The following is a 53723-nucleotide window of genomic DNA, read 5'->3' on the forward strand; positions in this document are numbered from 1 at the left end:
CAGGGTATAGGCGATGTCCGCACCCTTGGGCGGTGGCGGGGGGCGCCTGCCGCCGAAGGGATCGCCGCCCGGCCGCGCCCCACCGCGCGAGCGTCCGCCGCCGAACAAGCCCTCGAAGATATCGCCAAGGTCGACGCCTTCATTGCCGAAGCCCTGGAAATCCTCGGCGCGAAAGCCCTGCTGGCCTCCGCCGCCGCCACGGAATCCCCCGCCGAACCCGCCTCCACCCATTCCGGCGAAGGGATTGGTTGGGTTTCCTTCCATATCGATTTCGCCGCGGTCGAATTGCGCGCGCTTGTCCTTATCGGACAGCAGGTCATAGGCCTTGGTGACGTCGGAGAACTTCTCCGCGGCCTTGGGATTGTCCTTGTTGCGATCCGGGTGCAGCTCCTTCGCGAGCTTGCGATAGGCGCTCTTGATGTCCTTTTCGGATGCGCTGCGCGTCACGCCAAGGGTGGAATAGGGGTCGGCCATAGCGTGTTAGCTAGGTGTAACACTGCGGGCATGCAAGATTGCTCTTCCGCACACAGGCTTTCCTACATTCGCGCGTATCGTTAGGGGACGGGTCATGTGCTGGCTCAATCCCTCGAAACCCGCCAAGGTTCCGGCGTTTGGGGCCGCTCAGGACGGGGCGGAGCTTTTCCCGCTGGACCGTGTTCCATCCGTTCCAAGCTGTAGGAGTGCCTTGTGACCGACACCCGGAACGAAGCAGATAGCGCTATCCCCGTCACCGACCCATTCACCCTGTTCGAAACCTGGTTCGCCGAAGCACGCGAAACCGAGCCGAACGATCCCAACGCCATGGCGCTTGCGACAGCGACCCCGGAAGGCCGCCCTTCGGTGCGCATGGTTCTGCTCAAGGGCCACGGCTCGCAATGGGGTGAGGGAGGCGGCTTCGTCTTCTACACCAATGCCGAAAGCCGAAAGGGCGAGGAAATCCGCGCTAACATGCAGGCCTCGCTGCTGTTCCACTGGAAGAGCCAGCGCCGCCAGATCCGGATCGAAGGCCCGCTCACGGAGGTAAGCGCGGAGCAGGCCGATGCCTATTTCCACTCGCGCCCGCGCGCATCGCAGATCGGCTCGGCCGCCAGCGACCAGTCACGCCCGCTGCCCGAACGGCAGGTCTATCTCGACCGCGTGGCAGCGCTCGAGGAGCGTTTTCCGGAAGGCGATATTCCGCGCCCGCCGCACTGGACCGGCTTCCTTCTGACCCCGCTCGCGATCGAATTCTGGCACGACCGCAAATACCGTCTCCATGATCGCCGCCGCTTCACGCGGAGCGGGCCGGGCGAGGCGTGGTCGAACACGTTGCTCTATCCATGACTGACAATCGCGCCGTTCTCGCCCGTTCGGCGGCCATGGCTTCGATCACGGTCGCGGTCATCCTGGTTGCGCTGAAGGCTTGGGCGAGCTGGAAGACCGGCTCGACCGCCATGCTCGGCAGCCTCGCCGATTCTGCGCTCGACCTGATCGCCAGCATTGCCACGCTGACCGGCGTGTGGATCGCTTCGATGCCTGCGGACGAAGACCACCGTTTCGGCCACGGCAAGGCGGAGGCACTGGCGGCGATCTTCCAGGTCATGCTGATCGCACTGTCGGCTTTTGGCATCGCAGTCCGCGCCATCACCCAGCTGGTGGAGGGGAGCCAGACCTCTGCGGCAGAGGAGGGGATCGCGGTTTCGCTGATCGCCATCGCGCTGACCTTCGCCTTGCTCGGCTGGCAACGCTACGTGATGAACCGGACGCGCAGCCTCGCTATCCAGACCGATCATCTCCACTACAAGTCCGATCTCTTCCTCAATCTTGCAGTGATTGCCGCGCTGGTGCTCGATCAGTACCTTGGCTTCGGCAAGGCCGACCCGCTTTTCGGTCTCGCCATCGCGGCATGGCTGGGCTGGGGCGCATTCAGCGCGGCGCGCGATGCGGTGGACGATTTGATGGACCGCGAATGGCCGGAAGAGAAGCGGCTCGCCTTCGTCGAGGCGGCGGCGCGCCATCCGGAGCTTTCGAACCTCCACGACCTGCGCACCCGCACCAGCGGCAATCGCGACTTCGTGCAGTTCCATGTCGACCTGCCCGGCGAGATGACCGTCGAGGAGGCGCACGACATAATCGAGCGGGTAGAAGAAGACCTTCGTGGCCGCTTCCCCGGAATGGAGCTACTCATCCATATCGACCCCGAAGGCCATGTGGACGAACCCAACAACCCGCTGGTCGAGGAGGACGAGTTCTCCAAGCTGGATACGGACAAGTGATGAAGCTGCCCTATACCCATGTCGATGCCTTTGCCTCGCGCCCCTTCGAGGGGAACCAGGCGGCGGTGATGCCGCTCGATGACTGGCTCGACGATGACACGCAGCTCGCGATCGCCGAGGAGAACAACTTCGCGGAGACCGCCTTTCTGGTGAAGGATGCGACCGGCGAAGCTGATTGGGAATTACGCTGGTTCACGCCGACCGAGGAAGTGCGCCTGTGCGGCCATGCGACGCTGGCGAGCGGACACGTGCTGCTGCAGCGCGATGGCGGCGATTGGGTGAGGTTCCGGACACGGCAGGCAGGCGTGCTCGAGGTCCGGCGTAGCAGGGCTGGATATGAGCTCGCTCTTCCCGCCATTCCGACTTCGCGCGGTGAATGGGCTGAAGCTGTTGGCCTGCTCGGCGCGGAACCTAAGGAAGTCTGGCTCAATCCCGATGGCTACGGCATCTACCTGTTCGACAGCGAGCAGGCGGTGCGCGACCTCGACCCCGATTTGCGTGGCCTCAAGGCGCTGGGGAACGACCAGTTTATCTGTACCGCGCCCGGCACCGAAACCGATGTCGTCAGCCGTGTCTTCGTGCCCGGGGGCGGGGTCGACGAGGACAGCTTCACCGGATCGGCGCATGCCTGCCTCACCCATTTTTGGGCGAACCGGCTGGGGCGCGATAGCTTCAGCGCCTTCCAGGCCTCGCAGCGCGGCGGTCATGCGCAGTGCAAGCTGGAAGGCGAGCGCGCCTGGATTGGCGGCCAATGCGTGACCGTGGTGGAGGGAAGCTTCTACCTGCCCTCGGAAGGGTAAAGCTCGACGATATCGGCCAGCTGCTGGAGCATGGCGACCCGCTCTTCGCGGTTCGAATGGCCGAGGCGGACGATGGTCAGGCCCTGCTCGGGCGAGACGAAGACATACTGCCCCATGTGCCCGATCATCGAGAAGGCCGAGTGCGGGGCGCGGTCTGGAAACAGCGGATGTTCGGGCGCGCCATTGGGGCGGTTAAGCCAGGTCTGCAGGCCATAATGCGGGCTGGCCGGGCTGGGCTTCACCATTTGGGCAACCCAGCTGCGCGGAATCAATTGCTCGCCCTCGTGCGAGCCCTTGCGGCGTAGAAGTTCGCCAAGCTTGGCCCAGTCGCGCGCATTGGCATGCATCAGGCTCCCGCCGATCAGCGTTCCGGCGCGATCGAATTCGGGTACCATCGAGGTAGCGCCCAAGGGCTCGAACAGGCGGGCCTGGAGATAGTCGCTCACCGCCCTGCGCCGGGCCTCGGGCTGGTCGCTGCCGGACAGGACGCGCGCCGCGATATCGGCGAGGATAACGGTGGTGTTGGAGGAATATTCGAAGCGCTCGCCCGGTTCCGCCTCGGGCGGCTGGGCGGTGGCATAATCCGCCATGTCGTCGCGCCCGTCGAGGAAGAGCATGCGCACGAGATCGGTATCGTATAGCGGCCCCTCCATTTCGGTATGCTCGAGACCGCTGCGCATCTGCAGCAGGTGCCGCAGCGTGATGTCCGCACGCGGATCACCGCTCCTTTGCCAGCGCGGCACCGGGGCGGGCTCGTCGAGGCGCAACAGGCCGTCGCCGACCAATTGGCCGATCATGATCGCAGTCACCGTCTTGGCCACCGACCAGCTGACGAAGCGGGTCTCCTGGTCGTAACCCTCGGCATAACGTTCGGCAGCGACCTTGCCGTCGTGCATCACAATCAGCGCGCGCGTTTCGCCGAGGCCTTCCATGGCGAAAAGGTCGTCCACTTCGCGCGCCAGCGCCTTGGTCGGCGCGCCCGGGTCCTCGCCCACGGCGGCGATCGCCTGCTCGCTCAGGGGCGGCGCTTCGGCAGGGCCGGGGGAGCCGCAAGAGACAAGGCTTGTGGCGGCAAGGGCAAGGGCGATATGGGAGCGGACCCGCGAGATCATGCTCGCGTCACTCGCATGAGGTAACGGCCCGCGCAATGGCGAAAAAACGTTCTCTTCTGTCCCGCTGGTGGGTCTGGCTGCTTGTCCTACTCGTGGCAGCAATCGGCATCTTCTGGACCGTCAGGGGCGAAGAATTCACCCGCACCGGCGAGGCAGGCACAGCCTATGCCGCGCGCGTCGCCTGCTCGTGCCGATATGTTGCAGGGCGAAGCATGGAAGACTGCGGCAAGGACAAACTTGCGGGGATGGAGCTGGTGTCGCTCAGCGCCAATGAGGATACGAAGAGTGTCACCGCCTCGATCCCCTTCGTCGCTTCCGACACGGCCAGCTTCCGCGAGGGATACGGCTGCGTTCTCAAGCAGTGGGAAGACGACTAGGCCACTTCGCGCAGGAAGGCGGCATAGGCGTCGCGCAACCCGTCTTCGAGTCCGATCGACGGCGACCAGCCAAGGGCCGTGAGCCTCGAGCAATCGAGCAATTTCCGCGGTGTCCCGTCGGGCTTGGACCCGTCGCAGTCGATGTCGCCCTCGAAGCCCACCACCCGTGCGATCAGCGTGGCCAGTTCGAGGATCGCAATGTCTTTCCCGAAGCCGACATTGATATGCCCGTGATCGGAATAGCGTTCGAGCAGGAAGACACAGGCATCGGCGAGATCGTCGACATGCAGGAATTCGCGCTGCGGCGTGCCGCTGCCCCAGATCGCCACGCGGTCCGCACCTGCCAGCTTCGCCTCGTGGAAGCGCCGGATCAGGCCGGGGATGACATGGCTTCCGTCGGGATCGTAATTGTCGCCGGGGCCATAGAGATTGGTTGGCATCGCCGAGACATAGTCGCAGCCATATTGCGCACGATAGGCGGCGGCGAGCTTGAGGCCGGCGATCTTGGCTATCGCATAGGCCTCATTCGTTGGCTCCAGCGCGCCTGTCAGCAGGGCGTCTTCTGATATCGGCTGGTCGGCGTGCTTGGGATAGATGCAGGAGGAGCCGAGGAAGAGCAGCTTCTCCACGCCCGCCTCGCGTGCGGCTTCGATCACCGTGGTTGCGATGGCGAGGTTGTCGTAGAGAAACTCCGCCGGGCGCTCCGCATTGGCCATGATCCCGCCCACCTTGGCTGCGGCGAGGACGACGGCATCGGGACTGTTTGCTGCAAACCATTGTCGCACCGCACCCTGTTCGCGCAAGTCGACCGAGCGGTCGGCGGTCAGAATCTCGCAGTCCTCGCGCGCGAGCCTACGCACCAGTGCCTTGCCGACCATGCCGCCATGTCCGGCGACATAGACGCGTTTGCCGGCAAGCGAAAAAGCCTTCACATCCTGCCTGCGCGCGCTTCGGCGAGATCCGCCTCATACATTTCGCGGGCGAGTTCCCGGACAGGTGTTTGCGCTTCCCAGCCAAACTTCGACTGCGCCTTGCTCGCATCGCCGAGAAGGAAGTCGACTTCGGTGGGGCGGAAGTAGCGCGGGTCGATCTCGACCAGGCAGCGCCCGGTTGCCTTGCAATAGCCCTTCTCGTCCTCGCCCTCACCGCGGAACTCGAGCTCGAAGCCGGCATCCTCGAACACCCAGCGGGTGAAATCGCGCACGCTGGTGGTCACTCCGGTAGCGAGCACGTAGTCGCCCGGCTCGTCCTGCTGCAGCATCATCCACATGCCCCGCGCATATTCCTTCGCATGGCCCCAGTCGCGCTTGGCATCGAGATTGCCGAGGTAGAGCCTGTCCTCGAGCCCGAGATGGATCGCCGCTGCTGCGCGTGTGATCTTGCGGGTAACGAAGGTCTCCCCGCGCACCGGGCTTTCATGGTTGAACATGATCCCGCAACTGGCGTGCATGTTGTAGGCTTCGCGGTAATTCACCGTGATCCAGTGCGCGTAGAGCTTGGCGACGGCATAGGGGCTGCGCGGATAGAAGGGTGTCGTTTCGGTCTGCGGAGTTTCGCGGACCATGCCGAACATCTCGCTTGTCGATGCCTGGAAGAAGCGCGTGTGCGTTTCCAGCTTCAGGATACGGATAGCCTCGAGCAGGCGAAGCGCGCCCAGCGCGTCGGAGTTCGCCGTATACTCGGGCGTCTCGAAACTGACCTGCACGTGGCTCTGCGCCGCAAGGTTGTAGATCTCGTGCGGCTGGACCTCCTGTACCACTCGGATCACATTGGTCGCATCCGTCACGTCGCCGAAGTGGAGGTGCATCTGCTGCGCCTCGACATGCGGATCCTCGTAGATATCTTCGATGCGGCCCGTGTTGAACGAGGAGGAGCGGCGCTTGAGGCCATGCACCTCGTAGCCCGTCTCCAGCAACAGGCGCGCAAGGTAGGAGCCGTCCTGCCCCGTCACCCCGGTGATCAAAGCTCGCCTGGCGCTCAACCCGTGCTCTCCCTTGTTTTGCCCGGTCCTAGGCAGCCGCGCAGCTTTCTTGCAAGGTCCAGTTAGTCGGTTGAGTCGATCCATCCCCCGCCGACTACCCTTTCGCCGGCATATATCACCGCCGCCTGTCCTGGAGCGACCCCGAATTCGGGCGTTGCGAAACGGATGGTGGTCGCCGCGTTGTCGCCCAAGGGGCCTTCGAGCGTGACCGGCACGGGCTTGGCAAGGCTACGGACCTTGGCCGTCAGCTGGACATCGGGCAGCGGCCCGATGCGGTTGGTCTCGACCAAATGCGCCTCGCTCACCGCGAGCATATGCTTCGGCCCTACCTTCACCTGCGCCTCTGCTGCGTCGATACCGACGACATAGAGCGGCTCGGGCTGCCCGCCGATCTCAAGGCCCCGACGCTGGCCAACCGTATAGTGGATCACGCCCTTGTGTTCGCCCAGCTGTTCGCCGGTTCCGGCATGGACGATCGCTCCGGGCCGCGCGCCTTCGGGACGCATCTTCTTGACGATCTTCGCATAGTCGCCATCGGGCACGAAGCAAATGTCCTGGCTGTCGGGCTTGGCGGCGTTGCGCAGGCCGGCGGCTTCGGCGAGCTCGCGCACTTCCGCCTTGGGCAGTCCGCCCAGGGGAAAGCGCAAATAGTCGAGCTGCGCTTCGGTCGTTGCATAGAGGAAGTAGGACTGATCGCGCGCGGGATCGGTGGCGCGGTGCAGTTCGGGGCCCGCCGGCCCCATGATGCGCTGGACATAGTGGCCCGTGGCGAGGCAGTCGGCACCCAGCTCGCGCGCCATGGCGAAGAGGTCGGTGAACTTGGGCCCCATGTTGCAGCGGATGCAGGGCACGGGCGTGCGGCCGGCGAGATATTCGTCGGCGAAGGTTTCGACCACATCTTCGCGGAAGGCGCTTTCATGGTCGGAGACGTAATGCGCAATGCCGAGCCGGTCGGCGACTGCGCGCGCATCGGCGATGTCGTCTCCGGCACAGCAGGCACCCTTGCGCCCCGTTGCCGCGCCATAGTCATAAAGCTGGAGGGTTATGCCGATGACTTCCGCGCCGCTCTTTGCGGCGAGCGCTGCGACCACCGAGGAATCCACGCCGCCCGACATCGCGACCACGATCCGGCTTTCGGACGCAGGCTTCGACAGGTCGAACAGCCCGGCGGCACTGGCCGGGTCGAGGAGACGTGTTTCGGGCATGCGCGGCCCTTACACAAAGAGTTTGCCCGCTTCCAGCATTTACCGAAATCCGCCGGAAAACATGTTTCACACACTCTTTACCATGTGCGGTTATCAACAGGGCCATGTTCGAGGGGCAATTCAATCGGAAGAACGAGGCGAACGCTCGCGAAAGCGAGGTTTTGCACCAGTTTCGCTGGACCGAACTGGTCGCGAAGCTCTCCGCGACTCGCGAGCTGCGCGAGGAGCTCGCCAAGTGCGAGCACGGCGGGTTCGAGGCTTTCGGAGAAGTGCGCCGCGAAAATGGCGAAGAAAGTAAACGGACTGTTAACCATAACGGTTTAACGCATGGCAAAATCAAGCCGTTAGGTCGTGATCGAGCCGCAGATGGTGCGGTGCAGGACGACCGAGAGAAGTAGATGATCGAAAACCAGGACATCCGCCCTGCACAGGTAATCGGCCCGCTTGGCGAGCCGCTGACCCTTGCCGACTTGCCGTCCCCCTCGACGAAACGTTGGGTGGTGCGCCGCAAGGCCGAAGTGGTGGCTGCTGTAAATGGCGGACTGCTGACGATCGACGAAGTTCTCGAACGCTATGGCCTGACGCTGGAAGAGTTCGCTTCCTGGCAGCGTGCCGTCGACCGGTCGGGCATGCAGGGCCTGCGCGTGACGCGCATCCAGCACTATCGCGACCTCTACGAGCGCCAGTTCAAATACTGATCCGGCAGCTCGCCGCGCAGGGGTGCGCGGGAACCAATCGCAATTCCATCCGCTCCTATTCCTGTCCCCAGGCAATCAAGGGGACCGGCATCCTGCACTCCGAATTCCTCGGGGCAAGCTTGATGTCGGGCTAAAACAGGAGGAATTGCAATGGGTTGGATTATCGCTCTTATCGTAGGTGGTGTCGCTGGATGGCTGGCCAGCTTGGTCATGAATCGCGATGCCTCGATGGGCATATTCTGGAATATTGTGGTTGGTTGTATCGGCTCGGTAGTCGGCAATCTGATTGCCGGACCGCTGCTCGGTATTACAGGTAGCGTGCAGGAATTCTCGATCACCGGGCTGCTGGTTGCAGTCGTCGGCGCGATCGTGCTGCTCGGCATCGCCAACCTCGTGCAGCGTGGCCGCGTGCGGTAAGCCTGCGAAACAAATAATCACTTCGATAGGGGCGGCGCAGCATTGCTTGCGCCGCCCCTATTCGTTGGTCTGGCGCTGTAGAAAGACCTGAAAGCCCTTCGTCCGCCTGCCTCATGCCCCTGTCGAGTCTGACATTGCCCTCCTCGAAGTGCAGTTCTACGAGGAATACCGCAGGCTTGCGCTTTGTGATTTAGGTGCGTAATACACCTTGCCACAGCAAGTCGTTGCCAAATGGGGCGAGCACAATGACGTATGAATCGGAAATCAAGGCCAGCGAGGACGAGTCCCGGGCGATCCATCTGGATTACGATCCGCCTGCGCGCGAGTCTGCCTTGAGCCGACACCCGCGCATCTTCATTGGCGCGGCCATAGTGATTCTCGCCGCCATCGTGGCGGCATACCTGCTGCTGACAATGGGGGCTGATGAAGAGGTTGCGGATACCGCTTCGCAGGCTCCGAATATCACCGTGGTTTCCCCGGGCCGCACCACCGTCGAAGGCCAGATTGTTGCAACCGGCGTGCTCGCCGCGCGGCGCGAGGCGCCCGTCGGCGTGGTCGGCGAAGGTGGCCGGGTCGTCTCGATCCCGGTCGAGGCGGGCGACTGGGTCCGCCAGGGCCAGGTCCTCGCGGTCATCGATCGCTCGGTCCAGTCGCAACAGGCGCGCGCCGCTGCGGCGCAGGTCGAAGTGGCGCAGGCCGACGCCGATCTCGCGCAGTCCAATCTCGATCGCGCATTGCAGCTGGTGGAGCGCGGCTTCGTTTCGAAAGCCGATGTCGATCGCCTCACCGCAACGCGCGATGCCGCCGTTGCCCGTGTCCGCGTGGCCCAGGCTAGCCTTGCCGAGCTGCGCGCACGCAATGCGCGTCTCAACATCGTGGCGCCTTCGGCCGGGCTCGTGCTCGAGCGCAATGTCGAAGTCGGCGCCACCGTGTCTGCCGGATCCGGCCCGCTGTTCCGCCTTGCCCGCGGCGGCGAACTGGAAATGCTCGCCCAGGTCGGCGAGGAGCAACTCGCCCGCCTGAATGCCGGCGTGTCTGCCGACGTAACCCCCGTAGGTAGCGACAAGAGCTTCACCGGCCAGGTCTGGCAGGTTTCCCCCACTATCGATGCCCGCAATCGCCAGGGCACCGCGCGCATTGCGCTGTCCTATGATCCGGCACTGCGCCCGGGCGGCTTCGCCACCGCGCGTATCCTGAGCGGTACGACCACCGCGCCGCTCCTGCCGGAAAGCGCGGTCCTGTCCGATGCCGATGGCAGCTTCGTCTACATCGTCGATGGCGAGAACAAGGTGCAACGCGTCGCGATCGAGGCCGGCATGGTGACCAGCGAAGGCGTCGTTATCGATAGCGGCATCACCGGAAACGAGAAAATCGTCCTGCGCGCAGGCGGCTTCCTCAACGAGGGTGAGACGGTCAATCCGCGCCCGCTGGATGAATAAGGGGTCGGCTCGATGAATTTCCGCAACCTGTCCGCGTGGTCGATACGCAATCCGGTCATTCCGCTGGTTGCTTTCACCGCGCTGTTGCTGGCCGGCATTCTCAGCTTCGTCCGCATGGACGTGGTGAACAATCCGGACATCGAGTTCCCGGCCGTCACGGTGGGGATTTCGCAGCCGGGTGCGGCGCCGACCGAGATCGAGAACCAGATCACCCAGCAGGTCGAAAGCGCGATCCGTTCGGTCAACGGGGTCAACAAGATCACCTCGACCGCGAGCGAGGGATTCTCCAATACCTTCGTCGAATTCGAGATCGGTACCGATCCCAATGATGCTGTTGCCGAGGTCAAGAATGCGGTCGACCGCGTGCGCGGAAGCCTGCCCGACGGCATCCTCGAGCCACGCGTCGAGAAGGTAGAGATCGCGGGTGGATTCCTCGGCATCTATGCGGTCGAAGCAAACGATTTGACGCTCGAGCAATTGAGCTGGTTTATCGACGATACCGTGTCCAAGCGCCTGCTTTCGGTCGACGGCATGGCAGAGGTCGGTCGTTTCGGCGGTGTCGATCGCGAGATCGAAGTAATTCTCGACCTGCCCAAGATGCAGGCTTTTGGTGTCACCGCGAGCGAGATCAACTCGGTTCTGCGACGTGACAATTTGGATACGGCCGGCGGCGTTGCCGAGGTGGGCGGGACCCGCCAGTCGGTGCGCGTGCTTGGCAATACCGGAAGCGCCTACGAATTGTCGCAGCGACAGATTCGCCTAGCCAATGGTACGACACTGAAGCTTGGCGATGTTGCCACAGTGCGCGACGGGAATTCGGAGCGTCGGTCGATATCGAAAGTCCGCGACCGCGAGGTCGTGAACTTCTACATGAGCCGCGCCAAGGGCGCGTCGGATGTTACTGTCTTCGCCGAAGCGCAGGCCGAGATCGCCAAGATCGAGGAGGCCAATCCCGACATCCGGTTCATCCAGCTCTTCGACACGGTGAAGTATACGAAGGACCAGTACTCAACTTCGGTCGCGGCAATGATCGAGGGTGCGATCCTCGCCGTGGTCGTTGTGTTCTTCTTCCTGCGCGACTGGCGGGCCACCTTCATCTCCGCCATTGCGATCCCGCTCTCGGCGATCCCGGCCTTCTGGTTCATGGATCTGCTTGGCTTCAACCTCAACCAGATGTCGCTGCTTGCACTCGCGCTCGTTGCCGGCGTGCTGGTCGACGATGCGATTGTGGAGATCGAGAATATCGTGCGCCATATGCGCATGGGCAAGAGCGCCTACCAGGCCTCGATCGACGCGGCCGACGAGATCGGTCTGCCGGTGGTGGCGACTAGCTTCTGTATCGTAGCGGTCTTCTTGCCCGTGGGTCTTATGCCAGGTGTCACGGGGCAGTTCTTCAAGAACTTCGGCCTGACGGTCGTGGTTGCCGTGCTGATGAGCCTCGCCGTCGCGCGCATGATCACGCCGATGCTGGCAGCCTACTTCCTCAAGGCGCAGGGCCATGCAAGCCACGGCGAAGGCAAGTGGATGGACCGCTACATGAATGTCCTCCACTGGTCGCTCGAACGCGGCAAGATGCGCCAGCGCCGCGAAGGCCTGCCAGGCCCGAAGCGCCGCTGGGCCTATGTGATCTCGCTCCTGCTGACCGTGATCGGCCTGCTTGCCGCTTCGGCTGTGGGCGTATTCATGACCTTCAACCTCATCGACGGTTTGCAGGTCCCCAAGACTCTCGCGGATGCCGCCGCCAGCGAAGACAGCTTCATCCACGCCCTGATAATGCGCCCTCTGCAGCTGATCCAGCTGACGGTCGCGACGGCCGTCGGCCTCGCCATAGCCATTGGCTTGCTCAAGGTTGTCGGCTTCCTCACCCGGCTTGGCGAACAGCTTGGGAAGAGCTGGCGCTATCTCGAAGCCCGCTTCTACGATCATCGGGTCTGGATGCTCGGCGTGGGCTGGTTTTCGTTCCTGCTCACCATCTTGCTGTTTGGACAAACGCCTTTCCAGTTCAATCCGGAAGTCGACGATTCCAACGCGCAGGTTCGCATCGAGATGGTCCCGGGGACCACGATCGAAGATACCGAGCGTGTGGCCGATCGCGTCGCTGCACTGCTGTACGAACAGCCGGAAGTCCTGCGCGTGCTCGAGCGCGTGTCCGACGGCGACGCCACGCTCTACATCACCCTCAAGGACGACCGCGAGCGGCCCTCCTACGTCTTCACCCGTGAGCTGGCGCCCGAGCTTTCTTCGATCCCGGATGCGCGTGTGCGCTGGAACAATATGAATGGTCCTGGCGGCGGTGGTAGCGGCCGAGACCTTTCGATCATGTTGGCCGGATCCGATCCGGTACTCCTGAACAAGACCGCTTCGCAGGTCGTCGAGGAGATGAAGGGCGTCGAGGGGGTGGTCGCTCCGAGAATTTCCGCCGACGTTCCGCGACCCGAGATCATAATTCGTCCACGCCCCGAACTGATGGCCGACCTCGGCGTTTCGACAGCTGCTGTCGGGCAGGCGATCCGCATCGCCACGATGGGTGAGATCGAACAGAATGCCGCCAAGTTCTCGCTCTCGGACCGCCAGATCCCGATCCGCGTGCGCCTGCCGGAGAACGCGCGCGAAGATATCACGACGATCGAGAACCTGCCGGTTCCGACCGCCAACGGGACATCGGTTCCGCTTGGCCGGATCTCCGACATTTCCTTCGGCGCCGGGCCGACGACCATCCAGCGTTACAACCAGAACCGCCGCATCCTCATCGGCGCCGATCTGGCAAGCGGCGTGCTGCGCGGCAATGTGATGGAGGCGGTCGACAAGCTGCCAACGCTCACGAACCTTCCGCAGGGCGTCATCCGCGACCAGGTTGGCGAGGACGAGTTGCAGCAGGAACTGCTCGACAACTTCGGCATCGCCCTGATGGCCGGTATCCTGCTGGTCTTCGCGGTGCTGGTGCTGCTCTACAAGCGCCTCATGAGCCCGCTGGTGAATATGACATCGCTGGCGCTTGCGCCACTGGGCGGCATTTTCCTCGTCTGGATCGTCGGCCAGCCGCTGTCCTTCCCTGTGCTGATCGGCGTGCTCCTTCTGCTCGGCATCGTGTCGAAGAACTCGATCCTCCTGATCGACTTCGCGATCGAGGAGATGGACAAGGGAACTCGCAAGATCGATGCGATCATCGAGGCAGGCCACAAGCGTGCGCAGCCGATCGTCATGACCACCGTGGCCATGACCGCGGGCATGGTGCCGACCGCGCTCAGCCTTTCGGGCGACGGCGCGTGGCGCGCACCGATGGGTACGGTGGTGATCGGCGGCCTGATCCTGTCGACGCTGCTGACGCTGCTCATCGTGCCTGCGGGCTTCAGCCTCGCAGACGGGTTCGAGAAGCGGCTCGGTCCGTGGATGCGCAACAGGTTCCTCACCTATCGCCCCGGCGACGAGGATCGCGGCTATCCGGCCCAGGGCGACCAGCCCGGGATCGAACCGGCGGAGTAAGCGTCGCCTAGGGTATGGCGGGCATCTCGCAAGAACGAACCATAATCGGCGGTGCACCGCTGCCCCCCGATCGCGCCAAGGTCATGCGCCGCACGGCAACCGGCATGCTCGTGCTCATGGCGGCAATCTTCGTCGCTTCAGGCCGCTATCTCGAACTGCACCCCGCCTGGGGATACGTCCACGCCTTCGCCGAAGCGGCGATGGTGGGCGGGCTTGCGGACTGGTTCGCGGTGACCGCGCTGTTCCGCCATCCGCTCGGCCTCCCGATCCCGCACACCGCCATCATCCCCGAAAACAAGGACCGGATCGCGGATACAATGGCGGGGTTCCTGCGCGAGAATTTCCTGACGCCCCAGGTCGTTGCGCGAAGGATGGGGGCAATGAACCTCGCCGGAGCTGTCGGGAAATATCTCGCCGATCCGAAAGCCGTGCGCGATTCGCGTGTGCGCATGGGCGCTGGCGAGCTGGCGGTCGAGGTGCTCGAATCGCTCGACCCCGAAAGACTGGGCACGCAGGTTCGCGCCGGGCTCGCCGCGCAGATAGAGAAGCTCGATATCGCACCGCTGCTCGGCAGCATGCTCGATGCCATGATCGAGGATGGGCGCCACCGGATCGTGATCGACAAGATCATCCGTTGGGCCGGCCTGGTGCTCGAAGACAATGAGCAGCTGGTCCGCGAAATGGTGCACAATCGCGCCAATGCCGTGCTGCGTTTCACCGGCCTCGACGAAAGGCTCGCCAATTCGGTGATCGACGGGCTCTACAAGCTGCTGGCCGAAGTGCTGGTCGATCCCGAGCATCCGCTGCGCGACAAGATCGAGGAAGGCCTCGAGGAGTTCGCCAAGGGGCTGCGCGAAGATCCGGAGCTGCAGGCGCGGGTCGAACGGATCAAGGTCGAACTGCTCAACAATCCGGCGATCGCCAGCTGGTGGCAATCGGTGTGGGAGCGCATTCGTGCGCGGCTGATCAGGAGCATTCGCGAAAGCGGCGGCACCGGCGGCGGCTATCTCGGGGAATCGCTTGCCGAACTGGGCGAGGCGCTGCGCGACGACCTGCGCCTCCAGCAGCAGGTCAACCGCTTCGCCCGCCGCACCGCAGTGGGTGTCGCCCAGCGCTATGGCGACCAGATCGTCCAGCTGGTGAGCGAAACGGTGCGGCGCTGGGATGCAACCACGCTAACCGACCGCGTCGAAAGCGCCGTTGGCCGCGACCTCCAGTTCATCCGCATCAACGGCACTCTTGTCGGCGGGCTGGTGGGGCTGACGCTGCACTTCCTGATGGAGGTGTTTGGCTAGCTCCCTCGTCGAAGGCGTCGATCAGCGTCCCATGCGATAGGCGATCCTGTGAGCCATGAAGGTTCGCACTGGATTGCCATCGACATCAAGAGCGGGTTCGATCTGGGCATAGCGTTCGAATACCTTGCATGGATGGTTCTTCAAATTGAAATGGTCAGCAACGGTCTGATTGAGAAGAACACATGACTCGACATCGCCTGCCTCGTCGATTGTCAGGCGGATGTGAAAATTCGCTTGCGCTCCCTCACGCACTGCGGCTTGCGGGTATTCCTTCGCTATCTCACGAACAACACGCATAAAATTCGTCACCTTGGGGGCCACGACGACACGCCGCTGTTCCTCAAGGTCGAAGCCCCAATGCTCGACCAAGCTTTCCATGCAAGAGTTCATGGCATCAAGAGGAGCCTTCATGCTCCCGAGATGCAGTCGCACGGGAGGGCGGTTTCTCTGCTCAACGGTTAGGAATCTGATGCCCTCCGCGCCATCGCTGTCGATTCTCGGTAGGCCGCGCGGGGTGTTTGGTTCTTCTCCGGACGCCTCGTCGTCATCATCGATCTCACTGTAGGCAACTTCTACCGGCTCGTCGCTAAACACGAATCGGGTATTGAAGGTTACGGCGGGACCATATCGGTCAAACGTCGAAGCGATCAGGTCGAACTCGCGCTTCTCACCGCCTTCACTGAATTCGTACTGCGTCTCGCGTCCATCGCGAAAGCGTTTGAAGGATGGCCCGGAAACTGTCGCCCAAGCGATTGGTGCTGGATCCCATTGATCGACCACGAACAAGGTTCGGGAATCCTCATCGCCGAAAATCCGCGCGAGTCGACATCGATGCTCTCCCACGTCCAGATTCCAGGGAGTAGCCGGTTCTAGAGTCACAGCAGAATCCTCCGCGGCAATTGCTTCGTGCGCAATTGGCGCGAAAGTCGCGATTACAGCAAGTCCGGCTATGAAATTCGGAATGCGCATAAGAAAAACCCCTTCGAAGCGAGGATGCTTCAAAGGGGTTTCAATATCAATATTATCTGATGTTTACAGCTTCTCGGTCAGCTCCGGCACGACCTTGAAGAGATCCGCCACGAGGCCGATGTCCGCTACCTGGAAGATGGGAGCGTCCTCGTCCTTGTTGATGGCGATGATGGTCTTGGAGTCCTTCATCCCCGCAAGGTGCTGGATCGCGCCCGAGATGCCGATGGCGATGTAGACTTCAGGTGCCACGATCTTGCCGGTCTGGCCGACCTGATAATCGTTGGGGACATAGCCTGCGTCGACTGCGGCGCGTGATGCGCCGATGCCTGCGCCGAGCTTGTCCGCCAGGGGCGTTATGACCTGCTCGAAGGTCTCTGCGTCCTTGAGCGCGCGGCCGCCCGAGACGATGACCTTGGCGCTGGTGAGCTCTGGACGGTCGCTCTCGGCGATTTCCGCGCTGACGAAGCTCGACAAGCCGGCATCGCCTGCGCCCGAGATGTCCTCGATCGTGCCCGAGCCGCCTTCGGTGGCGGCTTTTTCAAAGGCCGTACCGCGAACCGTGATCACGAGTTTCGCATCGGTCGATTCGACCGTTGCGATGGCATTGCCGGCGTAGATCGGACGGGTGAAGGTCTTGTCGCCTTCGACCGAAAGGATGTCCGAAATCTGCATCACGTCGAGCAGGGCTGCGACGCGCGGCGCGATGTTCTTGCCGGTGGTGGTGGCGGGCGCGACGAAAGCGTCATGGTGGCCCATCTGATCGGCGATCAGTGGGGCGACGTTCTCTGCCAAAGCGTGCTCGTAAGCCGCATCGTCGGCGAGGTGGACCTTGCCCACACCCGCGACCTTGGCGGCCTGTTCCGCAACGGCGCGGCAGCCCGAACCTGCAACCAGCAGGTGGACTTCGCCAAGCTTGCTCGCAGCGGTGACCGCCGAAAGCGTTGCGTCCTTCATCTCGGCATTGTCGTGTTCGACCCAGACGAGAGTTTTCATAAGTCTATTCCTTTCCTGTCCGGGTTCTTACGCGATGCCGAGCGCTTTGATCTTGGCGACCAGCGCATCGACGTCCTCGACCTTCTCGCCTGCCTGACGAACCGGCGGTTCGGAGACATTGGTGGTCTTGAGGCGCGGAGTGGTATCGACGCCGTAATCGGACGGGCTCTTGGTATCGAGCGGCTTCTTCTTCGCCTTCATGATGTTCGGCAGCGAAGCATAGCGCGGCTCGTTCAGACGAAGGTCGGTGGTGACGATGGCCGGGAGCGCAAGCTTCACAGTTTCGAGACCGCCATCGACTTCGCGCTTCACGGTGACGCTGTCTCCATCGACTTCGACTGTATTGGCGAAAGTGCCCTGCGGACGGCCCATGAGGGCTGCGAGCATCTGGCCGGTCTGGTTCGAATCGTCGTCGATCGCCTGCTTGCCCAGCATGACGATGCCCGGGTTCTCTTCCTCGGCAATGGCCTTGAGGATCTTCGCAACGGCGAGCGGTTCGACATCGTCGTCGGTTTCGACGAGGATCGCACGATCTGCACCCATGGCGAGCGCGGTACGCAGCGTTTCCTGCGCCTTTGCCGGGCCGATGGAGACGGCGACAATCTCTTCCGCCTTACCGGCTTCCTTGATGCGGATCGCCTCTTCGACGGCGATTTCGTCGAAGGGGTTCATGCTCATCTTGACGTTGGCAAGATCCACGCCCGAGCCATCGGCCTTGACGCGCGGCTTGACGTTGTAATCGATCACCCGCTTGACGGGGACGAGGATTTTCATGCGAGTACCTTCCTCTCGATTGGAAACTGTGGCGCCCGCCTAGCTTGCGTTTACGTAAACGTCAACCAAGGCGGATGCCGTGAATGATTTTGTCCCGCATTGTCGAATCGCGGGTTTGTGGTCCGTCTTTACTATGTCAGGCTCGCACCTCCATGCCTACGCGCGGAAGTTCCAGGCGGGCGAATGTTTGGAAGGGAGATTAGCAATGCTGGCAATCGGACGGATCATCATTGCGGTTCTGGCGGCTCTTACCTTTGCCGTTCCGCTAGCGGCACAGGACTCGTCGGTTGAAACGCGCCTGGGAGACGAAGGTTTCGAATCGCCGGAGGCGACGCTGGACCAGATGGACTGGCTGGTCGGCCAATGGATCGGCAGCGGCATCGGCGGCGCGCCTGCGATGGAAAGCTGGCTTCCGCCGAGCGGTGACACCATGGTTGGCACCTTCGTGCAGGAAACGGGGCAAGGCGGCATCCGCTTCACCGAGCATCTCTACCTGATGGAGGAAGAGGGCACGCTGGTGCTCCGCCTCAAGCACTTCAATGCCGACCTCACCGGCTGGGAGGAGAAGGACGGCATGCTGACCTTCCGCCTGGTCGCGATTGAGGACTGTGCAGCCTATTTCCATGCCCTCACGCTTCGGTGCGACGGCGAAGATGGCCTGCTCGCCGCCGTGCGCATGAAGAGTGAGAAGCAAGAACCACAAGAACTTGTTTTCAGGTTTCGCCGAGCCGGTTCGGAGGCTGCTTTCAACGACTGTGGGGCCATGACTACGCCGGAATATATCGAATGTTTCAGCAAGAGAGCCCAGTCCGCGCGGGCCCTTCGCGACACTTACCTGTCAGCCGCGCGCGAAGCTTACTCGGATGATGCTGAATTGCTCGAAGCCATCGAGCGAAGCCACCTCATCTACGGGAGGTACATCGAGGCCGAATGCAGCGCTATTTGGACGCGCGTTCGCCAAGGCACGATCCGGGCGAGCGAGCAACTGTTGTGTGAGGAACGACTCACGCTTCGCCAAGCACACGCGATCTGGAGCGATTGGCTGGGCAGGCCATTCGTTGAAACGAGCCTGCCCGAACCGGAATTGCCCTGAAGCTCAGGCCGCCTTCTTCACCTCGGCAACGATCTTGCGGGCGGCGTCGCCCAGATCGTCTGCCGGAACGATCGGCAGGCCCGAGTTGGCGAGGATTTCCTTGCCCTTCTCGACATTGGTGCCTTCAAGGCGAACCACAAGCGGCACGTCCAGCTCGACTTCCTTGGCCGCGACCACAATGCCTTCCGCAATCGTGTCGCAGCGCATGATGCCGCCGAAGATATTGACGAGGATGCCCTCGACTGCCGGATCCTTGAGGATGATCTTGAACGCCGCGGTGACCTTTTCGGTTGTCGCGCCGCCGCCCACGTCGAGGAAGTTCGCCGGGAACGCGCCGTTCAGCTTGATGATGTCCATCGTCGCCATGGCGAGGCCAGCGCCGTTGACCATGCAGCCGATGTTACCGTCGAGCTTGATGTAGGCGAGGTCGTATTCGCTCGCTTCGACTTCGGCCGGGTCTTCCTCGGTCTCGTCGCGCATCGCTTCCACGTCCTTGTGGCGGTAGAGCGCGTTGCCGTCGAAGCTCATCTTGGTGTCGAGGACGAGGAGGTTGCCTTCCTTGTCTTCCACCAGCGGGTTGATCTCGAGCATTTCCATGTCGAGATCCATGAAGGCAGTGTAGAGCTGCTTGGCGAGCTTCTGCGCCTGCTTGTTGGTGTCGCCCGTCAGCTTGAGCGCGAAGGCGACCGCGCGGCCGTGGTGCGGCATGAAGCCCTGTGCCGGATCGATGGTGATGGTGGTGATCTTTTCGGGCGTCTCATGCGCGACGTCCTCGATGTCCATGCCGCCTTCGGTCGAAGCGATCATGGCGACCTGGCCGGTGGCGCGGTCAACGAGCATCGAGAGGTAGTATTCCTTTTCGATGTCGACGCCGTCGGTGACATAGAGGCGATTGACCTGCTTGCCTTCATCGCCGGTCTGGATGGTCACCAGCGTGTTGCCGAGCATTTCCTTGGCGTTGGCTTCGACATCCTCGATGCTCTTCGACAGGCGGACGCCGCCCTTGGCATCGGGGCCGAGTTCCTTGAACTTGCCCTTGCCGCGACCGCCGGCGTGGATCTGCGCCTTCACGACATAGAGCGGCCCGGGAAGCTGCTTCGCGCCTGCGACCGCTTCTTCGACGGTCATTGCTGCGTGTCCTGCGGGAACGGCGATGCCGTATTTCGCGAGGAGTTCCTTGGCCTGGTATTCGTGGATGTTCATGTCGGTCGCTATTCCTTCGCGCGCATGCGCGGTTGCGGGGGTAGGGAGTCGCAGCGCGCATAAGCATACGTAGGCTCGCTTGAAAAGTGCGACTTTCGGGTGCAGTGCGCGCCGACACCCGATGATTGACAGCAAACGCCTCGAATCCATCGTCGCTCATGCCGGCGAGATTGCGCTCGGCCTGTGGCCCGGCGCAGGGGGCGAGGTGCAATCATGGGAGAAGACCCCCGGTAGCCCGGTGTGCGAAGCGGACCTGGCGGTGGACGCCTTTCTCAAGCGCGAACTGGGCGCATTGCTGCCCGCCGCCGGCTGGCTGTCCGAGGAAACGGCAGACGATCCAGTACGGCTCGACCACGATCTCATCTGGATGGTCGATCCGGTCGACGGCACCCGCGACTTCATCCGTGGGCGACCCGGCTGGGCGGTATCGGTTGCGCTGATCAGCAATGGCAGGCCCCTGATCGGGTCGCTCAGCGCCCCGGCACGCGGGGAAGTCTGGCAGGCGGTGGCAGGTCAGGGCGCGACCCGCAACGGCGAGAGGCTATCCGCCTCGACCCGGACCGATTTTGCCGGAGCCCGCGTCCCGGCGGCCGACCTGATGAAGCAGGACCGGATGCTGACGAAGGTCGATCAGCCCAATTCGATCGCCCTCCGCATCGCCATGGTCGCTGCCGACGAGGCGGACCTCGTGGCGACGCTGCGATGGGGTTTTGAATGGGATATCGCGGCTGCGGGGCTGATCGCGCGCGAAGCGGGGGCAGCGGTGACTGACAGTTTCGGGCGCAAGCTCGACTATAACAAGCGCGATCCGCGTGCCTTCGGGGTTGTGGCCAGCGCCCCCGGCATCCACTCGGCCACGATCGAGCACCTCGCGGAACGCGCCACTGCGGTGGTGGCAAAGAAATAAGGGCCGGACTTCCGTCCGACCCTTTTCTGCGACTGTCCCGAAGAACTCGCTTGTTATTCCTTACTGGTTGGCTTGCGCCGCATTCACATCGTCCTGGTCGAACGGGATGATCTTGATCTCGACGCGGCGGTTCAGCGGTTCGTTGACGCCGTCTGCCGTCTTGATCTTGAGATGCTCGTACTGCTCGCCATAGCCCTGCCAGCGGATGCGCGAGGAGTTCACGCCGCGGCTGATCAGGTAGTTGGCGACCGCCTGGGCGCGCTGCTCCGACAGGCGCTGGTTCAGCGAGTCCGAGCCGGTGGTATCGGTATAGCCATATACATCGATCAGGCTGTTCGGATACTGCACAAGGTTCGCTGCGACATTGTCGAGCGTATTGGCGAATGCCGGGTTGATAGACGCGCTGCCGGTGGCAAAGGTTACGCCATCGGGCAAATTGACGAGGATCGCGTCGCCGCCGTCGGTTTCAGTGACATCGACGCCTGAACCTTCGGTCTGCTCTTTGAGCTCCTTGATCTGCTGATCCATGCGGTAGCCGACATAGCCGCCGGCTGCGCCGCCAGCTGCAGCGCCGATGATGCGGCCCGTCTTGCCGCCGATGACGCCGCCAAGAAGGCCGCCAGCCACTGCGCCACCGACACCGCCGAGGACGGTGCGCGAAATCTTCTGTTCACCCGTGTTAGGGTCGGTAACGCAGGCCGAAGTGCCCAGAAGGGCGATCGAGGATAGTCCTGCGAGGAGAATGCGTGATTCTTTCATGTCTTTCTTCCCTTTTCGAGAGCGTGCTGCCCGGAACACTCCGCCCCTCAGACAGCCGTTATTGATGGGCGCGCCCACCAGCGTCTCCATCCCCCCAAACACGTGAATTCACAGCCCGTTCCCCCGAATTGCTGGCAGCGGGGCGCAATTGTGCTAGCGAGAGCGTGTGACACCCTTTCCCTGGACCGACCTTATCATCATCGGCGGACTGATCCTGCTCAACGGGATTTTCGCCATGAGCGAACTCGCGATCGTATCCGCGCGCACGGCGCGATTGCGCTCTGCCGCCCAGCAGGGCAGCAGCGGCGCAAAGACCGCGCTGGCGCTAGCTGCGGACCCAGGCAAGTTCCTTTCCACGGTGCAGATTGGTATCACGCTCGTGGGCATCGTCGCGGGCGCCTATTCCGGGGCCAGCCTCGGCGGACCCGTTGGTGAGCGGCTGGCAGCACTCGGTTTTCCTGCGGAATGGGCCGGCGAGGCGGGATTTGCCCTCGTCATTGCGCTGACCACTTATTTCAGTCTCGTTGTGGGCGAGCTTGTGCCCAAGCAGGTCGCACTGCGCGCCGCAGTGCCGATCGCGATTGCGATGGCCCGGCCGATGGCCCTGCTCGCACGATTCGCAGCCCCTTTGGTCTGGCTGCTCGATACGTCGTCGGGCACGCTGATCCGGTTGCTCGGCGTCCAGCCTGCCGGTCAGAGCGCGGTGACGGCAGAAGAGCTGCACATGCTCTTTGCCGAAGCCACCAAGACCGGGGTAATCGAAACCGAACAGCACCAGATGCTGGCCGGCGTCGTGCGGCTAGCCCAGCGCCCCGTGCGCGAGGTGATGACGCCGCGAACCGATATCGACTGGATCGACATCAACGCCGACGAAGCGGCGATCCGGGCCTTGCTCGAGGAAAGCCCGCACTCGGTCTGGCCCGTCGCAGACGGCTCGCCGGACAAGGTGCTCGGTCTCGTCCGCGTGCGTGAACTTCTGGGCGCGCTGCTGGCAGGCGAAGGGGCGACGCTCGAAGCGCTGATGACCAAGGCGGAAGTCGTCCCCGACCAGCTCGATGCCGTCGACGCGCTGCGCGTCCTCCAGCAAGCCGATGTCGCCATGGCGATGGTGCATGACGAATACGGGCATCTCGACGGGATCGTGACGCCGGTCGACTTGCTCACCGCGCTGGTTGGCGATTTCGCGAGCGACCAGGACCCCGACGACACTCCCGGCATCGTCGAGCGTAGCGATGGCTCGCTGCTGGTGGCCGGATCGCTTTCCGCCGACGCGCTCGCCGACCGGCTTGGCCTCGACTATGGCGACGACCGCGAATTCGCGACCGTTGCGGGGTTCTGCCTCGCAGTCATGAAGAAGCTGCCGTCCGAAGGCGAATGGTTCGAGGAACAGGGTTGGCGATTCGAAGTGATCGACCTCGACGAACGCCGGATCGACAAGGTGCTGGTGAGCGAGATCGCGCCGAAGGCGGAAGCGGAAACTTCCGCTGACTAAGCTAGAGCATGTGGTCCAAACCGGGCCAAAGGAGGCCTGGCAAGGGCGACCGCCCGCCCGCAGGTGCTCGACGCGCCCGCGCGTCGAGACAGCACCGAGGATGCACCGACGGAGGTCGGTGCGGAGAACGAAGAGGAATTCTCGAAGAGAATGGTGCTGCTGGGGAGGATTGAACTCCCGGCCTCACCCTTACCAAGGGTGCGCTCTACCACTGAGCTACAGCAGCACGTGACGCCCGTCGGCCAGTGCCGATGGGGTGGAGGCGCGCGCTATTGGCAGAGACGGCGGATAAGTCAACCTTCGCTTGCGGCATCCGGCGAATTTCGCAAAAGGATTGCGTCATGAGCGCAAGCGACGACAAATTGACCCGCGAAGAACGCCTCGCCGCGAAACTTCGCGAGAACCTGCGACGCCGAAAGGCGCAGACCCGCGAAATGCGCGAATCGGGCGATACAGGCCTTTCCAAGGATGGCGGGGACCGCTAACGCGCAGTGCTCCTAGGGGAAAACCGGAGTAATCATGTCGAAGCTGATCCTCGTTCGCCACGGCCAGAGCGAGTGGAACCTCGCCAACCGCTTTACCGGCTGGTGGGATGTCGACCTCACCGAAAAGGGTGTCGAAGAGGCTCGCGAGGCCGGGCAGCTGATGAAAGCCAAGGGCGTCCTTCCCACCACTGCCTTCACTTCGGTCCAGAAACGCGCAATCAAGACGCTCAACCTGGCACTGGAAGAATGCGACCGGCTGTGGATTCCGGTGACTCGCGACTGGCATCTGAACGAGCGCCACTACGGCGGGCTGACCGGGCTCAACAAGCAGGAAACCCGCGACAAGCACGGCGACGAGCAGGTCCATATCTGGCGTCGCAGCTTCGACGTCCCGCCGCCCGAGCTCGAACCGGGCAGCCAGTTCGACCTGTCGGACGACCCGCGCTACGCCGGGATCGACGTCCCGCGTACCGAAAGCCTCAAGCTCACCATCGAACGCGTGCTGCCCTATTGGGAGGAGGCGATCCTGCCGCTGCTCGGCAAGGGCGAGAATGTGATCATCTCCGCCCATGGCAACAGCCTCCGCGCGCTGGTGAAGCATCTTTCGAACATCTCCGATGACGAGATCACAGGGCTCGAAATTCCGACCGGCCAGCCGATCATCTATGATTTTGAGGGCACGCAGGTGTCGGGCGAACGCTATTACCTGAAGGACGCGTAAGATGAGCACGGGGGGAGGAGCCAGGGTCGCGATAGTCATGGGGAGCCAGTCTGACTGGTCGACTATGAAATGCGCCGCCGAGGTGCTCGAAGAGCTGGGAGTGGCGAGCGATGTCCGCATCGTCTCGGCGCACCGCACGCCGGACCGGATGTACGACTTCGCCAAGGCTGCCGAGGCTGATGGCTTCCATGTCATTATTGCAGGCGCGGGCGGGGCAGCACACCTGCCCGGCATGATTGCGGCACTGACGCATATTCCCGTCCTGGGCGTGCCAGTCCAGTCGAGGGCGCTTTCGGGCCAGGACAGCCTGCTTTCGATCGTGCAGATGCCTGCCGGTATTCCGGTCGGCACTCTCGCCATCGGAGAGGCGGGAGCGACCAATGCCGGGCTGCTTGCCGCGGCAATTCTCGCCAATGGCGATGAAGGCCTTTCTGGCCGCCTGAAAGCCTGGCGCGAAGCGCGCAGTGCCGCCGTGAGCGAAAGGCCGGAGGGCTGATGCTGGCGCGAGGGTCAACCATCGGCATCCTTGGCGGCGGCCAGCTGGGCCGGATGATGGCCATGAGCTCCGCACAGCTCGGGTACCGGACTATCGGTTTCGCACCCGAAGGCGATAATGTCAGCGGCCCGTTGAACGACGACTTTGTCACCGCCGCCTGGGACGACACGGATGCGCTGGCTGCCTTTGCCGCGCGCTGCGACGTGGTCACCTGGGAATTCGAGAATGTCCCGGTCGACACGGCCCGCGCGATCCCGCACGACAAGATCTTCCCCGACCCCCACGCGCTCGAAACCGCGCAGGATCGGCTCAACGAGAAGCGTTTCGTGGAAAGCCTCGGCGGCAGACCGGCAGCCTATGCCAAGGTGGACTCGAGCCACGACCTGATCGCTGCGGTCGACCGGCTGGGCGCGCCGGGCATCCTCAAGACGCGGCGTGACGGGTACGATGGAAAGGGCCAGTGGCGGATCGGTTCATCGCGCGACGCCGAAGGGCTGCGCCTCCCCGATGCCCCCTGCATTTACGAGGGCTTCGTCGAGTTTGATGCGGAGTTCTCGGTCATCCTCGTGCGCAGCCGCGAAGGTGAAATCCGCTTCTGGGATTCGACCCGGAACGTGCATGAAGGAGGCATCCTCGCAGCATCGCACTATCCTGCGGGGAATCAGATCACAGCGCAGACCGATGCCGCGCGGACCCTCGCCCGCAAGGTCGCTGATGCGCTCAAATATGTCGGCGTGCTCACGCTCGAGTTCTTCGCTACGCATGAAGGGCCGATCTTCAACGAGATGGCCCCGCGGGTGCACAATTCGGGGCACTGGACGATCGAGGGCGCTGCCACGAGCCAGTTCGAGAATCACATCCGCGCGGTAGCCGGATTGCCGCTCGGCGACACGCGCACCATTGCCCCGTCGATCGAGATGCGGAACATCATCGGCAGCGACATCGACGATGCCTACAGCTTCCTGTCGGGCAGCGCCTACCATCTCCACGATTACGGCAAGGCAGAGGCGAGCGAGGGGCGCAAGATGGGCCATGTCACCCGCCTGCAGCACAATACGCGCGGATGAGCCTGTTCCTGATCTATGCCCGCGCGGCCAATGGCGCGATCGGCAAGGATGGGACGCTGCCCTGGCACCTGCCGGCCGACCTCAAGCGTTTCAAGGCGCTGACCATGGACAAGCCGATGATTATGGGCCGCAAGACTTTCGAAAGCCTGCCCGGGCTGCTTCCCGGCCGCCGTCACATCGTCCTCACCCGCAAGGAGCGCTGGGATTCGACCGGAGCCGAAGTAGTTCGCTCGGTGGATGAGGCTTTGGCCAAGGCGGGTGAGGGCGAAGCGGCCGTCATCGGCGGCGCGGCGATCTTCGATGTCTTCATGCCGCTTGCAGATCGCGTCGAGCTGACTGCAATCCACGAGCAGTTCGAGGGCGATGTCTTCATGCCTCCGCTGGGTCCGGAATGGGAAGTTTCCGGACGCGAGGACTTCGCGGCGGCTGACGGCAGGCCTGCCTATTCCTTCCTGACCTACGCCCGCGCAGGAGAAGAAGCTGCATGATCCGCCGGATTGCCTTGGCTCTGGGCGCGTTGCTGCTGGTGGCGACGCTGGCCTTCTTCACGTTCGGTCCCGCCTATATCGAGCGCGACCTCAACCGGATCGACGGAGAGCCGCTGATCGAGGTTTCGCAGGAAGCGCGCGACCTCCACCAGACGCTGCAAATCGTCGACCTGCACTCGGACACGCTCCTATGGAAGCGCGACATGCTGGACCGCGCAGATCGCGGTCATGTCGACCTGCCGCGGCTGAAGGACGGCAATGTCGCCCTGCAGATATTCTCCAGCGTGACCAAGTCGCCGCGCGGGCAGAATTACGATTCGAACACTGGCGAGACCGACAACATCACTCCGCTCGTGGTTGGCCAGCTCCAGCCTGTCCGGACCTGGGGCAGCCTGCTCGATCGCTCGCTCTGGCATGCCGAGAAGCTGGACCGCGCGGTCGAGGAAGAGCGTGACAGCTTGTTCCAGATCCATGGCGGCGAGGACATTGAACGGCTGCTGCGCGCCCGCAATGGCGGCTCCGACGCGGTGGGCGCGATGCTCTCGATCGAGGGCCTCCACAATCTCGAAGGCGATCCGGCCAATCTCGAGAAGCTGCACGAATCAGGCTTCCGCATGGCGGGCCTCACCCATTTCTTCGACAATGAACTCGCCGGATCGATGCATGGCGTCGAAAAGGGCGGGCTGACCGCAATGGGCAGGCAGGTCGTTGCCCGCATGGAAGAGCTCGGCATGGTGGTCGATATCGCGCATTGCAGCCCGGCCTGCGTCGCCGACATCATTGCCATGGCGCGCCGGCCGGTGGTCTCGAGCCATGGCGGGGTGCAGGCGACTTGCGAGGTCAATCGCAACCTGTCCGACGAACAGATCCGCGGTGTCGCGGCCACAGGTGGCATTATCGGTGTGGGCTACTGGCCGGGCGCCGTGTGCGACACGTCGCCGCGATCGGTAGCGAAGGCGATGCGGCACATCCGCGACCTTGTCGGGATCGAGCATGTCGCGCTCGGCAGCGATTTCGACGGCTCGGTGACGACGCGCTTCGACACCAGCCAGCTGACGCAGGTGACGCAGGCGCTGATGGACGAAGGCTTCTCCGAGGAACAAATCCGCGCGGCTATGGGCGGGAATGCCCTCCGCGTCTTGAGCGCGGGGATCGAGCCGATGGAGCCTGCCTCGTGAGGTTCCTTGATCACCGAGAACCGCTGCCCGATTCCTTGCGCGGTGCGATCATTGCTCTCGGCAATTTCGACGGCTTCCATCTCGGCCACCAGGCAGTCGCGCGCGAAGCGATCGACTGGGCGCGCGCCGAGGGACGCCCCAGCATCATCGCGACCTTCGATCCGCACCCGGTGCGCTTCTTCAAGCCCGATGCGGCGCCCTTCCGCCTGACCACGCTCGAACAGCGGCAGGAACTCTACCTCGCTGCCGGGGCGACGGCGATGCTGGTGTTCCATTTCGATGGCGAGCTTGCCGGGACGACGGCGGAGGATTTCGTCCGGGTCCTGCTGGCCGAAAAGCTCGGTGTGAAAGGCGTCGTCACCGGCGGCGATTTCACTTTCGGCAAAGCGCGCGGCGGCAATTTCGAGCGGCTTGTCGAGCTCGGCCGCGAGGTCGGCATCGAAGCCCGCGCAGTCGATCCGGTGATGGATGGCGGCGAGCCCGTCTCCTCCAGCCGCGTACGCGAGGCATTGCGCGAGGGTGATCCGCAGGAAGCTGCCCGCCTCCTCACCCGACCCTTCGCAATCCGAGGCGTGGTCGAGCATGGCGACAAGCGTGGGCGGACCATTGGATATCCCACCGCCAATCTCTCGATCGAAAGCTATCTGCGCCCCAAATACGGCATATATGCCGTTACCGGGCGTATCCTTGCGACAGGCGAGGTGCTCAAGGGTGCCGCCAATATCGGCGTGCGCCCGCAATTCGAGCCGCCCAAGGAGCTGCTCGAACCCTATTTTTTCGACTTCTCGGGCGATCTCTACGGCCAGGAGATCGAAGTTTCCTTCCACCACTTCCTGCGCGGAGAGGCGAAGTTCGATTCGCTTGATGCGCTCACCGCGCAGATGGCGCAGGACTGCAAAAGGGCCCGGTCGCTCCTCTCATGATGAAATGGCTTCGTTACGCCGCATTCGTCCTCGCGGCAGCATTCCTTGTGCTGACGCTGGTCAACGCAAACTGGCTTGCGCCCGAACCGAAGGGATCGGTCAAGCTGATCGCGCAGGGTGGCTTCCCGCAATTCGTGCCGAATGAGGCGGCACTCGATGGCGAGTGCAGCGCCACTGCGATCGAGGAACCCTTCCATCCTTATGTCGAGAATACGGTCGAGGGCGCACGCCGCGCTTTCCGCTGGAGCACGCCGATGGTCGAGGTCGACATCGCACCGACGAAAGATGGCGAAATCGCGCTGTTTCGCGACGAGGACCTGTCCTGCCGCACCGATGGCGAGGGCCGGGTAGCGGAGCGGACGATGGAGGAACTGAAGGCGCTCGACATCTCGCATGGATACAGCGCCGATGGGGGCGAGAGCTTCCCGCTGCGCGGCACGGCTACCGGCAAGATGCCGACCCTCGGTGAGCTGCTGATGACACTGCGGGGGCGCGAGCGCGTGCTCTACGACCTGGGCGCTGGCGGTGCAGAGCGCGCCGAGGTGCTGGCTGCAAAACTCGAGGAGTTGGGCCGCAATCCTGTCGCCAAGCGCGATGCCTTCACCGGCACGCCCGAAGCCGTCGCAAGGGTTCGCGAGCTCTATCCCGATGCGTGGGCCTGGAATGAGGCGGCGGCACGCGAATGCACTGCCGACTACCGCCTGATCGGCTGGAGCGGCTACCTGCCCCAAAGCTGCCGCGGCGAGACGATGCTGATCGATCTCGACAGCCAGTTCACCCTCTGGGGCTGGCCCAATCGCCTGATCGCGCGGATGGAGGAGCATGGCGGCGAGATCATCGTCACCGGCCCGGGCGGCAACGGTTTCAGCCTGCCCGAACAATATGGCGAAGTGCCCTCCACCTTCAACGGATACATCCTTCTCGCCGATGCCTATGCGATGACCCCGGCGCTTCATTCGCGCTACGACAATCGCACGCAGGAAGAGATTGATGCGAGCTGGGATGCAATGGAGCGTCGAAGGAATGCGCAATAGGCTTTAAAGCCGCGCACGAATCCCCTAACGGCCACTCCCTATGTCCCAGCAGCGCGATTACCGAGACACGGTCTTTCTTCCCAAGACCGATTTTCCCATGAAGGCCGGCCTCCCCCAGAAGGAGCCGAAGATCCTTGCGCGCTGGCAGGAAGAAAACCTCTACCAGCAGCTGCGCGAGGCGCGTGAAGGCCGCGAGAAATTCATTCTTCACGACGGCCCGCCTTATGCCAATGGCGACATGCATATCGGCCATGCGCTGAACCGTATCCTCAAGGACATGGTCGTGCGCAGCCAGACGCTGCTCGGCAAGGACGCGCCCTTCGTGCCCGGCTGGGACTGCCACGGCCTGCCGATCGAGTGGAAGGTCGAGGAGCAGTTCCGCAAGAAGAAGCGCGACAAGAACGCAATTCCGGCGAGCGAATTCCGCGCCGAATGCCGCGCCTATGCGCAGAAATGGGTCGATGTTCAGCGCGAACAGCTGAAGCGCCTGGGACTCATGGCGGATTTCGACAATCCGTACCTCACCATGCAGTTCGAAAGCGAGGCGACTATCGTTGCCGAGCTGATGAAGTTTGCCGAGGCCGGCAATCTCTATCGCGGATCGAAGCCGGTGATGTGGTCGCCGGTCGAAGAAACCGCGCTGGCCGAGGCCGAGGTCGAATACGAGGACATCACCTCGACCCAGATCGATGTTGCCTTCGAGATCGTTGAATCGCCGATTGAGGAACTGGTCGGCGCGCATGCGGTGATTTGGACCACCACGCCGTGGACGATCCCGGTGAACCAGGCTTTGGCCTATGGGCCGGAGGTTTCGTACGTATTGGCCGAAGCCAAGCCGATTCCGATGTCGGATGACGAGCCCGCGCCTCCTTCCAAAACCGTTGTTATTGCGAAAGCGCTTATCGAAGAGTTTGAGCAGAGGACGCTGACAACTCTCGATATCAAGAAGCGTTTTCTTGGCTCCGACCTCGCTGGGACCGTGGCGCGCCACCCGATGCACCATCTCGGTGGGTTCTACGCTCGCCCACGTCCGCTACTTGAGGGCGATTTCGTCACCACCGACAGCGGCACGGGCCTCGTCCATATGTCGCCCGACCATGGCGAGGACGACTTCCTGCTCTGCCGCGAGCACGGCATCGAGCCGGTCTTCGCAGTTCTGGGCGACGGACGCTATCGCGACGACTGGGAATGGCTCGGTGGACAGGACGACCGCCGCCGCGCGGTGATCAACAAGACCTTCAACTCGCCCGAAGGCCCGATCTGTTCGGATCTTCGCGAAGCTGGCGCGCTGCTTTCGGCAAGCGACGACTACGCACACTCCTATCCGCACTCATGGCGCTCCAAGGCGAAGGTCATCTATCGCTGCACGCCGCAGTGGTTCGTGCCGATGGACAAGGCGCTCGACACGGGCGACTTCGACGTCGCCGTGCCCGAAGGCTTCGGCGCGGCCGTCGCCATGGCCACCAGCAAGGACCACTCTACCTTGCGCGAAATCGCCATGCGCGAGATCGAGCGGGTGAAATTCTATCCCGAAAAGGGCCGCCGCCGCATCGGTTCGATGGTCGAAGGCCGCCCCGACTGGGTGCTGAGCCGCCAGCGCGCATGGGGCGTGCCGATCACGCTCTTCGTGCGGCAGGACGGCACCTATCTGCAGGACCCTGTGGTCAACGCCCGCGTGGTCGCAGCGGTGCGCGAACAAGGCGTCGATGCCTGGGACGAGAGCCGCAAGGCCGAATTCCTCGGCGCGGGCTACGACCCCAACGAATTCGAGATGGTCACCGACATCCTCGACGTCTGGTTCGATTCGGGCTGCACCCACGCCTTCACTCTGGAAGGCGAACGCTGGCCAGACCAGCGCTGGCCCGCGGACCTCTATCTCGAAGGCAGCGACCAGCATCGCGGCTGGTTCCAGTCCTCGCTGCTCGAAAGCTCCGCCACCCGTGGCCGCGCGCCCTATGACGCGGTGCTGACCCATGGCTTCACCATGGATTCGGCCGGCAAGAAGATGTCGAAGAGCCTCGGCAACACCGTCGATCCGCTGAAGGTCATGGAGCAGTACGGCGCGGACATCATCCGCCTCTGGGCGCTGTCGGTCGACTTCACCGAAGACCACCGCATCGGCGATGAAATCCTGAAAGGCGTGGGCGACCAGTACCGCCGCCTGCGCAACACCTTCCGCTATCTGCTCGGCGCGCTCGACGGTTTTGTCGGCGACATGGGCGACGCGGGCGAAATCCCCGAGTTGGAGGTCTATGTCCTCGCGCTGCTGGCCGATCTCGACGGCAAACTGAAGCGCGCGCTCGAGCAATACGATTACAACACTTACACGCGCCTGCTGGTCGATTTCTGCAACGAGGATTTGTCGGCTTTCTACTTCGATATCCGCAAGGACGTGCTCTATTGCGACGGGCCGGACAGCGTGACGCGCAACGCCTATCGCACCGTGCTTGACCTGCTGTTCCACGCACTGGTCCGCTATGCCGCGCCGGTGCTCGTGTTCACGGCGGAAGAGGCATGGACGACGCGTTATCCCGATGGCGGCAGCGTACACCTGCTCGACTGGCCGCCGGTCCCCGGTGTCACTGCCGACGGAGCGCGCTGGGACAAACTGCGCGCGCTTCGCGAACGGGTGACGGAAGCGATCGAGCCGCTGCGCCGCGACAAGACCATCCGTTCGAGCCTCGAGGCAGACGTGGTCGTCCCGGCCGGCGCCGTCCCTGAGGGCTTCACCGACGAAGATCTCGCCGAGCTGTTCATCACCGCGTCAGTGACGCGCGGCGATAGCGACGAGGTGAAAGTTTCGCGCACCGACGAAAACAAATGCGGCCGCTGCTGGCGCCTGCTACCTTCCGTCCCGGAAGACGGAGCGCTGTGCGATCGCTGCGAGCCGGTCGTTGCCCAGCTGGACGCTGCACAATGAACCCGCTCCTCAAGATGCGCCTGATCGGTGTCGCCATCGCTTTCGCGATCTATGGCGTCGACCAGTATGTGAAGTGGCTCATGGTCGAGCCGCTCCAGCTTCGCCAGCGCGGCGTGATCGAGCTGCTGCCCTTCTTCGACCTGCGCTGGACACAGAATTTCGGCGTTTCGATGGGCATGTTTGAAGCCGACAGCATCGAATCGCGCTGGATCCTCGTGGGGGTCACCGCGCTGATCGCCTTGGTGGTAACGGTGTGGATGTTCCGCGAGAAGCTGTTCGGCGACATCCTCGGCCTGTCGTTCATCCTCGGCGGGGCGCTGGGCAATATCAAGGACCGCTACGAGCTCGGCTATGTCATCGACTATGCCGACTTCCATATCGGCGAATTCCGCCCCTTCCTCATCTTCAACATCGCCGATGCGGCCATCACCATCGGCGTCCTGATAATCCTTGCCCGCGCCTTCTTCATGCGCGACAAGGACGACCAAGAGGTCGACGACCTCATGCAAAGCAAGTCGGCAGATGCCGCGGAGAGCCAGTAATGAATACCCTGACCCGTATCGCCCTTCTCGGCGCCACTTCGGCCATGCTGGCCGCTTGCGGCAGCGGCGGTTTTCTCAACCGCGAACGGCCGGATGAATTTGCTGTGCAGCGTCAGGCGCCTCTCGTGGTTCCCCCCGATTTCAACCTTGTCCCGCCTGCTCCCGGCGCTCCGCGTCCGGCAGAAGGCACGGCGGCAGAGCAGACACTCGAAGCGCTTTTCGGCGGCTCTGCACCGCGCAGCGCGGTAGAAACCAGCGCGCTCGATCGTGCTGGCGCCGCGGAACCCGGCATTCGCTCCTCGGTGGGCTCGGAAGAGACCAACACCGTCGCCAAGGGCAGCGTGACTCGCGACATCATCGCCGCGCCCGAAGGTGATGGCGCTTCGGCACAGGCCGTTATCCCGGGCTGATCGCCCGGGCCTTCAATTCGATCTTGCACAGGCTTTCCCGGCGCGGCACTCCTTGCCGCAAGGGAGAGCTACATGGATTTTCGCCTGACCGACCAGCAGCGTGAGTTGCAGGACGCGGCGCGCACATTCGCGCGCAAGGAATTACCCGATCTCGCTCGCGAGATGGAGGAGAAGGACTTCTCCGTGCCCGCCGAGATGGTGCGGCGCTATGGCGAAATGGGCTTCCTCGGCGTCAACCTGCCGGAGGAATATGGCGGGCTCGGGCTGGGCCATCTCGAGGCGCTGCTGGTGCTCGAACAGTTCGCGATGATCTCGAACGCCGTGGCATTCCCAATCTTCGAGGCGCTGGTCGGCCCCGTGCGCACGCTCGAACGCTTTGGGACGGAAGAGCTCAAGGCCCGCATCATTCCCGAAGTCGTGAGCGGCGAAGCGACCGTGGCGGTCTCGATGTCCGAGCCCGATGCAGGGACCGCGCTGACGGACCTTTCGACCCGTGCCCGCGAGGACGGGGATCATTTCATCCTCGACGGCAACAAGCGCTGGACCAGCGGGGCGGGGCATGCGCGCTACTATGTCGTCTACACAAGACTGTCCGACGCGCCCGGCGCCGGGGGCATCGGCGCTTTGCTGGTCGACAAGGAGATGGACGGGGTTTCCTTCGGCCAGCGCGAACAGTTGATGGGTTTTCGCGGGATCGAAACGCGCGACATAACCTTCGACGGGGTGAGGGTCCCGCGCGAGAACCTGATCGTCCCTGCGGGCGGTTTCGGAAAGCTGATGAGCGCATTTGGCCTCGAACGCTGCGGGAATGCAACGCAATCCCTCGGCCTCGCCGCCGCAGCGCTCGAGCAAGCGACCGAGTATGTCCAGGAGCGGAAAGCCTTCGGCAAGCCGATCGTCGATTTCCAGGCGGTGCAGATGCGCCTTGCCGAAATGGCCATGCAAGTAGAGGCGTCCCGGCTCCTGATCTACCGCGCCGCCGCAAATGCCGAGCACAATGCAGACGGGCTGCCGAGTGTCTACGAAAGCTCGACCGCCAAATGTTTCGCCAATGAGATCGTCCGCTCGGTCACGGCCAATGGGATGCAGGTGATGGGCGGATACGGCTATCACAAGGAATACGGCATGGAGCAGCGCGTACGCGACGGTTTCGCCTGGGGCATCGCGGGCGGCACGACCGATGTGCAGAAGACCAATATCGCGGCTGCAATCGTCGGGCGCAGGTTCGATCAAAGGCGTTGATCGCGCAAACTGTGTTGCATAGATAAGGCGCTATGGACGCTACCCACGAACTCACCCAGCTCGACCCTCGCTACAAGACGATGATGCGGGTCGTCGCGGCTATCTTCGCGGCCGTGCTGCTGATTGCCGCAACCATCGCGGAGATTGCAATACCCGGCTGGACCGGTGTCGTCTGGGTGCCGGTGGCAATCGTCATCGCCTACCTCGTGATCTACCTGCCGATGCGCCGCTATGCCACGCGCGGCTATTCGCTGGCGGAGGAAAGGCTGCGTGTGGTGCGCGGGGTGCTCTTTCATTCTGATACCGTGGTGCCCTTCGGCAGGGTCCAGCATATCGATGTCGACCAAGGGCCGCTCGAGCGCGGCTTCGGCCTCGCGACCCTGACTGTCCACACTGCCGGATCCCACAACGCTTCGGTTTCGCTGCCGGGCCTGGCTCATGAGGATGCGCTTGCAATGCGCGAGGATATCCGGGCGGCGATCCGGCGCGACACACAGTGATGCAGAGCGAAGCCAAACGCACCGATCCGCGCAGCTTCGCGGTACGGGCGGTGACGATGCTGTTCCAGCTCGTCATCCCAATCGGCGTTGCTTCGGCTACGATCCTCGATGACGGTGATCTTGGCGATCTGGCGGCTTATTTCCTGCCTCTCGTCGTCCTGATCATCCTCATCAATATTGTGCTTGCCTATCTCCAGTGGACCAAGCTCACTTATACGGTCGGTCCTGCAGATATCCGGGTCGAAAGCGGCGTCCTTTCGCGATCCGCGCGGTCTGTCCCCTACGAGCGAATCCAGGACGTGAGCCTGGAGCAGAAACTGCTTCCGCGCCTCTTTGGCCTGATGGAGGTCAAGTTCGAAACCGGGGCTGGCGGCAAGGACGATCTGTCGCTGACATACCTTTCCGAAGCAGAGGGAGAAAGATTGCGCGAGCTGGTTCGCAATCGCCGCGAGGGTGTGCAGATCGATGATGTGGAGGGCGCCGAGAGGGGCGAACCTGCCGCCGCCGACACCCTCTTCGCCATGGGACCGAAACGCGTCCTGACCTTCGGCCTTTTCGAATTCTCGCTTGCGGTGGTCGCGGTCATCGGCGGCCTTGCCCAGCAGTTCGAATCCTTTCTTCCCTTCGACCTCTGGGACATCGATGAGTGGGAGCAGCGACTGGCGGGGCCGGGGCAGTGGCTTGCGGGCGCGGGACCACTCGCGCAGGCCGCCGGTATTGTGATCGCAATCGCTTCACTCGCCGTTCTCGGCGTGGCCACCGGCCTGGTCAGGACGGCCCTGCGCGAATGGGATTTCCGGCTTGAACGGACACCGAAGGGATTGCGCCGGAGGCGGGGGTTATTGACCCGCACCGATCTCGTCATGCCGTTGCACCGAGTGCAGGCCCTGCGCCTCAACACTGGCTTCATCCGGCGGCATTTCGGATGGCATTCGCTGAAGATCATCAGCCTCGCGAGCGATAGCGGCGGCGCGAATCACGATGCGGTCCCATTTGGGCGCATGGAGGAAATCGAGCACGTGGCGGGGGTGACCGAATTCGCCCTGCCCTCCACCGAGGCCCGATGGGAGCGTGCGATGGGCCGCTACCGGACAGACAAGGCGCTCTTGGCCACGGCGGTCCTGTTGCCGACAACCATCCTCGTCGCGATCTTCGGCAGCGGCTGGTTCTGGATGCTGCCCGCACTGGGCCTGGCCTTCACTCTGGCGGAACAGTGGTGGCGCTGGAAATTCGATATGCGCGCACTCGACCAGAAGCAGATCTATTCACGCCATGGCTGGTTCAGCCCGAGCCTCGCAATCGCCTCGCGAACGAAGCTGCAATCGGCCGAGATCGCGCAAGGCCCCATCGCGCGGTGGCGCGGCTATGCGAGCCTGCATTTCGGGTTGGCTGGCGGTCGATTTCGTATCCACGGGATGCCGGTCGAAGCAGCGCGGCAATGGCGTGATGCCGTTTGCGACAGCATGGCGATGACCGACTTCTCGAACCTGCTGGAAGAAGTCAGCCCGGTCTCCGACTAGGCCCTCAGCTCCGCCAGCTCAGCGTGGCGGCGGAAATAGGTATCCACATAGGAACAGTCGGGCGCGATCTTGAAGCCGTGCTTGCGGGCATCGGCCACCAGCGCCTGGACGAGCTTTTCGGCAATGCCCTGTCCGCGGAAGCTGGTTGGTACGAAGGTATGCTCGGCGTGGCGCACTCCACCGCGGTCTGTCCAGCTCAGCTTGGCAGTACTGTCGCTCCCATGCAGCTTCGCGACATAATCCCCGTGCGTGACGCGATCGCGTCGTTCGATTTCCATTTCTGCAGCACCCATGTTCTTTTCTTTCCTAGCTGTCCAAGCAATGCGCGGCTCGCTAGATGCGTTCCGATGCAGTTCCTGTCCGACAATGCCGCCAGCGTTCATCCCGCAGTCTGGGACGCGATGCGTGCGGCCGATTCCCCCGATTCGCCCTATGATGGCGACACACTGAGCGCATCTCTTGACGAAAAAGTGAACGCGCTGTTCGAGCGTGAATGCACCGTGCTGTGGGTGGCAACCGGCACTGCGGCGAACTGCCTCGCGCTCGCGACCATGGTGCCGCCCCACGGCGGCGTGGTGTGTCATGAAGAAGCGCATATCGAGATGGACGAATGCGGTGCGCCCGGCTTTTATCTGCACGGTGCAAAGCTGCTGCTGGCTAAAGGCGAGGGCGCGAAACTCGACCCCGATAGCATCCGTGCAGTGCTCGACCCCATTCGCGACGACGTGCACCAGGTCCAGCCACACGCGATTTCGATAACGCAGGCGAGCGAATATGGGCGCACCTATCGGCCCGACGAAGTGGCCGCGATCCGTAGCCTCGCCGACGAGCGGGGGCTGGGTTTGCACATGGATGGTGCGCGCTTCGGCAATGCAGTGGCTTTTCTCGACCTGCCCGCGCGCGAAGTTGCAGGCGGGGTCGACGCGCTCAGCTTCGGTTTCGTGAAGAACGGGGCGATGAGCGCCGAGGCGATCGTCTTCTTCGACGAGCAAGCGGCGGATGTTGCGCGCTATCGGCGTAAGCGCGCGGGGCACCTGCAGAGCAAGGGGAGGTACCTAGCCGCGCAGATCCACGCGATGCTCGATGGCGATTTGTGGCTGGCAAATGCGCGTGCCGCCAATGCCGCAGCGGCTGAGATCGCAGCCGCTTGTGGTGAGCGCTTGAACCATCCGGTGGAGGCCAACGAGCTCTTTGTGCGCTGCACCGCCGGCGAGCGAGAAGCGCTGCGCGCCCAGGGCTTCGAATTCTACGACTGGGCCAGCGATGCCGCGCGCTTCGTCACCGCCTGGAACACGCGCGAAGAGGATGCCAGCGCGCTCGCCAAGGCAATCAAGGCTTTATGAACGCAGCATCCGGCGGCGAGAGCCTTTTCAGCCCGCGCAACTTCGCCGCCTTCATGCTGGTAAGCCTGATCTGGGGCGGGACCTGGCTGGTTATCCGCGACCAGATCTCGACCGTGCCGGCGAGCTGGTCGATCACCTGGCGTTTTGTCGTTGCGGCGCTGGGCATGTTCGTGCTGGCGAAACTGCGCGGTGAGCCGCTGGCACTGGCGCGCGAGGGGTGGAAATGGGCGCTGGTGCTCGGCCTGTTCCAGTTCTCGCTCAACTTCAGCTTCGTCTATAATGCCGAGAAGTTCATCACTTCGGGCCTCGTTGCAGTGATGTTCGCGCTGCTGGTCGTGCCCAATGCGATCCTCGGCAAGATCGTCCTTGGCCAACCCATCCGCCGGGAATTCGTGCTCGGGTCCTCGATTGCCGCCATCGGTGTGGCGATGCTCTTCGCGCAGGAATGGCGCGCGTCTCCGGCGACGCTGGCCGAAGTGCTGACTGGGGCCGGGTTGACCGTGGGCGGCATCCTCGCAGCAAGCGCGGCCAATATCGTCCAGGCAACCGAAGGCGCCAAGCGCCAGCCGCTGCTCACACTGCTCGCCTGGTCGATGCTTGTGGGTGTCGTACTCAATGCGCTTTTCGCGCTGGCGACTCAGGGGCCGCCGCAATTCGACCCCCGACCGACCTATTCGCTCGGCATCCTCTATCTCGGGCTTGCCGGATCGGTGATCACCTTCCCGCTCTATTACGGGCTCGTGCGCAAGGTCGGGGCAGGGCAGGCGGCCTATAGTTCTGTCGTGGTGCCGATTGTCGCCATGGTGCTCTCGACCCTGTTCGAAGGCTTCGTCTGGGGGCCGCTTCCCGCAGCGGGCGCGGCCATCACGCTGATCGGAATGGTCGTCGCCATGCGGGGCAGGGCCGCCCCGCCGCCCAGGCGCGCTACGCCTGAGCCCTGATCGCGGCTAGCCCCTCGCGATAGGTCGGGTAGAGCGGTTGCCAGCCGAGCACGCGCTTGGCTTTGCCATTCGCGACCCTGCGGTTCTCGGCATAGAATCCGCGCGCCATGGGCGACAGGCCCGCCTCTTCCACAGTCTGGAGCGGTGGAGGATCGATGCCAAGCAATCGTGCGGCTTCTTCGACCACGACATTCTGGCTCGTCGGCAGGTCGTCGGAAAGATTGTAGGCGCCTTCAGGGGCGCCGCTCTCGATGCAGGCGACTATACCCGACACGATGTCATCGACATGGATCCGGCTGAACACCTGCCCCGGAAGGTCGATCCGGTGCGCCTTGCCCGATTTGAGACGGTCGAAGATGCTGCGGCTCGGCCCGTAAATACCCGGCAGTCGGAACACGCGGGCGCCAAGCTCCAACCACAGCGCATCGGCCTCGCTGCGTGCAGTGCGTCTGCCGCCGCCGGTCGGTGAGCATTCATCGACCCATGCGCCGCCAGCATCGCCATAGACGCCCGTGGAGGAAAGATAGCCGTACCACGCCTTGCCCAGTTCATCGCGATAGGCGGAAAGGACCGGATCGAGTCCGCTTTCGCGGTCGGGCGGCACGGAAGAAAGCACGTGGCTGGCTTTCGCGAGTGCCTGCGACACCGCCGTCCGGTCGGCAAAGTCCACATTCCCCGCGCTGCCGGTGGCATCGACGTGCCAGCCTCGCGCACGCATCTCTTGCGCAAAACGCCGGGCCGTGTAGCCGAGTCCGAAGATGAACAATCGTGGCATCGGCGCGTATTAGCTCAGGAAGCCGGAAAAGACAGGACAGACATGGATATCGCCCGCACCCCCGCCACGCCCGATGGCAATGTCGAAATGGCAGATGCCGCCGTCGAACCGAAGGATCCGCCCGAAATCCGCCGCGAGGACTATCGCCCCTTCGCATGGCTGGTCCCTGAAATCCGGCTCGATTTCGAGCTCGGGCTGGATTCCACCCGTGTCCGCGCGAAGCTCACGGTTGCGCACAATGACAAGGCGCCGCACTCACCGACGATCCGCCTCAATGGCGACGGGATCGTGCCGACGAGTGTCACGGTCGATGGATCGCCGACACAGGCCTATGCGATGGATGGCGACGATCTGATCCTGACGCTCGATGGCAAAGCACATGAGATAGGCATCGAGACCGAGATCGACCCCAGCGCCAACTCGCAGCTGATGGGTCTCTATGCCTCTTCCGGCATGCTCTGCACGCAATGCGAATCGGAAGGCTTCCGCCGCATCACTTTCTTCCCGGACCGGCCCGATGTGTTGTCGACCTACACCGTGCGGATGAGCGGGCCCAAGGACCAGTTTCCGATCCTGCTGTGCAATGGCAACAAGGTGGCGACCGGCGAGGACGGCGATACCCACTGGGCGGAATGGCACGATCCCTGGCCCAAACCCTCCTATCTCTTTGCGCTGGTGGCGGGCGACCTCGTGGCGCGCAGCGATAGCTTCACCACGATGAACGGGCGCGAGGTGGAGCTCAACGTCTGGGTCCGCGAAGGCGATCTCGACCGCACCGAACATGCCATGGAAAGCCTCAAGCGCTCGATGAAATGGGACGAGGAGACCTTCGGCCGCGAGTACGATCTCGACCTCTACAACATCGTCGCGGTCAGCGATTTCAACATGGGGGCGATGGAGAACAAGGGCCTCAACGTCTTCAACACCAAATACGTCCTCGCCGACCCCGAAACCGCGACCGATGGCGATTTCGACGGTGTCGAGGGTGTGATCGGCCACGAATACTTCCACAACTGGTCGGGCAATCGCATCACCTGCCGCGACTGGTTCCAGCTCAGCCTGAAAGAAGGCTTCACCGTGCTGCGCGACCAGTTGTTCAGCCAGGACATGGGCAGCGAACCGGTCAAGCGGATCGAGGATGTGCGCGTGCTGCGCGCGGCGCAGTTCCCCGAGGACTCGGGGCCACTCGCGCATCCGATCCGCCCCGACAGCTATCGCGAGATCAGCAATTTCTACACCGCGACGGTCTACAACAAGGGTGCCGAGGTCATCCGCATGATGCGCACCATGGCTGGCGAGGAGGCCTTCCGGAAAGGGACCGACCTCTATTTCGATCGTCACGATGGCGAGGCGGCAACCTGCGAGGATTTCATCAAGGCGATCGAGGATGGCGTAGGGCTCGACCTTACGCAGTTCCGCCTGTGGTACTCGCAGGCAGGCACTCCGAAGATCGTGGTCGACCTCAGCCATGAGGGGGAGGAGGCCGTGCTCAAGCTCACGCAGATGGTTCCGGTCACGCCGGGGCAGGGCGACAAGAAGCCCATGCCGATCCCGCTCAAGATTGCCCTGTTCGACCGTGACAGCGGCACGCATTCGGGTGAGCAGCTCATCATACTCGACAAGGCCAGCGATACCTTCCGCTTCGCGGGTTTTGCCGACAAGCCGGTGCTCTCGATCAACCGAACCTTCTCCGCGCCGGTCACGATCCAGCGCGATACCCTGCGAAGCGATCTCGTGTTCCTCGCGCAGAACGATGACGACCCTTTCGCGCGTTACGAGGCGATGCAGGACCTTATGGTCGGGCACCTCGTTGCCGCCAGCAAGGGTGAGCTTTCCGACAGTGAGCGCGAGGCCGGGCACATCGATATCGTCGGTGCGCTGCGGAGCGTGATCGAGGACGAGGCGCTCGACGACCTGATGCGCGGCGAGCTCCTGCTGATGCCCAGCCAGACCTATCTTGCAGAGCAGATGTCCGCAGCCGATCCCGCCCGTATCCACGAGGAACGCGAGGCGCTCAAGCGGGTCATCGGTTGCGAGTTGCAGGACGAGATGCACGCGCTTTACGACCGTGCGGCCACGCTACCTTTCTCGCACAGCGCCGAGGCCAAGGGTGCGAGAAAGCTCAAGACGCTGATCCTGACCTATGCAGCGGCGCACGATCCGCAGAAGGCTGCCGAACTCGCCGCACACCAGTACGATGGGTCCGACAACATGACCGATCGGCAGGGCGCATTGATGGTGCTCACCGGCATCGACAGCGCCGAGCGAACGGGCAAGCTGCTCGACTTCTACAACCGCTACCAGGGCAACGCACTGGTGATCGACAAGTGGTTCGCGCTACAGGCGAGCTCGCTCCACCCCAAGGTCATCGAGCATGTGAAGGCGCTGGCCGACCATCCGGACTTTACTCTCAAGAATCCCAACCGGGTGCGCTCGCTCTTCATGGCCTTCGCCGGCAATCCGCACGGCTTCCATGCGGCAGATGGCGAAGGTTATCGCCTGATCGCGGACCTCATCCTCGAGCTCGATCCGATCAACGCTCAGACGGCCGCGCGATTCGTCCCGGCACTGGGGCGCTGGCGCAAGCTCGAGCCGGGACGCAGCGCGCTCATGCGCGAACAGCTGGAGCGTATAGCTGCCGCTCCGAAGCTTTCGCGTGACACCTTCGAACAGGTCACCCGCTCGCTTGGCTGAGTGGCCCCACCTCATCGAATCCGACATTCTCGGGCTGCCGCACGGTTTCCTCACCGGACCGCAAAGCGATCGCGGCGAGCTCGACCGGGTTGGAGGAGATCTGCCGACGGTGTCCCTCAAGCAGGTCCATTCCGCGCGCGCGCTCTATGTTGAATCGCCCTGGGGCGAAATGGAACGGCCCGAGGCGGACGCGCTTGTGACTGACCGGCCCGGCCTCAGATTGGCGATCGTCACTGCCGACTGCGCGCCTGTCCTGCTGGCCGACGAGAAGGCCAGTGTGATCGGGGCCGCGCACGCTGGCTGGCGGGGCGCTGTGGGCGGCATCATCGAGGCGACGGTCGCTCTTATGGTCGAATGCGGGGCGCGGGCGGAGGATATCGTAGCCGTGATCGGCCCCGCGATCGCGCAGGACAGCTACGAGGTCGACGAGCGGTTCCGCGGCGAGTTCACCGATGAAGACGAGCGCTTCTTCGCTCCCGGACGCGATGGTCACTACCAGTTCGACCTCGAATCCTTCGTGGCCTGGCGCCTGTCGATGGCGGGAGTGGGCATGACCGATTGTCTCGGCATAGACACCTATGCGAACCCTACGGACTTCCATTCCTATCGTCGCGCTTCCCACCTCGGCACACCGACCGAGGGTCGGCAGGTAAGCTTGATCGCGCTTCCGCGGTAAACGCGGCCGCGCGCGGGATTGCGCTGGAGCGAACATGGCTTGCCAAAATGGCGGTTGGCAATGTGCCGCAGAGCGGCTAGAGGCGCGACCAAACCGGATTTACCGGGGGCATTTGCGCATGTTTTCACGGCGCTGGCATTCGGCCTCATCCGGACACATGGATCGCAACATTTTCCGCTGCGCCGACCGGTGCAGCAAGGCTAAGGCAGGCAAGGCAAGGCGCTGATGGCAGACACGACTGCAACCGCTACTCCCGATATGGCGACGAGTGATGATGGCATCCGTCGCCGCGACTTCCTCGATATTGCAGCTGTAAGCGCCGCCGGAATCGGTGGCCTCGCAGTCGTCTATCCGCTGGTGACGCAGATGGCCCCTTCGAAGGACGTGCTCGCAGCGAGCTCGACCGAAGTCGATGTCTCGGCAATCGAACCGGGCCAGGCGATCAAGGCGGTCTTCCGCAAGCAGCCGCTGTTCGTGAAACGCCTGACTGCCGAGGAAATCGCTGCGGCAGAACGTGACGACAATGCCGCCCTGCGCGATCCGCAGACACTGGCCGATCGCACCAAGGAAGGTCACGGCGATATCCTCGTGACCATGGGTGTCTGCACCCATCTCGGCTGCGTGCCGCTGGGCGCAGCCGAAGGCGAAGTGAAGGGCGAGTACGGCGGCTATTTCTGCCCCTGCCACGGTTCGCATTACGACACTGCCGGCCGCATCCGCAAAGGTCCGGCGCCGACAAACCTCGAAGTGCCGGAATACGAGTTCACCTCGGATACGGTCATCCAGGTCGGCTGAGCTAGAAGACGAGAGACAGACACATGAGCTTTCCCTGGGCACGCCAGTACGAACCGAAAAACCCGGTTTCGAAGTTCTTCGACGAGAAGCTGCCGCTTCCGCGCCTCGTCTATAATGCGGTCGGCGCCGGTTATCCGGTTCCGCGCAACCTTTCCTATTTCTGGAATTTCGGCGTCCTCGCCGGGTTCTTCCTCGTGGTGCAAATCGTCACCGGCGTGGTGCTGGCAATGCACTATGCGGGTAACGCACAGGTTGCCTTCGCCTCGACCGAGCACATCATGCGCGACGTCAACTGGGGCTGGCTGATGCGCTATGCGCACGCCAACGGCGCCAGCTTCTTCTTCATTGTCGTCTACCTGCACATCTTCCGCGGCCTGTTCTACTCGAGCTACAAGGCTCCGCGCGAAATGATCTGGCTGCTGGGCGTCGTGATCTTCCTGCTCATGATGGCGACCGCCTTCATGGGTTACGTGCTTCCCTGGGGCCAGATGAGCTTCTGGGGCGCCAAGGTCATCACCGGCCTGTTCGGCGCGATCCCGATCGTAGGCGAGCCGATCCAGGTCTGGCTGCTCGGCGGCTTCGCACCCGACAATGCCGCGCTGAACCGCTTTTTCAGCTTGCACTTCCTGCTGCCCTTCGTGATCGCGGGCGTCGTGATCCTGCACATCTGGGCGCTGCACATCCCGGGTTCGTCGAACCCGACCGGTGTCGAAGTGAAGCAGGAAAGCGACACAGTGCCCTTCCACCCGTATTACACGGCGAAGGACGGTTTCGGCCTCGGCATCGCCCTGCTGGCCTATTTCGCGCTGGTTTTCTTCCTGCCCAACGCGCTCGGCCACCCGGACAACTATATCGAGGCGAACCCGCTCTCGACCCCGGCGCACATTGTTCCCGAATGGTATTTCTGGCCGTTCTATGCGATCCTGCGTGCCTTCACCGTCGACTTCTTCTTCGTCCCGGCGAAGCTGATGGGCGTGATCGCGATGTTCGCATCGATCCTCCTGTGGTTCTTCCTGCCCTGGCTCGACAAGTCGCCGGTGCGCAGCGGCCACTATCGCCCGACTTTCCGCAAGTTCTTCTGGTTCGGGCTGATCCCCGCGATGGTCGTCCTGTTCATCTGCGGCGGCGCGCCGGCTGAAGAACCCTATGTGATGATGAGCCAGATCGCGACGGCTTACTACTTCCTGCACTTCCTGGTGATCCTGCCGATCATCAGTTCGAGCGAGAAGACCGAGCCGCTGCCCTATTCGATCACCGAAGCCGTGCTCGGCTCGGACAAGAAGCCGGTCCTCGGCGAAAACACCACACCGGCCGTCTAAGCGAGTAACGAGAGACCCATGCTCAAACTTATCAGCGTCCGCCTCGTCGCAATTCTCGTCGGCCTCGGCTTTGCCGTCGCCGTGCTGTGGGCCTTCGTGATCGGCGCCTATAATGCCGCGACCGAAGAACCCGCCGGCCACCTGCCCTATGAAAAGCCGATGGACCTTTCCTGGTCCTTCGACGGGCCCTTCGGTAAGTGGGACCAGCAGCAGCTCCAGCGCGGGCTCAAGGTCTATGACGAGGTCTGCGCGGCCTGCCACAGCCTCAAGTTCGTCGCTTTTCGCGACCTCGAACAGCTTGGCTACACCGAAGGCCAGGTGAAGGCCTATGCCGCGGCGAAGCAGGTTCCGGGCATCGATCCGAACACTGGCGAAGCGACTACGCGTCCGGGCCTTCCGACCGATTACTTCCCGTCGCCCTATCCCAACAATGTTGCGGCGGCTGCAGCGAACAACAATGCGATCCCGCCTGATCTTTCGCTGATGACCAAGGCGCGTGGCGATGGCACCAACTATGTCGCCTCGCTGCTGATGGGCTATGGCCCGCCGAGCGCGGAACTGCTCGAGGAACACCCCGAAGCAGCGCCCGGACCTGGTCTCCACCACAATCCCTATTTCCCGAACCTCAACCTCGCCATGGCTGCGCCGCTGAATGCCGGCCAGGTGACGTTCGATGACGGGACGGAAGCCACTGTCGAGCAGATGTCGAAGGACGTAGCCGCCTTCCTCACCTGGACCGCGGAGCCGACGCTGGTGAAGCGCAAGCAGACCGGCTGGCCGGTGATGATCTTCCTGCTGTTCGCAACGGTGCTGGCCTATATGTCGAAGAAGCAGATCTGGGCAGCCGTCAAACCCAAGAAGTAAGCGGCTTCCACCAGGACTTGAAACGCCCCTCCATCCACGCGATGCGAGGGGCGTTTTCGTTATCGGGAGAGAAACAATCACGCCGCAGGAACTGAAGTCGCTCGTCCGAACGATCCCGGACTTTCCCATCGAAGGTATCCAGTTTCGCGACATCACCACGCTGATTGGACACGGACAGGGATTTGCTGCCACGGTCGATTGGCTCGCCGAGCAAGTTCGTCAGAGCGGTGCGCAGTCCATCGCCGGGATGGAGGCGCGCGGATTCATCTTCGGGGCGGCCGTGGCGGCAAAGCTTGCGCTACCATTCCTCCCCATCCGCAAGTCGGGCAAATTGCCCTGCGACACGATCGGCGTCGATTACGCCCTCGAATATGGGAGCGACCGGCTTGAGATGGATCCCGCCTCCATCGCCGATGGCCAGCGCGTGGTGATGGTGGACGATCTGCTTGCGACCGGCGGCACGGCCTGCGCAACTGCGGAACTGCTGCGCAAGGCTGGCGCGGTTGTAGAGCAAGCCTTCTTCGTGATCGATCTGCCCGATCTCGGCGGAGCGCAGAAGCTGGCACAATGCGGCGTAAGGGTCGGCGCGCTCATGGAATTCGAGGGCGACTAGGTCAGTTTCTGGCAAATCCTTGGATATATTGCCGGTCTAGGGCATTGAACGGAGGAACGCGCCTTTAGGGGCCGCGCAATCTTGCGAGGGGCATGGAACAGACACTTGTCATAGCGCTGGTCGGCATTCTCGGCATCGGGGCGCAATGGATCGCCTGGCGGACCGGATGGCCGGCCATCGTGCTGATGCTTGCGGCAGGCTTTCTCGCCGGCCCTGTGCTCGGCATATTCGATCCGGAACACGCTTTTGGCGAACTGCTCGAACCCATGGTCGCCGTGGGCGTCGCGCTGATCCTGTTCGAGGGCGGGCTCAGCCTCGATTTCCGCGAACTGCGCCATACTGGCAGCGCGGTCATGCGGCTTGCCACGATTGGTGTCGTGCTGGGCTGGCTATTCGGGGCGCTTGCTGGGATTTACATTGCCGGCCTCGCGCCCGAGGTGGCCATCCTGTTCGGCGGGATCCTCGTGGTAACCGGCCCCACGGTCGTCATACCGCTGCTCCGCCAGAGCTCGGTCAAGTCACGCCCCGCGTCGATCCTCAAATGGGAAGCAATCGTCAACGATCCCACCGGCGCGCTGTGCGCCGTGATTGCCTATGAATATTTCCGCAAGATTGCCGAGACGCCGGGTGCGACGCTGTTCGAAGTCGTTCCGCCGCTGATCATCGCCGCAATCCTTGCAGGACTTATCGGCTATGTTGCCGCGCTCGCGATCGCCTGGGCTTTTCCGCGCGGCGCCGTGCCCGAATACCTCAAGGTGCCGGTCCTGCTGACCGCCGTGGTCGGCGTGTTCGTCATCTCCAACCTGATCGAGCATGAGGCCGGGCTGGTCGCCGTGACCGTCATGGGCGTCGCGCTGGCGAACATGAATGTCACCAGCCTGCGTTCGATCCACCCGTTCAAGGAGAATATCGCGGTCCTGCTTGTGTCGGGCATCTTCATCCTGCTGTCCGCCTCGCTAGAGCTGGAGGATATCCGCTACATCAACTGGCAGATCGGCCTGTTCCTCGTCGCACTTCTGTTCCTGGTCCGCCCCGCGACGATCCTGCTCAGCCTGCTCGGCAGCAACATCCCGTGGAACGAGCGCCTGTTCCTCGCCTGGATCGCGCCGCGCGGCATCGTGCTGGTGGCGATCTCGGGCCTGTTCGCGCTGCGTCTCTCGGACCTCGGCTATACCGACGGGAACCTGCTGATCGGCCTCAGCTTCGCGGTCGTCGTGGTGACTATCGTGGCCCATGGCTTCACGGTCGATTTCGTCGCCAAGCTGCTCAAGGTGAAGGGCGCGACGCGGCCAGGAATGCTGATCGTCGGCAGTACGCCGTGGACGATTGCGCTCGCAGAACAAATGCGGGACCTCAAGGCGCCGGTGATCGTGGTCGATGCCAGCTGGCAACGCCTTGGCCTCGCGCGACAGAAGGGGATCGACTTCTATCACGGCGAGATCCTCAACGAGGCGACAGAACATAATCTCGAGCTCGCGCCCTACCAGAACCTCGTCGCAGCGACCGAGAACGAGGCCTATAACGCTCTCGTCTGCAACGAGTTCGCCTATGAGATCGGGCGCGACCGTGTCTTCCAGCTGGGGGAGAGTGCCGATGGCGACGATCGCCACGCTCTGCCCGAGAGCCTGCGTGGCCGCGCCCTGTTCGAAAGCGGGTTCGGCGTAGAAGACGTCAGCGAGCGACAGCGGCAGGGGTGGGTCTTCCGCAAGACCAAGCTTAGCGACGAGTTCGATTTCGAGAAGATGCAGGAGAAGCTGCCCAATGCGGCAAACATGCTGCTGCTCGTGCGCGACAACGGGACGATCCGCTTCTTTACGCATGCGGCCAAGCCAGAACCGAGGGCGGGCGACACGATCCTGAGCTTCTCTCCACCGCAAGCAAGGACCGCCGAAGAATTGGCGGCGAAGAAAGCAGGCAGGAAGCAAGGGGTGCAATCGACATGAGCAGCGTGAAGGAATCGAAGGCCGCGTGCCTGCTATTTGCAGGGGTCCTTATCCTCGCCGGCTGCAAGGTGAACGAGGCCGAGCCTGAGCCCGAAGCTTCGCCGACCGATGGCCCACGCTCGATCTTCCAGCAGGACCCGGCCGACGGCGGGGTTGCCCCTGCTCCCACGCTCCCACCGCTCGAAATGACGCTGTCCTTCGCCGATGGCACGCCCGAGCTGACCGAGGCTGTCCGCGCCGAGCTCGCCACCATCGTCGATTCGCCCCAGGTCGAAGCAGGCGGACCAATTGTCTTGCGAGGCCATTCGGATTCGCAGGGGAGTGACGAGGAGAACCTCGATTCCTCGCGTGAACGAGCAGAGGCCGTGCGGGATTTCCTCGTCGAAAGCGGCATCTCGGCCAGCCGTATCCGCGTGATCGCCTTTGGTGAGCAGAACCCTATTGCGCCCAACGCGCTGCCCGACGGTTCGCCGAACGAGGAAGGCCGCGCGCAGAACCGCCGCGTGGAGGTCACGGTCGTCACGGGGCGCAGCGGCGAGCGACAGCAGACGCTGATCGAAACGCTCAGCAATACCGATGAAGAGGCGTCCGCGGCAGCAAGGACAGGTGGCTCGCCCCAGGCGACCGATTCACCCGCGCAATAGCTGTTGACGAACCCCCCAAACCGGTGGCATCTGCGCGCCTCCCGGAGCGCGGGTATAGCATAGTGGTAATGCTCCAGCCTTCCAAGCTGGCTAGAGGGGTTCGATTCCCCTTACCCGCTCCATTCCCCTACATCGCAGAAGAACGGCGCTGTGTAGCGCTGCAGATTTTCGATTGCCCCGGCCCAAATGCTAATGGCCGGACACAACGCGGGGAGGGTGCGTGCATCCGGCCAAAGCAACCCGAAGGGCTTACTCGGCCCAAGCGGACCTCCCGGCTAGGCGAGCCTTCTGACATTGAATAGTCACCCACTTTGGGGACACAAATGCAACGCGGTTGCATTGTCGCTGCAAGCACCTGTTTCGCAATCGCTAATCGGAGCGCGGGAAGAGCAATTTATACGTATACGTAGTCGAAAAATTCGCCTGGGTTCTACGCGACAGCCATATTGTCGATCAGCCGCGTCCCGCCGATGCGTGCGGCGGCGAAGAGCCGGGCATTTCCGTTGTCCTGATTCAGGGGGACAAGGCTGTCCGCATCGCGCATCTCGGCATAGTCGACACTATCGAAGCCGCCTCGCAGCAGGGCCCGGCGCAACTCATCCAAGGCCGCTTGTGCTTCGCCGCCGGCCGCAAGCGTCGCAATTGCATCGCGCATTGCGCGCGGAAGGGCTGCGGCCTGCTGGCGCTGCTCGGCCGACAGATAGGCGTTGCGGCTGCTCATCGCGAGACCATCCTCCTCGCGCACGATTGGGACGCCGTGGATCGCCTCGACATGCGGGCGCGTCAGATCGAGATCGCGCGCCATGCGGCGGATCACGGCGAGCTGCTGCCAGTCCTTCTCGCCGAAGAAGGCCATGTCGGGCTGGACCTGGTTGAAGAGCTTGCAGACCACGGTGGCAACGCCATCGAAATGGCCCGGCCGGTCGCCTCCGCACAGGCCCTCGCTCACGCCTGCGACGGAGATATTTGTCGCATAGCCATCGGGGTAGACTTCATTTGGCAGCGGAGCCCAGAGCAGCGCCACGCCCTCTGCCTCGAGCAGTTCGCTGTCGCGTTGGAGCTGGCGCGGATAGGCGTCGAGATCCTCCCCTTCGCCAAACTGGCGCGGATTGACGAAGATGGAGGCGACCACATGATCGGCCGCTGTGCGTGCCTGACGCACCAGCGTGAGGTGCCCCTCGTGCAGCGCGCCCATCGTCGGCACTAGCGCAATGGTAGACCCATCACTGCGCAGCGCCGCAACCGAATTCCTCAACACTTTCAACTCACGAGCGGTTTGCACGCCGGATGCCCCTTGGATATGGTTTGCGCGCCCCGCTGTAGACAATCGCGAGGGCCGAACACAACGAATACCGGAACAGCCCTTGCCACATGTTGCGCCCCACTGGATTACCTTCGCCAATGAAAAGGGCGGGACGGGCAAGTCGACCACGGCTGTGCATGTCGCGGTGGCGCTGGCCTATCGCGGGGCGAAAGTGGTGGGTTTCGATCTCGACCACCGCCAGCGCACGCTTGCCCGCTATATCGAGAACCGCGCGGAAACGCTGCGTCGTCGCCAGATCGACCTGCCGACTATCGAATGCCACACCGTGCCGCTCATCCCCGATGAGGAATTCGGCGAGATGGTGAGCGAGCATGGGCGCGATGCCGACTTCCTCGTGATTGACACGCCGGGTCGCGACGACCCGCTGGCACGCTTCGCCGCGATCCACGCCGATACGCTGGTCACCCCGATGAACGACAGTTTCGTCGATTTCGATCTCATCGGCCAGGTCGAGGGCGAAAGCTTCAAGGTCCGCAAGCTATCATTCTACGCCGAGCTCATCTGGGAGGCGCGGATCGCGCGCAGCCGCAAGGCGATCGAGGAGAACCGCCCGCCGATGGACTGGGTTGTGGTCCGCAATCGCACCGGCCATACCGAGGCCCGCAATGTCGCTCGTATCGAGCAGGCGCTGATGGAGATGTCGAAGCGGGTGGGCTTCCGCGTCGCCAGCGGCTTGTCCGAGCGCGTGATCTATCGCGAGCTTTTCCCTTCGGGCCTGACGCTGCTCGACAAGGGGCATCTTGGCGATCTGGGAACGAGCCACCTGGTCGCGCGGCAGGAGCTGCGCCAATTGCTCGCCGCGTTGCGTTTACCCGATCACCAGCGCGACGAACTGCCGTTCGAAAGGGTCCCTGCATGATCAAGATACTGATGTTTGCCGTCGCCCTGTCGGTGTTCTGTCGCTGGGCGCTGGGCAAATGGCCGTGGGACTATTTGCGGCCAGCGCCGACCCGCAGCCAGGCCATTTTCCGCGCGCGCCAGCTGCTCAACGTCTCGGCCAAGGCCGATCACAAGGAAATCCGCGAGGCGCATCGCCGGTTGTCGGCCATGGCCCATCCCGATAGGGGTGGCAGCAAGACCCAGATGCAGGAACTGAACGCTGCGCGTGACTTGCTGCTGGACGACTTGCCTTACGAGACACCGGAGCCCCCGCAATGAGCCATACATTCGATCCGACCGTCCTGCGCGAATACGACATCAGGGGGATCATCGGCGAAACACTCGGGGCAGAGGATGCCCGTGCGATCGGGCGGACCTTCGGTTCGATGCTGGTCGAGGAAGGCGGGAGCCGGGTCGCGGTCGGATATGATGGACGTGTCAGCTCGCCCATGCTCGAACATGCGCTTGTCGAGGGGCTTACCGCTGCTGGCTGCGATGTTGTGCGTATCGGCCTCGGTGCGACGCCGATGCTATATTACGCCGAAGCAAGCGACGATGACGTGCACGGCGGCATCCAGATAACCGGCAGCCACAATCCCCCCAATTACAATGGCTTCAAGATGGTATTCCAGGGCCGCCCGTTCTTCGGCGCGGACATCCAGGAGCTGGGACGCCGCTCGGCCGCCGGCGAGTGGACCGACGGGGCAGGGGATGTCACGGACCGCGCCATCATGGACGAGTATGTTGCGCGCATGCTCACCGCGCTCGACGGGATCGACACGTCGTCGCTCGAGAGCATGAGGATCGGCTGGGACGCGGGCAATGGCGCCGCAGGCCCTGCGCTCGAGAAGCTCGTCGCCGGCCTGCCGGGTGAGCATCACGTCCTCTATACCGAGGTGGACGGCAATTTTCCCAATCATCATCCCGATCCTACTGTCGAGGAAAACCTTTCAGACCTGAAAAGCCTCGTCTCCGCAAAGTCCCTCGATTTCGGAGTGGCCTTCGACGGCGACGGTGACCGGATCGGCGCAATCGACGGCGAGGGCCGGGTGATCTGGGGCGACCAGCTGCTGATGATCTATGCCGAGGACCTTCTCGTAACCCGCAAGGGCGCGACGATCATCGCCGACGTAAAGGCCAGCCGCGCGCTCTACGATCATGTCGCGACCTGCGGCGGGAAGCCGTTGATGTGGAAGACCGGCCACTCGCTGATCAAGTCCAAAATGAAGGAAACGGGTTCGCCGCTCGCGGGGGAAATGAGCGGACACGTATTCTTCGCCGATGACTATTACGGTTTCGACGATGCCCTCTACGCAGGTGTACGCCTGATGGCCGCAGCCGCACGCCTCGGCAAATCGGTCACCCAGCTGCGCAGCGACATGCCGCAGATGATCAACACTCCGGAAATGCGCTTCCAGGTCGACGAAAGCCGCAAGTTCGCCGCGATCGAGGAGGTGAAGGACCGCCTCAGCGGGACCGATGCCGACGTCAACGGCACCGACGGGGTGCGCGTGAACACGTCAGACGGCTGGTGGCTGCTCCGCGCCTCGAACACGCAGGACGTGTTGGTGGCGCGCGCCGAAAGCGACAGCGAGGAAGGCCTGGAGCGCCTGGTCGGGCAGATCGACGAGCAGCTGAAGCTCAGCGGCCTCGAACGCGGGGAAAGCGTGGGGCACTAGCTTTGGCGTTCGGGGCGCGGGACAACTGGCCGTGGTCCGAACTCGGCATCGCGGAAACTTCCGACAAGGACGCAATCCACGCGGCTTATGCGAGGCGCAAGGCCGAACTCGATATCTCGATGCGTATATCCGCCTTCGCCCGTCTTACCGAGGCGCGCGAGAAGGCCCTTTTCCTTGCCTCCGAGATGCTGCGAGCTTCCGAACGGGGCGATGAAGGGCCGGCGGGCGCCCCCCGAGTAGTCGCTCCCCCACCGATCCCAGACCTGCCGCCTCAACCGGCGCCGCCACGTATCGAGATTCCTGTTGCCGAGAAGATTGATCCGGAGGATTTCGCCGCAGACCCGGTTGACACCAAACTGCTCGAAATCGAGCCACCCGAACCCGAACCCGAACCCGAACCCGAACCCGAACCCGAACCCGAACCCGAACCCGAACCCGAACCCGAACCCGAACCCG

At 63.3% G+C, this 53723-nt stretch carries 53 protein-coding genes, 2 tRNA genes and 1 pseudogene (1 of these 56 only partly in view); 42 read left to right on the forward strand and 14 right to left on the reverse strand.

The window, feature by feature from the left end:
* Positions 1-474: the beginning of a DnaJ C-terminal domain-containing protein gene (locus K3146_RS11605; RefSeq protein WP_221546435.1), read on the reverse strand. It extends 492 nt beyond the left edge of the window; the window shows 474 of its 966 coding nt (coding positions 1-474); it begins with the start codon at positions 472-474; its stop codon lies beyond the left edge, outside the window.
* Positions 475-687: 213 nt separating this feature from the next.
* Here K3146_RS11605 and pdxH point away from each other — a divergent pair, with 213 nt between their 5' ends.
* From pdxH to K3146_RS11620, 3 genes are read left to right on the forward strand one after another with little or no spacing between them, the layout of a single operon-like run.
* Positions 688-1323 (forward strand): pyridoxamine 5'-phosphate oxidase, encoded by a 636-nt coding sequence (gene pdxH, locus K3146_RS11610; protein WP_221546436.1) that lies wholly within the window; start codon positions 688-690, stop codon positions 1321-1323.
* On the forward strand, positions 1320-2255 hold the full coding sequence (locus K3146_RS11615) for a cation diffusion facilitator family transporter (protein ID WP_221546437.1): 936 nt from the start codon (positions 1320-1322) through the stop codon (positions 2253-2255). The genes pdxH and K3146_RS11615 overlap by 4 nt, the downstream gene beginning before the upstream one ends.
* Positions 2255-3055 carry a PhzF family phenazine biosynthesis protein gene (locus tag K3146_RS11620; RefSeq protein ID WP_221546438.1) on the forward strand — a complete coding sequence of 267 codons (801 nt, stop codon included), beginning with the start codon at positions 2255-2257 and terminating at the stop codon, positions 3053-3055. Before K3146_RS11615 ends, K3146_RS11620 begins: the two co-directional genes overlap by 1 nt.
* Here the strand turns inward: K3146_RS11620 and K3146_RS11625 are convergent.
* The gene (locus K3146_RS11625; RefSeq protein ID WP_221546439.1) at positions 3034-4167 is read right to left on the reverse strand and encodes a serine hydrolase domain-containing protein; all 1134 of its coding nucleotides are present in this window, start codon (positions 4165-4167) and stop codon (positions 3034-3036) included. The genes K3146_RS11620 and K3146_RS11625 overlap by 22 nt on opposite strands.
* A 35-nt stretch (positions 4168-4202) precedes the next feature.
* Between K3146_RS11625 and K3146_RS11630 the strand changes: the two genes are divergently transcribed.
* Positions 4203-4544, forward strand: a complete 342-nt coding sequence (locus K3146_RS11630) for a hypothetical protein (protein ID WP_221546440.1) — start codon at positions 4203-4205, stop codon at positions 4542-4544.
* On the opposite strand, the gene K3146_RS11635 is transcribed toward K3146_RS11630, so the two are convergent.
* The 3 genes from K3146_RS11635 to mnmA form a co-directional block, all read right to left on the reverse strand.
* Complete coding sequence (locus K3146_RS11635) at positions 4541-5476, reverse strand: GDP-L-fucose synthase family protein (protein WP_345724305.1); 936 nt, start codon at positions 5474-5476, stop codon at positions 4541-4543. The two genes, K3146_RS11630 and K3146_RS11635, sit on opposite strands and share 4 nt — an antisense overlap.
* Positions 5473-6525: a GDP-mannose 4,6-dehydratase gene (gene gmd, locus K3146_RS11640; RefSeq protein WP_247711204.1), complete on the reverse strand. Its 1053-nt coding sequence runs from the start codon at positions 6523-6525 to the stop codon at positions 5473-5475. Before gmd ends, K3146_RS11635 begins: the two co-directional genes overlap by 4 nt.
* Positions 6526-6587: 62 nt before the next feature.
* Entirely contained in the window at positions 6588-7730 is a 1143-nt protein-coding gene (mnmA, locus tag K3146_RS11645; protein WP_221546442.1) for a tRNA 2-thiouridine(34) synthase MnmA, read from the reverse strand.
* Positions 7731-7834: 104 nt separating this feature from the next.
* On the opposite strand from mnmA, the gene K3146_RS11650 reads away from it, so the two are divergent.
* The 6 genes from K3146_RS11650 (at position 7835) to K3146_RS11675 (ending at position 15062) form a co-directional block, all read left to right on the forward strand.
* A complete protein-coding gene (locus K3146_RS11650) occupies positions 7835-8128 on the forward strand; it encodes a hypothetical protein (protein WP_221546443.1) in 294 nt (97 codons plus the stop codon).
* Positions 8129-8428 (forward strand): CtrA inhibitor SciP, encoded by a 300-nt coding sequence (sciP, locus tag K3146_RS11655; protein WP_221546444.1) that lies wholly within the window; start codon positions 8129-8131, stop codon positions 8426-8428.
* Positions 8429-8578: 150 nt separating this feature from the next.
* Entirely contained in the window at positions 8579-8845 is a 267-nt protein-coding gene (locus K3146_RS11660; protein ID WP_221546445.1) for a GlsB/YeaQ/YmgE family stress response membrane protein, read from the forward strand.
* 245 nt (positions 8846-9090) lie between these two features.
* Positions 9091-10284 (forward strand): efflux RND transporter periplasmic adaptor subunit, encoded by a 1194-nt coding sequence (locus K3146_RS11665; RefSeq protein ID WP_221546446.1) that lies wholly within the window; start codon positions 9091-9093, stop codon positions 10282-10284.
* A 12-nt stretch (positions 10285-10296) separates the two neighbouring features.
* Positions 10297-13767 carry an efflux RND transporter permease subunit gene (locus tag K3146_RS11670; protein WP_221546447.1) on the forward strand — a complete coding sequence of 1157 codons (3471 nt, stop codon included), beginning with the start codon at positions 10297-10299 and terminating at the stop codon, positions 13765-13767.
* Positions 13768-13850: 83 nt separating this feature from the next.
* Positions 13851-15062, forward strand: coding sequence for a DUF445 domain-containing protein (locus K3146_RS11675; RefSeq protein WP_221546531.1), 1212 nt, complete (start codon positions 13851-13853; stop codon positions 15060-15062).
* A 21-nt stretch (positions 15063-15083) separates the two neighbouring features.
* On the opposite strand, the gene K3146_RS11680 is transcribed toward K3146_RS11675, so the two are convergent.
* The 3 genes from K3146_RS11680 to K3146_RS11690 form a co-directional block, all read right to left on the reverse strand.
* Positions 15084-16031 (reverse strand): energy transducer TonB, encoded by a 948-nt coding sequence (locus K3146_RS11680; protein ID WP_221546448.1) that lies wholly within the window; start codon positions 16029-16031, stop codon positions 15084-15086.
* Positions 16032-16094: 63 nt separating this feature from the next.
* Positions 16095-17024, reverse strand: coding sequence for an electron transfer flavoprotein subunit alpha/FixB family protein (locus K3146_RS11685; protein WP_221546449.1), 930 nt, complete (start codon positions 17022-17024; stop codon positions 16095-16097).
* 27 nt (positions 17025-17051) lie between these two features.
* Entirely contained in the window at positions 17052-17798 is a 747-nt protein-coding gene (locus K3146_RS11690) for an electron transfer flavoprotein subunit beta/FixA family protein (protein ID WP_221546450.1), read from the reverse strand.
* Between the two features lie 205 nt (positions 17799-18003).
* Between K3146_RS11690 and K3146_RS13480 the strand changes: the two genes are divergently transcribed.
* Positions 18004-18891 (forward strand): DUF6265 family protein, encoded by an 888-nt coding sequence (locus K3146_RS13480; RefSeq protein WP_247711205.1) that lies wholly within the window; start codon positions 18004-18006, stop codon positions 18889-18891.
* A 3-nt stretch (positions 18892-18894) separates the two neighbouring features.
* Here K3146_RS13480 and sucC read toward each other — a convergent pair whose 3' ends face one another.
* Entirely contained in the window at positions 18895-20094 is a 1200-nt protein-coding gene (gene sucC / locus K3146_RS11700) for an ADP-forming succinate--CoA ligase subunit beta (RefSeq protein ID WP_221546451.1), read from the reverse strand.
* 121 nt (positions 20095-20215) lie between these two features.
* Between sucC and K3146_RS11705 the strand changes: the two genes are divergently transcribed.
* On the forward strand, positions 20216-21001 hold the full coding sequence (locus tag K3146_RS11705; protein WP_221546452.1) for a 3'(2'),5'-bisphosphate nucleotidase CysQ: 786 nt from the start codon (positions 20216-20218) through the stop codon (positions 20999-21001).
* A 60-nt stretch (positions 21002-21061) separates the two neighbouring features.
* On the opposite strand, the gene K3146_RS11710 is transcribed toward K3146_RS11705, so the two are convergent.
* Entirely contained in the window at positions 21062-21760 is a 699-nt protein-coding gene (locus K3146_RS11710; RefSeq protein WP_221546453.1) for a YiaD family glycine zipper/OmpA-like lipoprotein, read from the reverse strand.
* Positions 21761-21926: 166 nt separating this feature from the next.
* Here K3146_RS11710 and K3146_RS11715 point away from each other — a divergent pair, with 166 nt between their 5' ends.
* A complete protein-coding gene (locus K3146_RS11715) occupies positions 21927-23252 on the forward strand; it encodes a hemolysin family protein (RefSeq protein WP_221546454.1) in 1326 nt (441 codons plus the stop codon).
* 151 nt (positions 23253-23403) lie between these two features.
* Here the strand turns inward: K3146_RS11715 and K3146_RS11720 are convergent.
* A tRNA-Thr gene (locus K3146_RS11720) sits at positions 23404-23478 on the reverse strand.
* A gap of 115 nt (positions 23479-23593) precedes the next feature.
* On the opposite strand from K3146_RS11720, the gene K3146_RS11725 reads away from it, so the two are divergent.
* From K3146_RS11725 to K3146_RS11790, 14 genes are all read left to right on the forward strand, one after another.
* Positions 23594-23737, forward strand: coding sequence for a hypothetical protein (locus tag K3146_RS11725; protein WP_221546455.1), 144 nt, complete (start codon positions 23594-23596; stop codon positions 23735-23737).
* A 34-nt stretch (positions 23738-23771) separates the two neighbouring features.
* The gene (gene gpmA, locus K3146_RS11730) at positions 23772-24458 is read left to right on the forward strand and encodes a 2,3-diphosphoglycerate-dependent phosphoglycerate mutase (RefSeq protein ID WP_221546456.1); all 687 of its coding nucleotides are present in this window, start codon (positions 23772-23774) and stop codon (positions 24456-24458) included.
* Between the two features lies 1 nt (position 24459).
* Positions 24460-24954, forward strand: coding sequence for a 5-(carboxyamino)imidazole ribonucleotide mutase (gene purE, locus K3146_RS11735; RefSeq protein WP_221546457.1), 495 nt, complete (start codon positions 24460-24462; stop codon positions 24952-24954).
* Positions 24954-26021, forward strand: a complete 1068-nt coding sequence (locus tag K3146_RS11740) for a 5-(carboxyamino)imidazole ribonucleotide synthase (RefSeq protein WP_221546458.1) — start codon at positions 24954-24956, stop codon at positions 26019-26021. Before purE ends, K3146_RS11740 begins: the two co-directional genes overlap by 1 nt.
* Entirely contained in the window at positions 26018-26509 is a 492-nt protein-coding gene (locus K3146_RS11745) for a dihydrofolate reductase (protein WP_221546459.1), read from the forward strand. Before K3146_RS11740 ends, K3146_RS11745 begins: the two co-directional genes overlap by 4 nt.
* Positions 26506-27687 (forward strand): dipeptidase, encoded by a 1182-nt coding sequence (locus K3146_RS11750; protein WP_221546460.1) that lies wholly within the window; start codon positions 26506-26508, stop codon positions 27685-27687. The genes K3146_RS11745 and K3146_RS11750 overlap by 4 nt, the downstream gene beginning before the upstream one ends.
* Entirely contained in the window at positions 27684-28610 is a 927-nt protein-coding gene (locus tag K3146_RS11755; RefSeq protein WP_221546461.1) for a bifunctional riboflavin kinase/FAD synthetase, read from the forward strand. Before K3146_RS11750 ends, K3146_RS11755 begins: the two co-directional genes overlap by 4 nt.
* Entirely contained in the window at positions 28607-29644 is a 1038-nt protein-coding gene (locus K3146_RS11760) for a glycerophosphodiester phosphodiesterase family protein (protein ID WP_221546462.1), read from the forward strand. The genes K3146_RS11755 and K3146_RS11760 overlap by 4 nt, the downstream gene beginning before the upstream one ends.
* Before the next feature lie 40 nt (positions 29645-29684).
* Entirely contained in the window at positions 29685-32564 is a 2880-nt protein-coding gene (ileS, locus tag K3146_RS11765) for an isoleucine--tRNA ligase (RefSeq protein WP_221546463.1), read from the forward strand.
* Positions 32561-33106, forward strand: a complete 546-nt coding sequence (gene lspA / locus K3146_RS11770; protein WP_221546464.1) for a signal peptidase II — start codon at positions 32561-32563, stop codon at positions 33104-33106. The genes ileS and lspA overlap by 4 nt, the downstream gene beginning before the upstream one ends.
* Entirely contained in the window at positions 33106-33516 is a 411-nt protein-coding gene (locus tag K3146_RS11775; protein ID WP_221546465.1) for a DUF3035 domain-containing protein, read from the forward strand. The genes lspA and K3146_RS11775 overlap by 1 nt, the downstream gene beginning before the upstream one ends.
* A gap of 72 nt (positions 33517-33588) precedes the next feature.
* Entirely contained in the window at positions 33589-34758 is a 1170-nt protein-coding gene (locus K3146_RS11780) for an acyl-CoA dehydrogenase family protein (protein WP_221546466.1), read from the forward strand.
* Between the two features lie 32 nt (positions 34759-34790).
* Positions 34791-35258, forward strand: coding sequence for a PH domain-containing protein (locus K3146_RS11785; RefSeq protein ID WP_221546467.1), 468 nt, complete (start codon positions 34791-34793; stop codon positions 35256-35258).
* The gene (locus tag K3146_RS11790) at positions 35258-36778 is read left to right on the forward strand and encodes a PH domain-containing protein (RefSeq protein ID WP_221546468.1); all 1521 of its coding nucleotides are present in this window, start codon (positions 35258-35260) and stop codon (positions 36776-36778) included. The genes K3146_RS11785 and K3146_RS11790 overlap by 1 nt, the downstream gene beginning before the upstream one ends.
* Here the strand turns inward: K3146_RS11790 and K3146_RS11795 are convergent.
* A complete protein-coding gene (locus K3146_RS11795; RefSeq protein WP_221546469.1) occupies positions 36775-37071 on the reverse strand; it encodes a GNAT family N-acetyltransferase in 297 nt (98 codons plus the stop codon). The two genes, K3146_RS11790 and K3146_RS11795, sit on opposite strands and share 4 nt — an antisense overlap.
* Positions 37072-37125: 54 nt before the next feature.
* On the opposite strand from K3146_RS11795, the gene K3146_RS11800 reads away from it, so the two are divergent.
* Together K3146_RS11800 and K3146_RS11805 are read left to right on the forward strand one after the other, a co-directional pair.
* Complete coding sequence (locus K3146_RS11800) at positions 37126-38121, forward strand: threonine aldolase family protein (protein WP_221546470.1); 996 nt, start codon at positions 37126-37128, stop codon at positions 38119-38121.
* Entirely contained in the window at positions 38118-39062 is a 945-nt protein-coding gene (locus K3146_RS11805; RefSeq protein WP_221546471.1) for a DMT family transporter, read from the forward strand. Before K3146_RS11800 ends, K3146_RS11805 begins: the two co-directional genes overlap by 4 nt.
* Here K3146_RS11805 and K3146_RS11810 read toward each other — a convergent pair.
* Positions 39046-39837 (reverse strand): Rossmann-fold NAD(P)-binding domain-containing protein, encoded by a 792-nt coding sequence (locus K3146_RS11810; RefSeq protein ID WP_221546472.1) that lies wholly within the window; start codon positions 39835-39837, stop codon positions 39046-39048. The two genes, K3146_RS11805 and K3146_RS11810, sit on opposite strands and share 17 nt — an antisense overlap.
* A 42-nt stretch (positions 39838-39879) precedes the next feature.
* Here K3146_RS11810 and pepN point away from each other — a divergent pair, with 42 nt between their 5' ends.
* From pepN to K3146_RS11855, 9 genes are all read left to right on the forward strand, one after another.
* Positions 39880-42531 carry an aminopeptidase N gene (gene pepN, locus K3146_RS11815; RefSeq protein ID WP_221546473.1) on the forward strand — a complete coding sequence of 884 codons (2652 nt, stop codon included), beginning with the start codon at positions 39880-39882 and terminating at the stop codon, positions 42529-42531.
* The gene (gene pgeF, locus K3146_RS11820) at positions 42524-43207 is read left to right on the forward strand and encodes a peptidoglycan editing factor PgeF (RefSeq protein ID WP_247711206.1); all 684 of its coding nucleotides are present in this window, start codon (positions 42524-42526) and stop codon (positions 43205-43207) included. Before pepN ends, pgeF begins: the two co-directional genes overlap by 8 nt.
* A 225-nt stretch (positions 43208-43432) precedes the next feature.
* Positions 43433-44002, forward strand: coding sequence for a ubiquinol-cytochrome c reductase iron-sulfur subunit (gene petA / locus K3146_RS11825; RefSeq protein WP_221546475.1), 570 nt, complete (start codon positions 43433-43435; stop codon positions 44000-44002).
* A 23-nt stretch (positions 44003-44025) separates the two neighbouring features.
* Positions 44026-45321 (forward strand): cytochrome b, encoded by a 1296-nt coding sequence (locus tag K3146_RS11830; RefSeq protein WP_221546476.1) that lies wholly within the window; start codon positions 44026-44028, stop codon positions 45319-45321.
* An 18-nt stretch (positions 45322-45339) separates the two neighbouring features.
* The gene (locus K3146_RS11835; protein WP_221546477.1) at positions 45340-46185 is read left to right on the forward strand and encodes a cytochrome c1; all 846 of its coding nucleotides are present in this window, start codon (positions 45340-45342) and stop codon (positions 46183-46185) included.
* Positions 46186-46261: 76 nt separating this feature from the next.
* The gene (locus tag K3146_RS11840; RefSeq protein WP_221546532.1) at positions 46262-46798 is read left to right on the forward strand and encodes an adenine phosphoribosyltransferase; all 537 of its coding nucleotides are present in this window, start codon (positions 46262-46264) and stop codon (positions 46796-46798) included.
* 92 nt (positions 46799-46890) lie between these two features.
* Positions 46891-48741, forward strand: coding sequence for a cation:proton antiporter (locus K3146_RS11845; protein WP_221546478.1), 1851 nt, complete (start codon positions 46891-46893; stop codon positions 48739-48741).
* Positions 48738-49385, forward strand: coding sequence for an OmpA family protein (locus K3146_RS11850; RefSeq protein ID WP_221546479.1), 648 nt, complete (start codon positions 48738-48740; stop codon positions 49383-49385). Before K3146_RS11845 ends, K3146_RS11850 begins: the two co-directional genes overlap by 4 nt.
* 48 nt (positions 49386-49433) lie before the next feature.
* A tRNA-Gly gene (locus tag K3146_RS11855) sits at positions 49434-49507 on the forward strand.
* A gap of 308 nt (positions 49508-49815) precedes the next feature.
* Here K3146_RS11855 and panC read toward each other — a convergent pair.
* Positions 49816-50667, reverse strand: coding sequence for a pantoate--beta-alanine ligase (gene panC, locus K3146_RS11860; protein WP_221546480.1), 852 nt, complete (start codon positions 50665-50667; stop codon positions 49816-49818).
* 82 nt (positions 50668-50749) lie between these two features.
* Here panC and K3146_RS11865 point away from each other — a divergent pair, with 82 nt between their 5' ends.
* The 4 genes and pseudogenes from K3146_RS11865 to K3146_RS11880 all read left to right on the forward strand — a co-directional run.
* The gene (locus K3146_RS11865; RefSeq protein ID WP_221546481.1) at positions 50750-51568 is read left to right on the forward strand and encodes a division plane positioning ATPase MipZ; all 819 of its coding nucleotides are present in this window, start codon (positions 50750-50752) and stop codon (positions 51566-51568) included.
* A complete protein-coding gene (locus K3146_RS11870) occupies positions 51565-51867 on the forward strand; it encodes a J domain-containing protein (RefSeq protein WP_221546482.1) in 303 nt (100 codons plus the stop codon). Before K3146_RS11865 ends, K3146_RS11870 begins: the two co-directional genes overlap by 4 nt.
* The gene (gene pgmG, locus K3146_RS11875; protein ID WP_221546483.1) at positions 51864-53267 is read left to right on the forward strand and encodes a phosphoglucomutase/phosphomannomutase PgmG; all 1404 of its coding nucleotides are present in this window, start codon (positions 51864-51866) and stop codon (positions 53265-53267) included. The genes K3146_RS11870 and pgmG overlap by 4 nt, the downstream gene beginning before the upstream one ends.
* A 2-nt stretch (positions 53268-53269) precedes the next feature.
* Positions 53270-53723: pseudogene (locus K3146_RS11880) on the forward strand (hypothetical protein); the annotation flags it as partial.

The organism is Qipengyuania vesicularis (assembly GCF_019711415.1).
Lineage (GTDB): Bacteria > Pseudomonadota > Alphaproteobacteria > Sphingomonadales > Sphingomonadaceae > Qipengyuania > Qipengyuania vesicularis.

Coding starts and splice junctions, on each gene's coding strand:
- K3146_RS11830 (WP_221546476.1), top strand. CDS start 44,026: ATGAGCTTTCCCTGGGCACGCCAGTACGAACCGAAAAACCCGGTTTCG.
- K3146_RS11660 (WP_221546445.1), top strand. CDS start 8,579: ATGGGTTGGATTATCGCTCTTATCGTAGGTGGTGTCGCTGGATGGCTG.
- K3146_RS11835 (WP_221546477.1), top strand. CDS start 45,340: ATGCTCAAACTTATCAGCGTCCGCCTCGTCGCAATTCTCGTCGGCCTC.
- K3146_RS11785 (WP_221546467.1), top strand. CDS start 34,791: ATGGACGCTACCCACGAACTCACCCAGCTCGACCCTCGCTACAAGACG.
- K3146_RS11675 (WP_221546531.1), top strand. CDS start 13,851: ATGCGCCGCACGGCAACCGGCATGCTCGTGCTCATGGCGGCAATCTTC.
- petA (WP_221546475.1), top strand. CDS start 43,433: ATGGCAGACACGACTGCAACCGCTACTCCCGATATGGCGACGAGTGAT.
- K3146_RS11850 (WP_221546479.1), top strand. CDS start 48,738: ATGAGCAGCGTGAAGGAATCGAAGGCCGCGTGCCTGCTATTTGCAGGG.
- mnmA (WP_221546442.1), bottom strand. CDS start 7,730: ATGCCCGAAACACGTCTCCTCGACCCGGCCAGTGCCGCCGGGCTGTTC.
- K3146_RS11680 (WP_221546448.1), bottom strand. CDS start 16,031: ATGCGCATTCCGAATTTCATAGCCGGACTTGCTGTAATCGCGACTTTC.
- K3146_RS11790 (WP_221546468.1), top strand. CDS start 35,258: ATGCAGAGCGAAGCCAAACGCACCGATCCGCGCAGCTTCGCGGTACGG.
- K3146_RS11725 (WP_221546455.1), top strand. CDS start 23,594: ATGAGCGCAAGCGACGACAAATTGACCCGCGAAGAACGCCTCGCCGCG.
- K3146_RS11615 (WP_221546437.1), top strand. CDS start 1,320: ATGACTGACAATCGCGCCGTTCTCGCCCGTTCGGCGGCCATGGCTTCG.
- K3146_RS11630 (WP_221546440.1), top strand. CDS start 4,203: ATGGCGAAAAAACGTTCTCTTCTGTCCCGCTGGTGGGTCTGGCTGCTT.
- K3146_RS11670 (WP_221546447.1), top strand. CDS start 10,297: ATGAATTTCCGCAACCTGTCCGCGTGGTCGATACGCAATCCGGTCATT.
- K3146_RS11620 (WP_221546438.1), top strand. CDS start 2,255: ATGAAGCTGCCCTATACCCATGTCGATGCCTTTGCCTCGCGCCCCTTC.
- pgmG (WP_221546483.1), top strand. CDS start 51,864: ATGAGCCATACATTCGATCCGACCGTCCTGCGCGAATACGACATCAGG.
- K3146_RS11780 (WP_221546466.1), top strand. CDS start 33,589: ATGGATTTTCGCCTGACCGACCAGCAGCGTGAGTTGCAGGACGCGGCG.
- K3146_RS13480 (WP_247711205.1), top strand. CDS start 18,004: ATGCTGGCAATCGGACGGATCATCATTGCGGTTCTGGCGGCTCTTACC.
- K3146_RS11750 (WP_221546460.1), top strand. CDS start 26,506: ATGATCCGCCGGATTGCCTTGGCTCTGGGCGCGTTGCTGCTGGTGGCG.
- K3146_RS11625 (WP_221546439.1), bottom strand. CDS start 4,167: ATGATCTCGCGGGTCCGCTCCCATATCGCCCTTGCCCTTGCCGCCACA.
- K3146_RS11705 (WP_221546452.1), top strand. CDS start 20,216: ATGATTGACAGCAAACGCCTCGAATCCATCGTCGCTCATGCCGGCGAG.
- K3146_RS11805 (WP_221546471.1), top strand. CDS start 38,118: ATGAACGCAGCATCCGGCGGCGAGAGCCTTTTCAGCCCGCGCAACTTC.
- purE (WP_221546457.1), top strand. CDS start 24,460: ATGAGCACGGGGGGAGGAGCCAGGGTCGCGATAGTCATGGGGAGCCAG.
- K3146_RS11810 (WP_221546472.1), bottom strand. CDS start 39,837: ATGCCACGATTGTTCATCTTCGGACTCGGCTACACGGCCCGGCGTTTT.
- K3146_RS11870 (WP_221546482.1), top strand. CDS start 51,565: ATGATCAAGATACTGATGTTTGCCGTCGCCCTGTCGGTGTTCTGTCGC.
- K3146_RS11800 (WP_221546470.1), top strand. CDS start 37,126: ATGCAGTTCCTGTCCGACAATGCCGCCAGCGTTCATCCCGCAGTCTGG.
- K3146_RS11685 (WP_221546449.1), bottom strand. CDS start 17,024: ATGAAAACTCTCGTCTGGGTCGAACACGACAATGCCGAGATGAAGGAC.
- K3146_RS11740 (WP_221546458.1), top strand. CDS start 24,954: ATGCTGGCGCGAGGGTCAACCATCGGCATCCTTGGCGGCGGCCAGCTG.
- K3146_RS11745 (WP_221546459.1), top strand. CDS start 26,018: ATGAGCCTGTTCCTGATCTATGCCCGCGCGGCCAATGGCGCGATCGGC.
- K3146_RS11775 (WP_221546465.1), top strand. CDS start 33,106: ATGAATACCCTGACCCGTATCGCCCTTCTCGGCGCCACTTCGGCCATG.
- gpmA (WP_221546456.1), top strand. CDS start 23,772: ATGTCGAAGCTGATCCTCGTTCGCCACGGCCAGAGCGAGTGGAACCTC.
- K3146_RS11760 (WP_221546462.1), top strand. CDS start 28,607: ATGATGAAATGGCTTCGTTACGCCGCATTCGTCCTCGCGGCAGCATTC.
- sciP (WP_221546444.1), top strand. CDS start 8,129: ATGATCGAAAACCAGGACATCCGCCCTGCACAGGTAATCGGCCCGCTT.
- lspA (WP_221546464.1), top strand. CDS start 32,561: ATGAACCCGCTCCTCAAGATGCGCCTGATCGGTGTCGCCATCGCTTTC.
- K3146_RS11845 (WP_221546478.1), top strand. CDS start 46,891: ATGGAACAGACACTTGTCATAGCGCTGGTCGGCATTCTCGGCATCGGG.
- K3146_RS11795 (WP_221546469.1), bottom strand. CDS start 37,071: ATGGGTGCTGCAGAAATGGAAATCGAACGACGCGATCGCGTCACGCAC.
- pepN (WP_221546473.1), top strand. CDS start 39,880: ATGGATATCGCCCGCACCCCCGCCACGCCCGATGGCAATGTCGAAATG.
- K3146_RS11690 (WP_221546450.1), bottom strand. CDS start 17,798: ATGAAAATCCTCGTCCCCGTCAAGCGGGTGATCGATTACAACGTCAAG.
- K3146_RS11710 (WP_221546453.1), bottom strand. CDS start 21,760: ATGAAAGAATCACGCATTCTCCTCGCAGGACTATCCTCGATCGCCCTT.
- K3146_RS11650 (WP_221546443.1), top strand. CDS start 7,835: ATGTTCGAGGGGCAATTCAATCGGAAGAACGAGGCGAACGCTCGCGAA.
- ileS (WP_221546463.1), top strand. CDS start 29,685: ATGTCCCAGCAGCGCGATTACCGAGACACGGTCTTTCTTCCCAAGACC.
- K3146_RS11665 (WP_221546446.1), top strand. CDS start 9,091: ATGACGTATGAATCGGAAATCAAGGCCAGCGAGGACGAGTCCCGGGCG.
- sucC (WP_221546451.1), bottom strand. CDS start 20,094: ATGAACATCCACGAATACCAGGCCAAGGAACTCCTCGCGAAATACGGC.